Genomic DNA, 40934 nt, shown 5'->3' with positions numbered 1-40934 from the left:
GCACGTCTACTCCCTGGTCATGGCCTCGCAGCGGCGGACCTCCCTGGCCGGGGAGCCGAGCTGACCGGGTGACCGGGTCGCGTTGATGCGGCCCAGGGGCGGGAACCGATGACGTGGCGGTGGTGCCGGGCGTCGCGTTCCGGCGGCACCGGAGGGACCCGGGAGGGGTCCCTCCGGTGCCGGACCGTCAGGTCCTGGTCAGGGTCACCTGCACTGTCTCACCCGGGCTCTGGCCGGCCGCGTTGGCGAACCCGACAGTGAACGTCACGTCGAGTCGACCCGTCTTGACCAGCGTCTGCCGGTACGCGGGGGCGACGGTCACGGTCACCGTGACGGTGTTCGCCTTGGCCACCTGGCGGGTGACCGCGTTGACCTTCTCCCCGCTGAGGGTCAGGGTGCCGGCCGTGTTGACCGTCGCGGTGAGCGTCGCCGTACCCGAGGTGGGGTCGGCCTCCACCTTGTCGATCTGTACGGTCGGGGCCGGGGTCGCCAGGTCGACCGTGCCGATGACCGGCTTGGACAGCGTCGACTGCCCGGACGAGTCGACCACCATCGCCTGGAACCTGATCTGCTTCCCGGCGTCCTTCGCCGCCGGGGTCCAGTCGAACAGGTAGGGGGCGGTGGTGGCCGTGCCGACCAGGGTGCCGTTGACGAACAGGCTCGCCGAGGCGATGGCGTGGTCGTCGGTACCCCGGATCAGCGGGTGCACCGTCGACCCGACCCGGAGCACCGCGCCGCGTCCCGGGTCGGCCAGCTCGGCCGAGGGCGCGGCGTCGACGACCCGGCCCACAGTGGTCGGCACCGCCGGTGGTGGGGTCGGCCGGCGCTTGGTGACGCTGACCGTGGCGCTGCCCGAGCCGTCCACCCCGGAGATCGCCTCGACGCCGGTGGCCGGGACCGCCGGTCCGCCCGACACCGGTGGCGCGCTGCCGAGGTAGCTGCCGGTCAGCGCGAACGGGGCACCCTCGCGTACCGCCGTGTTGTCGGCGTTGGCGTTGTAGACGGCGAACCCGTTGCCGGTGAGGACGTTGCGGGTGCCGGTGAGCGCCCCGGCCGTCTCGGTGCCGGCGTCGGTCAGCAGGATGCCATACGACCGGTGGGGTGCGGGCGGGTAGTAGTTCCCGGTGATCCGGCTGGTGTTCACGAAGCCGTCCGTCCCGCTGGTGTACGCGATGCCGGTCTGCGGGAACCGGCTGTTCGGCTCGCCGGTGACCACGGTGTCGGTCACGTACCCGTGCTGGCGGATGCCGGAGCGGACGGTGGTGTCGGGGGTGCCGTCGCGGCCCCGCGCGCCGTCGAAGAGGATGCCCCCGGACTGGTAGCCGCTGACCACGCTGCCGGTGACGGTCAGCTCGCTCTCGACGGTGCCGGTGCCCGCCCCCCGGATGATGCCGGTCTTGACGATGCCCCAGCCGTGCGGGTGCGCGGCCAGTTCCGCCTCGGTGGTCGCCACCCGCAGCGGGCCGACGACGCTGTCGGCGACCCGGCCGGCCGCGCCGAAGAACGCGACGCCCGCCTCGGCCCAGACGTCACCCGAGGTGACGGTGACGCCGGAGAGGTCGAGGAACATCTCGTTGGTGTCGGTCGAGCCGAGCGACTGCCGGGACACGGTGATCACGTTGCCGCCGCCGTCGCGCAGGTACGGCTGGTCGCCTGCCAGGTTCCCCAGCGACGGGTCGGGCATGATGGTCACCCTGTCCGCGCCGGCCCCCTTGATCTTCAGCGGCTTGGTGATGGTCAGGCCGTTGCGCGCGCCGCTCTGCACCGGGTTGGACGCGTGGTTCACCGGCGTCGACGACTCCCGGTAGACGCCCGCGCACACCACGATGGTGTCCCACGGCGAGGCGAAGTCGACGGCGGTCTGGATCGACGTGAACGAGGCGTTCGGGCACTGCTTCCGGTCGTCGTCGACCGTCCACGTGGTGTTGCCCTGCGGGTTCGCCACCGGGTCGACGAGCGCGACGTTGCCCGGGGTGTTGTCGTAGCCGGCGAGGTAGGTCGCCGGGTCGGGGCCGCCGAGGGCGGACGGGCCGTGGCCCGCGCCGTCGGCCCGGTCGCCGTCCGACAGGAGCTGCGCCCCCGCGTCGGATTCCTGGAAGCGTACGTCGGCCAGCTCGATCGAGCCGGACTTCGGCATGTCGCCCACCCCGAACCGGAGTTCCAGCTTCGCCAGCGCGCCGACGTCGACGCCCTGCGCCGCGAACTCGGCGAGCGGGACGCGGATCTGGTCGAGGACGATGTGGGTGTTCGGGGTGTTCGTGCCGGTCGACATGTGCAGGGCGTTGCCCCAGCGGGGGTCACCGGCGTCGACGGTCCCCTCCCGGCCGGCGGCGTCGCGCAGCGCGATCACGAACCGCTGGGTGGTTGAGGCCGGGTCGTACGACGTGGGTTTCTCGTTGGGCCAGACCGGGTTGGTCGGCGTGCCGTTGACGGTGGTGTCCCGGGTGTTGTCGCCCCGGTTGTCGGCACCCGGGTTGCGGGTGTCGAAGAAGTTCACGGCGGCGCTCAGCGCCAGCGCCTTCAGGTGCCGTACGTCACCGGACGCGGCCGGGATCGCGGCGGTCAGCGACGCGGCCGAGCCCGGCTCCCAGGCGAGGGTGAGCTGGCGACCGTAGGAGTGGTTGATGGGGCTGTTCTCCCGGGTGCCGTTCTGCCCGCCGAGCGCGCCCGCCGCCGGTAGCGGGCAGGGCTTGGCGGCGGCCGGCAGCCCGGTCTTCCCGAGCTGCGCCGGGGCGAAGTCCTGCGGCTCCGGGTTGCACCAGTCGTACCCGCCGGGGGTGGTCGCCGGTTTCGGGGTGACCCCGGCGGCCTGCGCGTACGGGTCGGCGAAGCCGCTGCCGGTCAGGGTTCCACCGAGGGCGTTACGGGTCAACGGGTTGGCCACCTCGGGCCGGATCACGTCCACCCGCTCCTGCGGAGCGGCGAAGTAGCTGGTGTTGACCCGCTCGTTGCACGGGATAGCGGTGCCGGACGGGCTGGTCGGGCAGGCCGACGCGGGGACCTGGAGGCCATCGGGGGTGTTGGCCAGTTCACCTGTCAGATAGGGCTGGAACGCGCCCTCGCCGCCGACGTAGCGGCGGAAGAACGCCGCCATCGTCGCCAGCCCCAGCTTCTCCTGGTCGCCCATCCGCGCCGGGTCGCCGGAGAACTTGGTGTTCACGGCGGGGTTCAGCGGGTCGGAGTTGTCGATGGCGTAGTTCAGGGCCGGGTCGGTGTAGCTGGCCGCGCCGCTGAGCCGCAGGTTGTGCGGGTGGATGTTGTTGGTCGCGAACGGTGCGGAGTTGCCGCACGCGGCGTCGTTGTTGGCCTGGCCGTCCGCGCCGCCGTCGGCGTACCAGACGGTGTTGTACCAGTTGTGGATCGCGCCGAGGTGCTCCACCTGGATGCGGGGGAAGGGGGCGCCCGGGTTGACGTACTGGCTGCGTTCGAACAGCCGCGCGCCCTGGAGGTTGGAGACGTCGCCGTCGCACATCGGCAGGATCGTCAGGTACGGCATCCCGTACGGGGCCTTGCGCTCGTAGTCCACGGGCGCGAGCGAGATGACCCCGCGCAGCGGGTACCGCGGGCCGTCGGTGCGGATGCGGTTGTAGTCGATGAAGCTGGACACCGCGTCACCGCCGCGCGAGTGGCCCATCAGGCCGATGCGGGTCAGGTCGAGGCGACCGGCGAGCGTGGTGCCGACGGTGGTGTGCCCGTCGACCGGCAGCCCGCCGGAGCGGTTCGCCGCGCTGAGCGCGTCCAGGGTCGCGGCGATGAGCATCCGGCGGCTGTGCATGCCCTTGCCCTTGTTGCCGTCCTGCCGCATCATCAGCTGGTCCTGGGACACCGAGAAGGTGGTGTAGCCCCAGGTGGCGAGGTTCTCCGCCAGGTAGGCGTAGCCGTTCTCGTTGTGCTTGAACTGGGCGCAGGTGAGCTGGGCGGTGTCCTGACCGGAGTCGCACGAGCCGTGGTTGCCGTGCACCAGCACGAGCACCGGCGACGGCGTGGTGCGTCGGGTGAAGTCCGGTGTGTGGAGTTGGCCCCGGATCTCGATCCGCTCCGGGGCCTGTGTGGTCCCGGCCGTCGGGTCGGCGCCTGAGGAGTTCGGTTCCTGGATGCTGGCGAGGCCGAGTTTGGCCTCCTGGACGGCCTGGTGTCCGAAGGGGCCACGGGCCGTCGGGTCGGGCAGGTCGGTCGTGGACGCCGGAGGCGGCGCGACCGCGGTGGGTGACGCCGCGGTGGCCGGCCCCGCCAGGGCCACCGGGGCCGTCACCGCGACGATCACCGAGAGGAGCACGCGCGTGCTCCTCGATGTTCGTACCTTCAAAGGTTTCTCCTCGGAGCGAGATTGAGCGTTCAACGGTCGCGAACGCTAACCAGCCCTCGTTTCTCCGAGGTTTCCGTCGACAGCCGTTTTCCGGTTGATCGAATACTTCCCTACCAGGGGATATGCGCCCACGGCGGCACTCTCGCGGCAACTCTGACACGCAGGGCACGGCCTTCTCCGCGGTGCGTTTCCGGGCCCGCGAGGACGGGGGGCGTGGGCGTGATGCGGGTCGTGGGCACCGGTGGGAAACGGGTGGAACGGGCCCCGGAGAGGTGGTGCCGTCGCCGCCGGTGAGCGGAGGCGTCGGGCTACCCAGGGTGACGTGTCCATGGTTTGCGGATGGGTTGCTAACCGTCCAACGCGGTGATCACGGGCAATTAGTGCGCCGCCGTGTGGACGCGGCCAAGGGGCGCAGTACGGACAGGTGTCCGATCTGCCGGGGTGATCCGCACGAATCTTTCCTGCTGAGTGACCAGACAGTGATGTAATCGAAACATGGCTATTGGTGGCGCGGTCCGGACCCGGTAGCATCCACATTCGTGACGGTCGTTGGACGGCATTGTGCCGGCGGCGTCACGAGTGGCTGTCGACCATTTGGTCGAATGCTGCCCAGGATCTGCCGGCCCCGGTACCGGGCAACTGTGGCCGAGCGGTCCGTCCCGCTTTCGGCTCGCCGCTGAGCCGTGTGAACGGTGGTCGGTGCCCCAATTCGGCCGGGCCCCGTTCTGGAAACAAACATTCATGGCGGCTGCGCCAGAACGAGGGAGAAATGGTTGCCATCCGGCAGGTCTCGGCGGACCAGAACAGCGAGTTGGCCGCCTGCGTCAAAGCCTGGCGGCACCGGCTTCCGCCGGATGACCACCAGGTCGCCCGGAGACGTCGGGGACGTCGGTCCAACGTCACCCAGGAGGAGATCGCGGAACTCGTCGGGGTGAGCGTCGTCTGGTACAGCAACCTCGAACGCGGCGTACGCGCCAACTACTCGGACGCCTTCCTCGACGCCGTCGCCGGGACGCTGCGACTCGACCGGCACGAGCGGGAGCTGCTGTACCTCCTCGCGATCGGCCGGATGCCCTCACCCGCACCGGCCGGCACCACCCCGACCGTCCTCGGCACCGCCCTGCGCCAGTTCGTCGAGGGGCAACGCTGGGCGACCTACGTGCTCGACCGGTACGCGAGGGTGGTGCTGCACAACGAGATGTGCGAGTCCTACTATCCCTGGTTGCGCACCGATCCCAGCTATCCACGCTGGCTGTTCACCGATGCGGACGCCCGTCGGCGGCTGGTCAACTGGGACACCGACTGGGCGGCGCCGCTGCTCACCCAGATGCGCATCGCCCAGGCGCTGCACCCGCAGGACACCGGGATCGCCGCGCTCGTCGACGCCTGCCTGGAGACCAGCCCCGAGGCCCGTTGCCTGTGGGCCGCCCACCCCGCGTCCGGGCGAACCCTGCGGTCGCGGCGCGGCATCCGGCTGGCCAGCGACCACCGGACGACCCTGGTCGACGTGGTCACCCTCACCGACCCGAGCGCGAGCGACCTGCAGATCGTGTCGCTGATTCCGGTGGCCGAGGCCGCGTAGCCGCCGTTCCCGCATCCCTCCGCCGTCGGTGAATTGCACCCCGGCCGGTCCGGCCCGCCCCCGTGTCCGCGCTGACGGGCCCCAACTGTCAGTTTAGGAAAGTGGCAATTTCTGGCCGCCGCCCGCACCGCCGGGCAGGATTCTGCACGCCGCTTCCGGAGGCTTTGTGGACTCCTGCGGCCATCGATGCGGACCGGAGGCGGACATGAATCCATTCGACGATGCGGACGGCACGTTTCTGGTGCTGGTGAATGCGGAGTCGCAGCACTCGCTGTGGCCGGAATTCGCCGAGGTGCCGGCGGGCTGGACCGTGGCATGGGGACCGGGCGATCGGGACGGGGCGCTCCGGTACGTGGAGGAGAACTGGCAGGACATGCGGCCGAGAAGCCTCGCTCTCGCGATGGCTCGGGCCGATGAAGCCACCCTTCGTACCGAGTAACAGCACCCATTCGCCGTGGCGCAGCAGGTGCACCTTCTGTCAGGAGAGTTTCGTATGGCTGAGGACAATCGGCGCTGGCCGTTGAGCAGCGAGCAGCAGCGGCTGTGGTTCCTCGACCGGCTGACGCCGGCGAGTGCCGCGTACCACGTCCCGGTCTCGTGGCGGTTGCGGGTCGACGTGCCGCTGCCGGCGCTCGTCGCCACCGTCGGCCGCCTGCTGGCCCGGCACGACGCGTTGTTCCTGGCCTTCGACGAGGTCGACGGCGAGCCCGTGCAGCGGCTGGTGTCCACCCGCGAGGTTCCCCTGACGGTCCACGACCTCACCGACCACCCCGCCGCCGAGCGCGACGCGCGGAGCGCCGAGGTGGTCCGGGAGGTGTCCCGTGCCCCGTTCGACCTGCGCGTCGGGCCCCTGGTCCGGGCGGCCGTCTTCGCGGTCGACGGCCAGGTGCGGCTGCTCCACCTGACCTTCCACCACATCGCCGTCGACGGCCTCTCCCTGGAGATCATCGAACGCGAACTCGCCGCCGGCCTGAGCGACGCCGCCGGCCTCGCCGACGCCGCCGGGCCGAGGGATGCCGCCGGGCCGGGCGATGCCACCGGGCCGGGCCACGCCGCCGGGGCCGGTGCCACCGGCGGGCCGGGAGACGCCGTCGGGTCGGCGGTGCCGGCCTACGTCGAGCACTGCCTCCGGCAGCGGCGGTGGTCGGCCGGCCCGCAGGCGCAGCGGGAACTCGACAGCCGCGTGGCGCAGTTGCGGGGCGCGCCGGAACTGCTCGAACTCGGGCGGGACCGCAACCGCCCCCGGGACTTCAGCTACCGCGGCGAGACCCTGCGGTTCACCGTGCCGTCGCAGCTCCGCGACCGGGTGCGGGAACTGGCCGGACGGCACGGGGTCACGCCGTACGTGGTGCTGCTGGCGGCCTTCACCGTCTTCCTGCACCGGCAGACCGGCCAGACCGACGTGGTCGTCGGTTCGCCCGTCGCCGGCCGGGGGGACAGCCGGTTCCTGGACGTGGTCGGGTTGTTCGCCGGCACGATGGTGTCCCGCACCGACCTGAGCGGCGAACCGACGTTCGGAACCGTCGTGGCGCGTACCCAGGAGTCGGTGCTGGACGCCCTGGAACACCTGGACGTGCCGTTCGACCACCTGGTCAACCGGCTGGTGCCGACGCGGGTGCCGAGCCACGGCCCGCTCGTACAGGTGCTGTTCGCGTTCCACGAGAACGGGCCGGGCGCGGTCGGCGGGTCGTTCCTGAGCCGCGAGTTCGTGCCGACGGACACCGCGAAGCTGGACCTCACGTTCACCGTCTACGACGTCGCCGGCCGGTACGACGTCGAGATCGAGTACTGCACGGACCTGTTCCTGCGCGCCACGGTCGAGCACTTCTTCCGGCACTGGTCGAGTCTGCTGGGCAGCGCGCTCGACCGGCCCGACCTGGCGATCGGGCAGCTCACGGCGATGGACGACGCCGAACGCGCGCTGGTGCGCTCCTGGACCACACCGTCCCCGGTGGACCTTCCCGACGGTGAGTTGGTGCATGAGTTGGTGGGGCGGTGGGTGGTGGGTTCGCCGGGTGCGGTGGCGGTGGTGTGTGGGGAGGTGGTGTTGACGTATGGGGAGTTGGGGGTGTTGTCGGATCGGGTGGCGGGGTTGTTGCGGGGGTTGGGTGTGGGTGGTGGTGGGTTGGTGGGGGTGTGTGTGGGGCGGTCGGTGGATGCGGTGGTGTGGTGTTTGGGGGTGTTGAAGGTTGGTGCGGCGTATGTGCCGTTGGATGTTGATTATCCGGTGGAGCGGTTGTCGTTGATGTTGGTGGATTCGGGTGTGTCGGTGGTGTTGGGGGGTTCGGGTGTGGCGGGGCGGTTGCCGTCGGGTCCGTGGCGGGTGGTGGAGGTGGATGCCGAGGGGGCGGCGGTGGGGGAGCCGGCCCCGGTGGATGGGGCGTCGGCGTCGTCGGTGGTGACGGGGGACAGTGCGGCGTACGTGATCTACACGTCGGGCTCGACCGGCCGACCCAAGGGCGTCACCGTCCCGCACTCCGCGGTCACCCGGCTGCTGCACTGGGGGCGGGACTTCCTGCACGCCGGCCCCGACGACGTCTGGTCGATGTTCCACAGCATGTCGTTCGACTTCTCCGTCTGGGAGATCTGGGGCGCGTTGAGCACCGGCGGCCGGCTGGTCGTGGTGCCCTACTGGGTCTCCCGCAACCCGGAGGACTTCCACCGGCTGGTGACCGGGGCCGGGGTGACCGTGCTCAACCAGACCCCCTCGTCCTTCGCCCAGTTCGAGGAGGTCGACTCCCGGTCGGACCAGCCGCACGCGCTGCGCTGGGTGGTCTTCGGCGGCGAGGCGTTGGAACACGCGTCGGTGCGCCGCTGGGCCGCGCGGCACGGCTGGGACCGGCCCCGGCTGGTCAACATGTACGGGATCACCGAGACCACCGTGCACGTCACCGCCCGTACCCTCGGGCCGGACGACGTCGGGGACGGTCTGAGCCGGATCGGCCGCGAGGTGGCCGGGCTGACCGCCCACGTCCTCGACCCGATGCTGGTCCCCGTCCCGATCGGCGCGGTCGGCGAACTGTACGTCGGCGGCGCGCGGCTGGCCCGGGGGTACGCCGGCCGGCCGGCGCTGACCGCCGAGCGGTTCGTCGCCGACCCGTACGGCAGCCGGCCCGGTGGGCGGCTGTACCGCACCGGCGACCGGGTGCGGCTGCGCCCCGACGGCGACCTGGAGTACGCCGGCCGGGTCGACAACATGGTCAACATCCGGGGCTTCCGGGTCGAGCCCGGCGAGATCGAGGGCACCCTCGCCCGGCACCCGGCGGTCGGCGCGGCCGTGGTGACCGCCCGCACCGACGGGCCCGGTCGGGTCACCCTGGTCGGCTACGTCACGCCGGCCGGCACCGCCCCCCTCACCGCCGCCGAGGTACGCGAGTGGCTGCGCCACCAGCTTCCCGAGTACCTGCTGCCGGCCCGGCTCATGGTGCTCGACGCGCTGCCGCTGACACCCACCGGCAAGGTCGACCGGGCGGCGCTGCCCGAACCCGACCTCGACGGCGCGGTCACCGGCCCGGCCGCCCGGACCCCGGCCGAACGAATCCTCTGCGACCTGTTCGCCGAACTGCTCGGCGTGCCCGAGGTGGGCATCGACGGGAGTTTCTTCGGCCTCGGCGGCGACAGCATCATGTCCATCCAACTGGTCAGCCGGGCCCGCCGCGCCGGCCTGCACCTCAAACCGAAGGACGTCTACCAGCAGCGCACCGTCCGCGCCCTGGCCGCCGTGGCGACCACCGTGGACGACCGGACCGTCGAACGTCCGGACGACGCGACAGGTGCGGTGCCGGTGACGCCGATCCTGGCCTGGGCCCGGGAGGAGCTTGGCGGCCCACTTGACGCGTTCAGCCAGTCGATGCTGGTCCGGGTGCCCGCCACGACGACCGTCGACGAGGTGCGGCAGGCGTTGCAGGCGCTGCTCGACCACCATCCCGCGCTGCGGATGCGGGCCCGCACCGGGGACGGGCCGTGGGAGCTGGACATCCCGCCCGCCGGGGCGGTACGCGCCGAGGACTGCCTGCACACCGTCGACCTGACCGACGCCACCGCGGCCGGGCGCGCGACGGTCCTCGCCGACCAGGCACAGGCCGCCCGGGACCGGTTGCGCCCCGCCGACGGGGTGCTCGTGCAGGCCGTCTGGTTCCCGGCCGGCCCGCAGACCGGCAACCGGCTGCTGCTGGTCGTCCACCACTTCGCCGTCGACGGGGTGTCGTGGCGCATCCTGCTCGCCGACCTCCGGGCCGCCTGCGCCGCGCTCGGCGACGGGAGACCGCCGACGTTGGAGCCGGTGGGCACGTCCCTGCGCGGCTGGGCACGGCAGGTCGCGGCGCTGACCGACGGACCGGTCCGCGCGGACGAACTGGCCGGCTGGACGCGGCTGCTGGACCGGCCGGCGACGCCGCTCGGCGACCGCCCCCTCGACCCCCGGGTCGACGTCTTCGGCCGGCTGCGCAGCCTGTCCCGCAGCGCCTCGACGGAATGCACCACGGCCGTGCTCACCACCGCCCCGGCCGCGTACCGCACCGGGGTGGACGAGATCATGCTGACCGCGCTGGCCCTGGCGCTGCCGCCGTGGCTGGCCCGGCGGGGCCGGGGCGGCACCGACGGGGTGCTGGTCAACCTGGAGGGGCACGGCCGCGACGGTCTGGTGCCGGACGCCGACCTGTCCCGCACCGTCGGCTGGTTCACCCGCATCCACCCCGTCCGGCTCGATCCGGGCCCGGTGGACGGGGCGCAGGTCCGCTCCGGTGGTCAGGCGGTCAGCGCCGCGGTGAAACGGATCAAGGAGCAGCTCCGCGCCCTGCCACCCGTCGGCGGGTACGGCGTACTGCGCTATCTCGACCCGCGTACCGGCCCGGTGCTGGCCGGGATGCCGGCCCCCCAGATGGCCTTCAACTACCTGGGCCGGTTCCCCGCCGCCGCACCCGACGACTGGGGGCCGGCCGAGGAGGGCGCGGTGCTGCGGGGCGGGGCCGACCCCCGGCACCCCGTGCCGCACGTGCTGGAGGTCGCCGCCGTCACCGTCGACGGCCCGGCCGGCCCGCACCTGCGGACCACCTGGTCGTGGCCGGCGGAGCTGCTGGCCGAGGCCGACGTGGCCGACCTCGCGGACGACTGGCACGCCGCCCTGGAGGCCGTGGTGGCCGGCGCGACGGCACCGGCCGCCGGCGGCCCCACGCCGTCGGACCTGACGCTGGTCACGCTGAGCCAGGACGAGATCGACGACCTTGAGCAGGAACTGGCGGCGGAACAGGGAGCGGTGTCATGACCACGTCGAGCATCGAGGACATTCTGCCGCTGGCCCCCCTGCAGGCCGGGATGATGTTCCACTCCTGGCACCAGAGCAGCGGGCCGGAGGTGCAGACCGCGCAGCTGATCCTGGACCTGCACGGTCCGCTGGACGTCGCCGCGCTGCGGGCGGCGGCGGAGGCGTTGCTGCGCCGCTACCCCAACCTGCGGGCGAGTTTCCGGGAACGCCGCTCCGGCCCACCCGTGCAGGTGGTCGTCCGCCGGCCGGAACTGTCCTGGACGGAGGTCACCGTCGCGCCGCAGGAGGACCCGGACGCCGCCCTCGCCCGGCACACCGAGGCCGACCAGGGACGGCGGTTCGACCTGCGCCGGGCCCCGCTGATCGGATTCCGGCTGATCCGCGTCGACGGCCACCGGCACCGGCTGGTCGTCACCTACCACCACATCCTGCTCGACGGCTGGTCCACCGGCCTGCTGATCCGTGACCTGTGCACCCTCTACGCGCAGGGCGACGTGCTGCCACCCGCCCCGTCGTACCGGGACTTCCTGGGTTGGCTGGCCGGGCGGGACCGGCCGGGCGCGGAGGCGGCCTGGCGGGTGGCGCTGGCGGACCTGGCCGGGCCCACCCTCGTCGCCCCGGCCGACCCGACCCGCGTCCCGGTCTGGCCCGGTGACCTGCCGGCCGAACTCGACGCGGCGGCCACGGCGGACCTGGTGGCGTTCGCCAGGCGGCACGACCTCACCGTCAACACCCTCGTGCAGGGCGCGTGGGCGCTGCTGATCGGCCAGCTCACCGGACGCGACGACGTGACGTTCGGCGCGGCCGTCTCCGGCCGGCCACCCGAGCTGCCCGGGTCCGAGAACATGGTCGGGCTGCTGATGAACGTGGTGCCGGTACGGGTCCGGCTGCGCCGCGACGAGCCCCTGTCGGCGCTGCTGACCCGCCTCCAGCACGAGCAGGCGCAGCTCATCGAGCACCACCACCTGGGCCTGGCCGACATCCAGAAGGTGGCCGGGACCGGCGAGCTGTTCGACACCTGCGTCGCGTTCGAGAACTTCCCCGAGTCCGGTGAGCTGCGCTGCGGGCCGCTGCGGGTGGAGGCGGGCGCCGCCGACGCCGCCCACTACCCGCTGAGCCTGAACGCGGCGGCCGGCACCCGGCTGCGGATGCGGCTGTCCTACCGGCCCGACCTGTTCCCGGTGGGGTTCGCCCGGGGGCTGCTGCGCCGGTTCACCCGGCTGCTGACCGAACTGCCCACCCTGCTCGGGACGCGTACCGGCCGGCTCGACCTGCTCGACGTGCCCGAGCGGCTGCGACTGTCGACCCAGGGCCGCAACCCCGATCCGGTGCCGGTGGCGACCCTGCCGGCCCTGGTAGAGGCGTGGGCGGCCCGCACGCCCGACGCGGTAGCCGTCCGCTGCGGGGCGGACCTGCTGACGTACGGCGGGTTGAACGCGCGGGCCAACCGGCTCGCCCACGCGCTGATCGCCCGGGGGATCGGCCCGGAGCAGCTCGTCGCGCTGGTGCTGCCGCGCGGGGTGGAGCTGGTCACCGCGATCCTCGCGGTGACCAAGGCGGGTGCCGGGTACCTGCCGGTCGACCCGGACTACCCGGGTCCGCGCGTCGCGCAGATGCTCGCCGACGCCGCGCCGGCCGGCGTGGTGTTCGCCGGGGCGGACGCCGCGCCGACGGCCCGCGCCGCCGCCGAGGCCGCCGACCTGCCCCGGATCGACCTCGACGACCCGGCGCTGCTCGCCGAGCTGGCCGGCCACCCGGACCGCGACCCCACCGACCGGGACCGCCGCACCCCGCTGCTGCCGACCCACCCGGCGTACGTGATCTTCACCTCCGGGTCCACCGGGCGGCCGAAGGGTGTCGTCGTCACCCACCAGGGCGTCAGCAGCCTCGCCGCCACCCAGGCCGACCGGCTCGGCGTGGACGGTCGGGCCCGCGTCCTCCAGTTCGCCTCGCCCAGCTTCGACGCCTCGTTCTGGGAACTGTGCATGGCGTTGACCTCGGGCGCGGCCCTCGTCGTGCCGACCGAACGGCTGCTCGTCGGCGACCTGCTCGCCGACTTCGTCCGGGCCCACGGGATCACCCACGCGACGCTGCCCCCGGCGGTGCTCACCCCGCTGGCCGCACAGCCCCTGCCCACCCTGCGCTCCCTGGTGCTGGCCGGCGAGGCGTGCCCCGCCGAACTGGTCACCCGCTGGGCGGAGGGCCGTCGCATGGTCAACGCGTACGGCCCGACGGAGACGACGGTCTGCGCCACCATGAGCGCCGACCTGCGCGCCGACCGGGTCGGGTCCGGGACCGCCGTGCCCATCGGCCGCCCGGTCCGCAACTGCCAGGTGTACGTCCTCGACGACGCCCTGCGGCTGGTCCCCGCCGGGGTGGCCGGTGAACTGTACGTCTCCGGCCGGGCCCTGGCCCGGGGCTACCTGCGCCGACCCGGGCTGACCGCGACCCGGTTCCTGGCCGACCCGTACGCGGGGCCGGGGGAGCGGATGTACCGCACCGGTGACCTGGTGCGCTGGCGTCCCGACGGCGAGCTGGAGTTCGTCGGCCGGGTGGACGACCAGGTGAAGGTGCGCGGCCACCGGATCGAACCGGGCGAGGTGGAGGCGGTGCTGACCCGGCACGACACGGTCGCCCAGGCGGCGGTGGTCGTCCGGGAGGTGGGCGCGGGCGGGCGGCAGCTCGTCGGCTACCTGGTGGGCCCGCCGGACGGCCCCGCCCCCGACCCGGCCACGGTCCGCGCCTTCGTCGCCGGCCACCTGCCCGAGTACATGGTGCCGAACGTCCTGGTGCCCCTGGCCGCCCTGCCGCTCAACCGCAACGGCAAGGTCGACCGGGCGGCCCTGCCCGCACCCGACCAGGAGCCGACGACCGTCGCCGACCAGCCGGGCACCGCCACCGAGAAACTGCTGTGCGACCTGTTCGCCGAGGTGCTGGGGGTGCCCACGGTCGGCGTCACGGACAGCTTCTTCGGCCTCGGCGGCGACAGCATCTCGTCGATCCAACTGGTCAGCCGGGCGCAGAGCGAGGGGCTGGCCATCCGGCCCCGGGACGTCGTCGCGCACCCGACCGTCGCCGGGCTCGCCGCCGTCGCCGACCTGGCCGCCGACCACAGCCGGGACGCCGCCGAAAGCCGTGCCGACGACGGGGTGGGCGAGTTCGAGCCGACGCCGATCATGGAGTGGCTGCGGGCGGCCGGCGGACCGGTCGACGGCTACTACCAGTCCATGGTGGTCCGGGTCCCCGCCGACCTCACCGAACCGGATCTCCGTGCCGCCCTCCAGGCGGTGCTCGACCGGCACGACACGCTGCGGATGCGGCTGGACCGGCCGTCCTGCCCCGACGGCCCGTGGCGGCTGGACGTGGCTGCCCCGGGCAGCGTACCGGCCGCGTCGGTGCTGACCCGGGTGCCCGTCGACCCGGACACGCCGGAGCCGGACCGCCGCCGGATCGTCGCCGAGCACGCGGCGGCTGCCCAGGCCCGGCTCGCGCCGGGCGCGCGGATGATGCTCCAGGCCGTCTGGTTCGACGCCGGGCCACGGCACCGCGGGCGGCTGCTGCTGGCCGCCCACCACCTCGCCGTCGACGCGACGTCCTGGCGGATCCTGCTGCCCGACCTGGCCGCCGCGTGGGCGGCCGTGTCCGCCGGTGGACGGCCCGAGCTGGCCCCGGTCACCACCTCGTACCGGCGGTGGTCGACGCTGCTGGGCGAGGAGGCGACCCGACCGGCCCGCAGCGCCGAACTGGACCTGTGGCGCGGGATGCTGGCCGCGCCCCCGCCGCCGGTCGGCACCCGCGCCCTGGACCCGGCCCGGGACACCGCCCGGACCGCCCGCTCGTTGGCGCAGACCGTCCCGGTGGAGCTGTCGGCGGCGCTGCTGCGCCGGGTGCCGGACGCGCTGCACGCCGGGGTGGACGAGGTGCTGCTGGCCGCGCTGACCGTCGCGGTCGCGTCGGGCCGGCCGGGCGGGCTGCTGGTCGACGTCGAGAGCCACGGCCGCGAACCGCTGGCCGAGCACGTCGACGTCGCCCGTACCGTCGGCTGGTTCACCAGCCTGTACCCGGTGCGGCTGGACCCGGGGGCGGTGGACTGGGCGCAGGTGTGGGCCGCCGGGCCCGCCGTGGGCACCGTCGTGCGGCGGGTCAAGGAACAGCTCCGCGCCGTACCCGACCACGGCATCGGGTACGGGCTGCTGCGCTACCTGAACCTGGCCACCGGCCCCGAACTGGCCGGACTGGGCCGCCCGCAGCTCGGCTTCAACTACCTGGGCCGGCTCGGCGGCGGCACGTCCGAGGCGGACTGGACCCCCGTACCGCAGGACGCCCTCGGCGGTGACGTCGACGCGGACATGCCGCTGCCGCACGCGGTGTCGCTGAACGCCGTCACCGTGGACCTCGCCGACGGCCCGCAACTGCGGGCCACCTGGACCTGGGCCGGTGACGCCGTGCCCGAGGCCCGGGTCCGCGAGCTGGCCGACGGGTGGCTGCGTGCGCTGCGGGTGCTGGCGGACAGCACCGCGACCCCGGCGGTGGGCCGGATCCCCTCCGACTTTCCGCTGGTCACGATCGGGCAGGGGGAGCTGGACACGATCGGGGCCGAACACCCCCGGCTGACCGACCTGCTGCCGCTGGCCCCGTTGCAGGAGGGCATCCTCTACCACGCCACGTACGCCGGGACCGGCGCGGACGTCTACACCGCCCAGCTGACCCTGGAGCTGACCGGCCGGCTGGACCCGGTGGCCCTGCGCCGGGCCGCCCGGGACCTGCTGACCCGGCACCCGAACCTGGGTGCGGCGTTCCGGCAGCAGCTCACCGGCCCCCCGGTGCAGGTGATCGGCGACGACGTCGAGCCGCCCTGGCAGGAGGTCGACCTGTCGGCGCTGCCCGCTCCGCAGGCGCAGGCCGAGGCCGCCCGCATCGCCGACACCGAACGGCGTCGACGCTTCGACCCGGCCCGGCCGCCGCTGCTGCGGTTCAGTCTGGTCCGGCTGGGTGCCGAGCGGTACCGCCTCGACTTCACCCACCACCACATCCTGCTCGACGGCTGGTCGCTGTCGCTCGTCGTCCGCGACCTGATCGCGCTCTACGAGCACCGTCGGGGGGCCGCGGCCCCGCCGCCGCCGGTGCCGTTCCGTACCTATCTGGACTGGGTGGCCCGGCAGGACCGGCCGGCCGCCGAGGCGGCGTGGCGGACGGCGCTGGCCGGGCTGGCCGAACCGACCCTGCTCGCCGGGCCGGGCGCGGCCCACCCGACGGCGCTGCCCCGCGACCTCGACGTCGAGCTGGACGAGGGGCTGACGGCGGCGCTGACCGCCCTGGCCCGGGAGCGGGGCGTCACGGTGAACACCGTGCTCCAGGCCGCCTGGGGGGTGCTGCTCGGCTACCTGACCGGGCGCGCCGACGTGGTGTTCGGGATGCCGGTGGCGGGTCGCCCGCCGGAGCTGCCCGGCGTCGCGACGATGGTGGGGCTGTTCCTCAACACGCTGCCGGTGCGGGTGCGGACCACCCCCGGGGAGGCGTTCGGCGACCTGCTGACCCGGCTGCACGGCGAGCAGTCCGCGCTGGTGCCGCACCAGTACCTGGGGCTGGGCGCGGTGCAGCGGCTCGCCGGCACCCCCGGCACCCTCTTCGACACCCTGTACGTCTTCGAGAACTACCCGGTCGCGCTGGACGGCACCCCGGCCCTGGGCGAGGCCCGGATCACCGACGTGCAGGGCCGCGACGCCACCCACTACCCGCTCGCCGTGGTGGTGCTCCCCGGGGCCCGGATGCGGATCCGCGTCAGCCACCAGCCGGACCTGGTCTCCCCGGCGACCGCCGACGCGGTGCTGGAACGGTTGCGGGCGCTGCTGGGGGCGGTCGTCGCCGACCCGGGCGTCCCGGTAGCCCGGCTGTCCCCGCTCACCGGGGCGGACCGGCGGCTGCTCGCCGAGGCCAACGACACGACCGTCCCGCCGGCCCGGACCGACCCGGACACCCTGGTCGGCCGGTTCGAGGCGCAGGTACGACGTACCCCGGACGCGGTCGCCGTCCACGACGGCGACGGGGAGCTGAGCTACGCCGACCTGGACGCCGCCGCCAACCGGCTGGCCCACCTGCTGATCGGGCGCGGCGTCGGCCCGGAACGGGTGGTGGCCGTCGCGCTGCCCCGCTCCACGGCCAGCCTGGTGGCGATCCTCGCCACGGTCAAGGCGGGTGCCGCGTACCTGCCGGTGGACCCGGAGTACCCGGCGGCGCGGCGGGCCCTGATGGTCAGCGACAGCGGGGCCGACTGCGTGCTGACCACCGGGGAGACCGCCGGGCGGCTGGTCGCCGCGGGCTGCCCCGCCGACCGCTGCCTCGACGTCGACGCCCCGGCCGTGGGGGAACTGCTCGCCCGGCAACCGGCGACCGCCCCCACCGACCGGGACCGGTCCACGCCGCTGCGCGCCGCCCATCCCGCCTACGTCATCTACACCTCCGGCTCGACCGGCCGGCCCAAGGGCGTCGTCGTGCCGCACGCCGGCATCGTCAACCGGCTGGCCTGGATGCAGGACCGGTACCGGCTGACCGCCGCCGACCGGGTCCTGCACAAGACGAGCCTCAGCTTCGACGTGTCGGTGTGGGAGATGTTCTGGCCGCTGTCCACCGGCGCGGCGGTCGTCGTCGCCGACGCGGACGACCAGCGGGACCCGACCCGGCTGGCCCGGCTGATCGACAGGCAGCGGGTCACCACCGCCCACTTCGTACCGTCCGTGCTCGCCGCCTTCCTGGCCGAGCCGGTCGCCGCGCACTGCGCCGGCCTGCGCCTGGTGATCTGCAGCGGGGAGGCACTGGACCCGGAACTCGCCCACCGGTTCCACGCCACCTGCGGCGCGGACCTGCACAACCTGTACGGGCCCACGGAGGCGTCCGTGGACGTCACCCACTGGCCGGTGCCGGCGGGCGGGCGGGCGGCGTACGTGCCGATCGGGCGGCCCATCTGGAACACCCGGGTGCACGTGCTGGACGGCTTCCTGCGCCCGGTGCCCCCGGGGGTGGTGGGCGACCTGTACCTGACCGGCGTCGGTCTGGCCCGGGGTTACCTGGACCGCCCCGGGCTGACCGCCGAACGGTTCTTGGCCGACCCGTTCGGCGGCCCGGGGGAGCGGATGTACCGCACCGGGGACCGGGCGGCCTGGGACCCCGCCGGCCAGGTGGTCTTCCACGGGCGTGACGACCAGCAGGTCAAGGTGCGGGGCTTCCGCGTCGAACTGGGCGAGATCGACGCGGCGCTGGCCCGCTGCGCCGGGGTGCTGGCGGCGGCGACGGCGGTCCGCGAGGACGTGCCGGGCATCCGCCGGATCGTCGGGTACGTGGTGCCGACGCCGGCCGTCCCGTTCGATCCGGGCCGGTTGCGCGACGAGCTGGCCGCGAGCCTGCCGGCGCACCAGGTGCCGGCGGCGTTCGTCGCGCTCGACGCGCTGCCGCTCGGCCCGACCGGCAAGCTCGACCGGGCGGCCCTGCCCGCGCCGCCGACGCCCACCGCCGACCCGGTGGCCGCCGCGCCGGTCGACGGGCTACCGGCCCGGCTGTGCGAGCTGTTCAGCGAGGTGCTGGGGGTGCCGGCCGGGGTCGACGACGACTTCTTCGACCTGGGCGGGGACTCGTTGACCGCGATGCGGCTGGTGCACGGCGTCGAGGCGGCGCTCGGCGTCGACCTGGAGGTCGTGGAGCTGATGGCGCACCCCACCCCCGCCCGGCTGGCCGCGCGCCTGCCCGAACCGGTGCCGGCCGCCGACTGACCCGGCCGCCCTCCTACCGACCAGCGGCCGTCAGTCGGCCGACCACCCCTGCGAACGAAGGTTGACGACAATGCTGACGCTGGGATTCAGCGGCCTCGACCGCGGCACGGCGCTCAAGCGCGCGATACTCGGCGACGGGTGGCGGCGGGAACAACGGATCGTCCAGGGCCTCGACTCGGCGGCGGCGCTGGTCGACGAGACCGGGGTGATCGCCGCCGCCGCCCAGGAACGCTACGACGGCGACAAGGGCACCGGCCGCTTCCCCCGGGACGCGATCGACGCCTGCCTGCGGGCGGCCGGGGCGACGATGCGTGACGTCGCGGTCGTCGCGCACGGCTTCCGCTACGAACCGTCCCCGGTCTGGCAGCTCGACCACCTCTCCACCCGCTGGTACGAGGAGGTGTACGCGCAGCGCGTCCAGCGGGAGGTCTTCGCCGCCCACTACCCGCCGGCCGTCGCCGAACCCCGGTTCGTGCACGTCGGGCACCACGTCGCCCACGCCGCCAGCAGCTACTACCTCAGCGGTTTCGACGAGGCGCTGGTGGTGGTGGCCGACGGCATGGGCGAGCAGGAGTCGCTGACGGTGTTCGCGGGGCGGGGCGCGGTGCTCGACCCGCTCGGCAGCTACCCGATCATGAGTTCGCTGGGCATCCTCTACAGCGTCTTCACCCACTATCTCGGCTTCCAGCCCGGGATGGACGAGTACAAGGTGATGGGCCTGGCCCCGTACGGCGACCGGCAGCGCTACCGGGCCACCCTCGACGAGTTCGTCCGGCTCGACCCCGACGGCGGGTACGCCGTACCGCTGCTGTCGGCCAACAAGTCCCCGCTGGAACGCGAGACGCACCAGGGGGTGCTGCGCCGGCTGGAGGAGAAGCTCGGCCCGGCCCGCGAGCCCGACGCGGAGCTGGGGCAGCACCACATGGACGTGGCCGCCGCCCTGCAGGACGCGCTGGAACGCACCCTGCTGCACGTGCTGACCGAGTACCGCCGCCGCACCGGGCTGCGCCGGCTCTGCCTGGCCGGCGGGGTCGCGCTGAACTGCTCGGCGAACGGGGTGATCCTGCGCAGCGGCCTCTTCGACGAGGTGTTCGTCCAGCCGGCCTCCGGGGACGACGGCACCGCGCTGGGGGCGGCCCTGGCCGCGCTGCGCGAGGCGCGGCCGGCGACGCCGACCGGGATGCGGATGCCGTACTGGGGGGACGGGTGCACCGCCGACGACGTGGCGGCGGCGCTGCGGGACCTCGGTCCGGGTTTCGAGGTCCGCCGGCACGCCGAGGCTGACCTGGTCCGCGAGACCGTCGCGTTGATCGAGGGCGGGGCCACCGTGGCGGTGTGCCAGGGCCGGATGGAGTTCGGCCCGCGTGCCCTGGGCAACCGCAGCATCCTCGCCGACCCGCGCTCGCCCACCATGCGCGAACACCTCAACACCGTGGTCAAGCAGCGTGAGGAGTTCCGCCCGTTCGCCCCAGCGGTGCCGGTGGAGGACGCCGCCCGGTACTTCGACATCCCGCCGGGCACGGAGGCGGCGTTCCGGCACATGCTGATGGTCACCGGCGTCCGGGAGCCCTACCGGGACCGGTTGCCCGCCGTCACGCACGTCGACGGGTCGGCCCGGGTGCAGGTGGTACGACGCGAGGACGCGCCGCTGTTCTGGGGGCTGCTGCGCGAGATGGGCCGGCGGACCGGGCTGCCGGTGCTGGTCAACACGTCGTTCAACCTGCGGGGTCAGCCCATCGTCCGGACCCCGGCCGAGGCGGTCGCCACCTTCGCCCGGTCCACCCTGGACGCCCTCGTCCTCGACGGCCACCTGGTCCGCCGCACCGCCGGGGGGCCCGCGTGAGCGTCGACCACGAGCCGGCGGCGGTCGACACCCCGCCGTACGAGGAGATCGTCCGGGCCGCCTTCGGTCAGGTGCTCCGGCGGGCGGAGATCGCCCCCGACGCCGACTTCTTCGACCTCGGCGGGCAGTCCCTACAGGCCGTGGAGGTGGCGCTCGAACTGCGCCGGCGGATCGGCGTACCGGTCGAGATGGACCTGCTGTTCCGCTACCGACGGCCGGTCGACCTGGTGGCGCACCTGGCCCGGCTCGCGCCGCCGGCCCGCCGGGTGCCGATCTCGCCGACCGAGGAGCGGCTGCTGTTCCTCGACCGGCTGCACCCGGACTCGCCGCTGTACTGCGTCCCGGTGCGGTACGAGTTCGCCGGTGCGGTCGACGCCGAGGCGCTGCGTGCCGCGCTCCAGGAGCTGGTGGACCGGCACGATGCGCTGCGGACCTGCTTCCCGGCGGACGGGCGGAAACTGGTCCGGACGGCCGCCACCCTGCCGTGGACTGTCGTCGACCTGTCCGGCGAGGAACCGGACCGGGCCGCCGCCGAGTCCCGGCGGCACCTCGACGCACAGGCCCGCCGCCCGGTCCCCACCGACGTGCCGCCGCTGGCCCGTGCCTGCCTGGTCACCGAGCCCGGCGACCGCGCGGTGCTGCTGCTCACCCTGCACCACCTGATCGCCGACCAGCACTCGCTGGACCTGCTCGACAGTCAGCTCCAGCAGGCGTACGGCGCCCGGGTCGGCCTCGCCCGGGAGCTGCCACCGGTACGCCGTCGGGGCCTGGCCAACCGGCCCGACGCGGCGGAGTCACTGGCCCACTGGCGGGATCAGCTCGCCGGGCTGGGCGGCCGGCTGGCGCTGCCGGCGGACCGGCCCCGACCCGAGGTGGTGGGCCCGGCGGGTGCGGTGGTGACCGCGCCGCTCGACCCGGCGCTCGGCACCCGGCTGACCGACCTGGCGCGGGACTGCGCGGCGTCGGAGTTCATGGTGCTGCTCGCCGCCTACACGGCCTTCCTCAGCCGGGTCGCCGCGCCCGAGGGCACGACCCACGCGTCCGACGTGGTGGTCGGCGCACCCTTCGGCGGGCGGACGGTGGACGACGAGGACACCGTCGGCATGTTCGTCAACGTCCTGCCGGTCCGGGCCCGGATCGACGCCGACACCACCTTCCGGGACCTCGTCGCCCAGGTCCGTGCGCAGGTCAGTGCGGCGCTTGCGTACCAGTGGACGCCGTTGCAGGAGCTGGTGGCGGAGCTGGCCGACGCCGCCGGGCCGGACGGGCACCCGCTGACCCAGGTCGGCATCTCGCACGTCGACGACCGCGGGTGGCGCTGGGCGCCGGCCGGCGCACCGGCCGTGCGGGAGGTGCTGTCCACCGGCACCGCCAAGTTCGAGCTGCTGTGGACCGTCACCACCGGGACGACGTCGGCGACGTCCGCCCTGGAGGTCGCCGCCGACCTGTTCACTCCGGACCGGGCCCGGGAACTGCACGCCACCCTGCTGGCGGACCTTGCCCGGCTCAGCGCGACCCCGGACGCCCCGGTGGTGGACGCGGTGGCGTCGGACCCGTCGACGGCCCGGGAGGTCGTCCACGGGTACGTCCGTCAGCCCGCCGAGCTGCCGGTGCACGAGGTGGTGGCGCTGCGGGCGCGGGCCCACCCGGAGGCGGTCGCGGTCCGGCACGGCGACCGGGAGCTCAGCTACGGCGCGCTGGACACCGCCGCCGCCGTACTCGCGGGGCGGCTCGTCGCGGCGGGCGTACGACCGGGGGACCGGGTGGCGGTCGCCGCCGCTCGGGGCGCGGACGCGGTGACCGCGTTCCTGGCCGTGCTGCGTGCCGGGGCGGCGTACGTGCCCGTCGACGTGGCCCAGCCGCCGGCCCGCAGCCGGGCGATCGGGCGGGACAGCGGGGTACGGCTGGCGCTGTGCGAGCGGGGCCGCGAGGACCACGTGCCGCCCGGGGTGCCGACGATCGAGCTGCCCGGGGTGCCGGCCGGTGCTGCGGCGGGGGCGGCCGGTGCCGCCGGACCGGTCGGGTCGGCGCACGTCCCGGTGACGGTGCGGCACCCCGCGTACGTCATGTACACCTCCGGGTCCACCGGTGCGCCGAAGGGGGTGGTGGTGCCGCACGAGGCGATCCTGCGCCTGGTGCCGCACTCCAACTTCCTGCGGCTGGGGCCGGACGACGTCGTCGCGCACCTGTCGAACACCGCCTTCGACGCGGCCACCCTGGAGATCTGGGGCGCGCTGTGCGCGGGCGCGACGCTGGTGGTGGTGCCCCGCGAGGTCGCCCTGTCGCCGTACCGGCTGGGGCGGTTCCTCGCCGAGACCGGGGTGAGCGTCATGTTCACCACGAACGCGCTGCTCAACGCGATCGTCACGCACGTGCCCGACGCCTTCGCCCGGCTCCGGGTGCTGCTCGTCGGCGGCGACCAGTACGCGCTGGCGCAGATCCGCCGGATGCTGGCCGCCGGTGCGCCGGAGCACCTGGTCAACGCGTACGGGCCGACGGAGAACACCACCTTCTCCGCCGCGCACGAGGTCGTCCCCGCCGACCTGGACCGGGGCGTCATCCCGATCGGCGGCCCGATCGACGGCGGCTACCTGCGGGTGCTCGACGACCGGCTGGCCCCGGTCGCCCCCGGCGGTACCGGTGAGCTGTACGTCGGTGGGCAGGGGCTGGCCGACGGTTACGTGGGCGATCCGGGGCGTACCTGTGCGGCGTTCGTCGCGGACCCGTTCGCCGACGCGCCCGGCCAGCGGCTCTACCGCACCGGCGACCTGGTGCGGCTGCGGCCCGACGGGGACGTGGTGTTCCTGGGCCGCCGCGACGACCAGGTCAAGATCAGTGGGTTCCGGGTGGAGCCGGGCGAGGTGGAACGGGTCCTCGGCGACTGCCCGCAGGTGGGTGACCACGCGGTGGTGGCGGTCACCGACGCCGAACCCGTGGAACTGGTCGCCGTGTCCACGGGCCCGGCCGAGCCGTCCGAGGTGCGGGAGTTCCTGCGGGCCAACCTGCCCGCCTACATGGTGCCGGCGCGGTGCCACCGGCTGCCCGCCCTGCCGGTGACCCCCAACGGCAAGGTGGACCGGGCGGCGCTGCTGGCGGCGCTCGGCCGCGACCCGGACCCGGAACCGCCCGTCCCCGACGCCGCCTCCCCGTCGGGCGACCAGGTCGCCGCCGGGCTCGCCGACATCTGGCGGGACCTGCTGGGGGTGACCGAGTTCGGCGCGGACAGCCAGTTCTTCGCGCTCGGCGGCACCTCGATCAAGGCCCTGCACCTGGTCGGCGCGGTGCACCGGCGGTTCGGTGTCGACCTGCGGATCGTCACCGTGTTCCGCCGGCCGTCCTTCGCCGACCTGGCCCGGGAGATCGCCGACCTGGTGCGGACCGAGCAGAGGGGGAACGGCGATGGACCTGGGTGACCCTGACCTGTACCTCGACCCCGGCCGGTTCGCCCGGTGGCGTCGGTACGCCGCCGACGACGCCGTGCTGTGGAGCGACGCCGGCACCTCACCTGGCGGCTTCTGGTCGGTCTTCTCGCTGGCCGGGTGCCGCGCGGTGCTGGCGCCGAAGGCCGCGTTCACCTCCGAGTACGGCATGATGATCGGCTTCGACCGCGACCACCCCGACAAGGCGGGCGGCGGGATGCTGGTGGTCGCGGACGGCCCCCGGCACACCCGGTTGCGCAGCGTCATCATGCCGTTCCTGTCCAGGGCGATGGCCGAGTCGCTGGAGGACACCGTCCGGCAGGAGGTCCGCCAGCTCGTCGCGGACGCCGTGGCGGCCGGCGGCCTCGACGTCGCCGCCTCCCTCGGTCCGGTGATCCCGGCGAGCGTGGTCTGCCGCCTGCTCGGCGTGCCGGCGACCGACCGGGACATGCTGATCGAGCTGACCAGCCACGCCTTCGGCGGCGCGGACAGTTCCTTCGACCGGATGCCCCCGGACGCGGCGCACTCGGAGATGATCCTCTACCTCGCCGACCTGGTGGCCGAGCGGCGGCGCAGCCCGGGTGACGACCTGATCAGCGCGCTGGCCGGTGACCCCCGGTTCGACCTGCGCGAGGTCCTGCTCAACTGCGACAACGTCCTGGTCGGCGGCAACGAGACGACCCGGCACGCGATCGCCGGCTGCTTCCACGCGCTGGCCACCGCCGCCGGCACCCTGGACCGGCTGCGCACCGACCCGGACCTCGTCGGGCCGCTCGTCGAGGAGGTCATCCGGTGGACCTCACCCGCGATGCACGTGCTGCGGGTCGCCACCGAGGACGTCGAGCTGCCCGGTCAGCGGGTGGCCAGCGGCGAGGCGGTGGTGGCCTGGCTGCCGGCGGCCAACCGCGACCCCCGGCACTTCGCGGCGGCCGACGAGTTCCGTCCCGGCCGCCCGGCCAACCACCTCGGGTTCGGCTACGGCCCGCACCACTGCCTCGGGGCGGCGCTGGCCCGGCTGGAACTGCGGGCGCTGCTGCTCGCGCTGGCCGAGTTCGTCGACTCGGTGTCCGTGGTCGGAGAACCGGTGCCGCTGCGCTCCAACCTGGTCCACGGCTACCGCCACCTGCAGGTCCGGCTGGAACCCGTCGGCCGTGCCACCAACCACCGAGAGGCGCTGAGTTGAGTGACCGCGTTCAGGGACGCCCGGTTCCGCCGGCTGTACGTCGGCGACGCCCTGTCGGGCTTCGGGGACACCGCGCTGCTGCTGGCCCTCGGCATCTGGGTCAAGGACCTCACCGGGAGCAACTCGGCCGCCGGTGCCGTGTTCCTGGCGATGGGCCTGCCGGTGCTGTTCGCCCCGCTGGCCGGACGGCAGATCGACCGGGTACGCCGCAAGCCGCTGCTGATGGCGACCAACGCGATCGCCGGACTAGCGGTGCTGGCGCTGCTGCTGGTACGGACCGCCGAACACACCTGGATCATCTACGGCGTCGCCATCGTGCACGGCTGTGTCGCCACGGTGCTCATGGCGGGACGCAACGCCCTGCTCAAGGACCTGCTGCCCGACAGTGACCTGGGGTCGGCCAACGCGGCGTTCGGCACCCTGTTCGGGTTCACCCGGATTCTCGCGCCGCTCGTCGGTTCCGGCATCTACGCCGCGTTCGGCGGTCACCTGCTGGCGCTGATCGACGCGCTGACCTTCCTCGTCGCCATCACCGCGCTGGCCACGGTGCGGGTCGTCGAGTCGCCACCGGAACGCAGCGGGGAACGGTTCGGCACCGAACTGCTCGCCGGCCTGCGTCACATCCGGTCGGTTCCGCTGTTGTCCCAGGTCACCGTGGTCAGCGCCGTCGCGTTCGGGGCGGTGGGTTTCCTGGAGCCGATCATCTTCGTGGTGGTCGAGGACGGGTTGCACCGGCCGGCGGCGTTCTTCGGGGTGATCGTCAGCGTCCAGGGGGTCGGTTCCATCGTGGCCGGCTTCACCGGCGCGTGGCTGCTGCGCCGCGTCGGCGAGGCGAGGGCCATCGGCGGCGCCCTGATCGGCCTGGGGGTGGGCTGCGCCGCCCTGGCCGTCGGCGCGACAGCGGTGGTGCTGGGCGGGGCGGTGGGCATCGGGCTCGCGGTCACCTGGTTCTCGATCGGCTGGAACACCCTGTTGCAGCGGCACACCCCGTCGCGGCTGCTGGGGCGGGCCTTCACCACGGCGGGAATGCTGGTGACGATCCCGCAGACGGCGGCCATCGGGGTCGCCGCCGCCCTCATCGTCGTCGTCGACCACCGGCTCCTGCTCGCCGTCCTGTCGCTGGTGATCCTGCTGGCCGGGCTGCGCCTGCTGACCCACCCGAAACCGGCCCCGGACCCCGTCGCCACCGACGCCGACCCGACACCCGACCGGGACGCTGCTTCCGACCGGGACGCGGCACCCGCCGGTGGACCGGCAGCCGACCGGGACGCGGTGCCCGGCGGTGTGGCACCCGGTCGCCGGGAGTGACCGGTCCCGTGTCCGCCCGACCCGTCCCGACCCGGGGGTAGCCAGATGACCACAGCCGAGACGTCGACCGCCGTACGGACGGTGCGGGTGCCCTTCGCCGGGCTCCGCTCGGGCCGGTGGCCGATGCCCCACGGTCAGAGCAACGTCTTCGACTGGTTGCCGCACGAGGGCAGCGGCGCGGTGTTCGTCGGGTACGCGGACCTGCCCGCCGGGCGTACCGTCGACGACGTCCGCGCGGCGGTCGGCGTCCTGGTCTCCCGCCACGAGGGACTGCGCACGGTGTACGAGGTGGGCCCCGGCGTGGAACGGGCCCAGGTGGTGACCCGGGACGGGCACGTCGACCTGCTGCTGCTCGAACTCGGGTCGGGGGCGTACGACCGGACCTGGATCAGCGATCCGCCCCGCCCGTTCGACCACGGTGCCGAGTTCCCCGTCCGGATGGCGGTCACCACGGACGCGGGGGTTCCCGTCCGGGCCGTCTTCGAGTTCTCCCACGCCGTCGCGGACCTGGTGACCGCCAACCTCGTGCTTGACGAACTCGTCGGGCTCGTCGCGTCCCCCGCCGACCGCACGGTGGGCCCCCCGGTCTGGCAGCCCGCCGACCAGGCCGAGTACGAGCGGACCCCGCAGGCGCGGCGTCGGATGGCGAGGACCCTCGCCTACTGGCGGCAGCAACTGCACACCATCCCGCCCTGCCTGCTCTCAGTGCCGGCCCGTCGGGAGGGGCCGCCGGAGTTCCGCCTCGCGACCCTGCGGTCCGGTCCGGTCGCCGAGGCGATCGACGCGGTCGCCAGGCGGACCAGGGTCACCCCGGCCAGCGTCCTCGTCACCACCACGGCGACCCTGCTGTCCTGGTGGACGGGCACCGAACTGGCCGCGCTGGAGGCTCTCTACAGCAACCGCGCGCTACCCCGGATGCAGAACTTCGTCGGCAGCATCGCGCAGAGTGCGCTGGTCCCGTTCAGCCCCGCCCCGTCGTTCCACGAGACCCTGCGCCGGACCCACCTGGCCATCTTCAACGCCTACCAGTACGCCTACTTCGACGCGACCGCCGTGGAGGAGTCGGTCCAGTCGATCGGCTCCCAGCGGGGCTGCCAGCGGCACCGGGACCTGGTGATCAACGACATGAGCAGCACCCGGGGCGGCGTCTTCGACGGACGGGCGGGGGTGCCGGTGCACGGGACGGAGGTGGAGAGCGGCCTGGACGCGACGACCACCGACCCGGTCCGGCTCACCATCCTGCACACCCGGCCCACCGTCGTGGTCGGTCTCACCCACGACGTGCGGCACGTGACCACCGACGAGGCCGCGGCGCTGCTGTGGTCGATGGAACGCATCCTGCTGACCGCCGCCGACCGGGACATCGACCTGGCCCGGCTGGGCGATCTCGTCGAACTCGACCGGGTGGTACGCGGCCCGGAGTGGGTGGAGATCGACGCCGCCTGGATCGACATCACCGCCAGCGAACAGGTGCTCCGGGCCGCGGCCGGCGACCCGACCGCCCGGATCGTCCTGCGGGGCGGGCCCGGCGGCAGCCGGTCGCTCGTCGGCTACGCCGCCCCGGCGGACCCGCGCGTCGGCCCCCGGGAACTGCACGCGGCGGTGATGGCCACGCTCGGTGGCCGGCACGGCGCGATGGCCCCCGACTCGTACGTCCTGTGTGCCCGCCCGCCGCACCCGCCCCGGGACGAGGCCGGGTGGCGGGCCCAGCCGATCCGCGCGGCGGGCACCGGCCGCTGACCGTACCGCCGGTCGACCCGTCGTCGCCGCGCCCGGGTCCGTCCGCCGCCCGCGCGGCCCGGCCCCGGTCGGACGACCGGAGCCGGGCCGTACGGGAAGGTCAGCGCGGGGTGCGTCGGGTCTTCGGCAGGTCGAACTGGTCGGCGGCCTTGCAGTCCTTCTGCCCGCCGACCGCGCGGGGGCCCAGCCGCTTCAGCTCCGCGCGGGCCCGGGTGCGGCCCAGGTTCCAGGCGTACCACGGGTCGGGCTCGGCGAGGTCGTCGTCGATCCAGCTCAGCGTGCAGCGGCGGACCCGGTCCGGCAGGTTGGCCAGGGCGGGGGTGGCGTCGGCAGAGAGCGCCCGCAGGTACCAGGCGTCGATCTTGCCGGACTGCTCGTACCTGGCGATGTTGCGACGGGCCGCGTAGTCCTCCGGGTTGAGCACGGCCAGGCTGAGCAGCATCACCACGGCCAGCCCGACGGTGGCACCGGGAATCCAGCGGCCCCGCCACCGTACGCCCGCCGCCAGGATCATCAGGAAGACTGCGCCGAGCAGCAGCTCGAACGCCATCACGAAGATCCGTTCCCCGGTGAAGCTGTAGACCTTCTGGTAGGTGTACATCCGGGACAGCGCCGACACCACGATCACCACGCTGAGCGCGCTGAGCAGCCCGAGCAGGGCCCGCAGCAGGACCCGTTCGGCCCGGGTCTCGCGGCGTGCCCAGCGGCTCACCCCGCCCAGCACGGCCACGGTCAGCAGGGTCACCACGGTGAGCTGCCAGAACCCGCTGCGCGCGTACTCGGCGTAGCTCAGCCCGGCGGTACGCAGGACGTGCCGCTGACCGCCGAAGAGCACGGTGAACTGCACCGCGACGAACCCGACGAAGAGCAGCGTCAGGGCGGCGCTGGCGGGGGCCCACTCCAGGATGCCCAACCGCCGCCGGCCCTCCCGGTCGACGGTCGACAGGTCCGGTGGCGCGGCCAGCGTGTACGTGGCGGCGACCGCGATCGACCCGCCGACGGCGGCCAGGAACAGCCAGCGGACCACGGTGTCGACGTTGACCTCGGGCACCACCGCACTGAGCACCTGGTCGAACGCGGCGTCGGCGGAGGACAGCAGCAGCCCGAAGACGAGCAGCACCACGGCGGTGGCGGCGACCGAGCCGACGACCCGGGGCACCAACCGGCCGCCGCCGGTGGCCGTCACGTGCCGGCGTACCCAGGACAGTCCGCGCAGCGCCGCGAACGGGGCCGCGACCAGGCTGAACAGGATGGAACGGACCTGTCTTCCACCCACGATGGCCAGGGCCGCGCAGCCCAGCGCGCCGAGGACGCAGAAGGTCACCAGCCACCAGGCGTTACGGAACGCCAGCACGGCCAGCAGCGCCAGCGCCGCCGCCGCCCAGCCGCCCCGGATCAGCCTGTCGGTGCGGGTCAGCGCGTCGGCGTTGCGCCGGACGGCGGCGACCACCCCGACGGTGAGGACCAGCCAGCCGAGGAACCAGCCGATGCCGGTGCGGGTCAGCGGGACGAAGAACGCCACGCCCAGCGCCCCGGCCAGCACCGCCGCCGGCACCGCCCAGCCGGTGGCGGGTCGGGGGCCGGGCCACCGGGTGCTCAGGAACGACGGCGGAGGCGGGGTCGGTGTCCAGGTCCCGGGCACCCCACCCCACTGTGCCGGTCGGCCGCCGGTACCGAACCCGGCGGGAACCGGCCGGCCGGGGACGGGCGCGCCGGACCCGGGGGGCGGTTGCTGGCCGGGGGGTACGGGCCGACCCGGGCCGGGCTGTGGGCCGGGCGTCGCCGGGGCGGGTTGGCCGGCCAGGGTCGGGGCGTCGTCCGCCGAGCCCGCCGCGGTGCGCGGCGCCGGCACGCTCACCGGCCGGCCGGGCCGACCGGCCGTCACCGCGTCGACGGCCGCCTGGCCGGCCGGTGCCACCTCGGCCGCCGCCTGGCCGGTCGGTGCCGGTTCGGTCGGTGCCGGTTCGGTCGTCGTCGGGGCGGCCTTCGTCGAGCCGGGCTTCACGACGCCGGCCGGTGCGGCGCCGCCCTCCGTGGCCCCGGCCGTCGCGGGGGCCGCTGCCACCGCACCGGTCGAGGTCACCGGTGGCGGGGCGCCGGCCGGGCCGTCGCCGGCCGGGAGGACCGCCGCGGCCGGTCCGGCGACGCCGGGCAGGGTGTCGGCGGTCGCGGGCACCAGGGGCAGGAAGAGCGCGTACCCGAGGGTGCCGTCGGGGACCTGGACCGGGATGGCCCAGCCGGGCTCGCCCGCCCGGCCGGGCCATCTGATCGCCGGTGGCAGCCCGTCCTGGGCGGGCACCGTCAACAGGTACGGCATCCCGCCGACGGGCGGGGGTCCGGGCGGCGGCGGGCTGCCCCCGGGGGAGTCTGACGTCGGTTCCGGCTCGGACACGCACGCTCCTAGATGCGGGAAGTGCGGTCACTGTAGAGGCAACCGCCCCTCCGCCGCCGGCCCGCACGCCGTACCGTCGAACCTTTGCCCGCCCGCGTCCGTACCAAGGGCGGGAGGTCGACCAGATGACCGTACGCGCAACGCTCGCCGCCCTCGCGGTCGTGGCGGTGACCGTGCTGCTCGATGCGGCCCCTGCCGCCGCGCACGGCGCACCGACCAGCCCGTTGAGCCGCTCGGCGGCCTGTGGCCCGGAGGGGCCGCACGTCTCGACGCCCGCCTGCCTGGCGGCGGTGTCGGCCGGCGCGGCGGTGCGCGAATGGGACAACATCCGGGTGTACGGCGTCAACGGCCGCGACCGGCAGCGCATCCCGGACGGCGAGTTGTGCAGCGGCGGGCTGTCGGCCTACCGGGGGCTGGACCTGGCGCGGGCGGACTGGCCGGCGACCGAGCTGACCGCCGGGGCGAGGTACACGTTCCGCTACCGGGGCACCATCCCGCACAAGGGCACCTTCCGGCTCTACACCACCCGCTCCGGGTACGACCCGCGGACCCCGCTGCGCTGGGCGGATCTCGACACGATCCCGTTCCTGTCGGTGACCGACCCGCCGCTGCGGGACGGGTCGTACCAGATCCCGGGGCGGCTGCCCGCCGGGTTGACCGGGCGGCACCTGATCTACACGGTGTGGCAGAACTCCGACACCCCGGACACCTACTACTCCTGCTCCGACGTGCTGTTCCGCCCCGCCGGCGGCGTGTTGGCGGCCACCCCGGTCGACTCCGCCCCGGCCGCCGCCCCGACCGACGGCACGACGACCGACGCCGGCCCGGACCAGGTCGCCTCCGCCGGGGCGACTCCGGCCGGCGACGACGGCTCCGCCGGGGAGGCGGGCGTACCGGTGGCGTCGGTGACCCAGGTCGGCGGCGGCAACCTCCGACTGGTGGTGGGTGCGGCGGTGGTGGTGACCGTGCTGCTGGTGGCGCTGGTGGCGACCCGGCTGCGCCGCCCGGCACCCGTCCCGCCCGGTCGCCCCTGCGGCGTCCGTAACCACCGGGCCGGCCGCCGCCGCGTCTGGTGACCCCCGCCGGGCCGCCCCGCCCCTGCAAGATCAACCCGCCCGCATGATCGGCACAACGTCGGCCCGGCAGCGGTATCACCCGGCCCGGATACCGCAACTCCGACCCAACAGCCCTGACCCGCCGGCCCGGCCCGGACCCGGCCGGCCCGGCGTGGGGCGGGCCCGGGTCAGGGGAGGAGGCGGTCGATCTCGGTGAGGTCGTCGGGGGTGAGGTCGAGGTGGCCCAGGGCGGCGACGTTGCCCTCCAACTGGGCCACGCTGCTCGCCCCGATGATCAGGCTGGTCATCCGGAGGTCGCGCAGCGCCCAGGCCAGGGCGAGCTGGGCCAGCGTCTGTCCCCGCCGCTCGGCGATCCCGGCGAGGCCCCGGACGGTGGTCAGCTTCTCGTCGGTCACGTCGCTCTCGTCGAGGAAGACGCTGGTGCGGACCCGGGAGTCGGCCGGGATGCCGTCGAGGTAACGGTCGGTGAGCAGCCCCTGGGCCAGCGGGCTGTACGCGATGCAGCCCGCGCCGACCTCGGCCAGCGTGTCGAGTAGCCCGTCGTCCTCGGTCCACCGGTTCACCATCGAGTACGACGGCTGGTTGATCAGCAGAGGGGTGCCCAGGTCACGCAGGATCGCGGCGGCCCGCCGGGTCTGCTCCGAGTCGTAGTTGGAGACGCCGACGTAGAGCGCCCGGCCGGACCGGACGATGGCGTCCAGCGCCCCCATGGTCTCCTCCAGCGGGGTGTCCGGGTCGAAGCGGTGGGAGTAGAAGATGTCGACGTGGTCCAGCCCCATCCGGCGCAGTGACTGGTCCAGCGAGGAGATCAGGTACTTGCGGGAACCCCACTCGCCGTACGGGCCGGGCCACATCAGGTAGCCGGCCTTGCTGGACACGACCAACTCGTCCCGGTACGGCTTCAGGTCGGTGGCGAGCAGCCGGCCGAACGCCTCCTCCGCCGCGCCGGGCGGCGGGCCGTAGTTGTTGGCCAGGTCGAAGTGGGTGATGCCGAGGTCGAACGCCCGGCGGACGGTGTCCCGCTGCCGGTCGAACGGCCGGTCCGGCCCGAAGTTGTGCCACAGCCCGAGCGAGAGGGCGGGCAGTCGCAGGCCGCTGCGCCCGCTGCGGCGGTAGGTCATCTGGTCGTAGCGGTCGTCCGCGGCGAGGTAGGTCATGATCTCGACCCTAGTGCGGCCGGGGACGCCGCCGGCCGGGTGCCGGGCAGCCCGGGGCGGGTCGGCTCCGAGGTCGGCCCGGCAAGACGGGCATGCCGGCCGGTCGGCCGGGGTACCTTCGGGCAGCGCCACCTGCCGCCCGACATGGGGGAAGTGAACCGATCATGGACGACATCACCGCGCTGATCCTGGACGACCACGCCGCCTTCCGGCGCGGGTTCGCCCGCCTGGACGACGCCCGCGACGACGCGGAACTGCTCGCGGTCTGGGATGCGCTCGCCCTGCACCTGGACGTCCACGCCGAGGCGGAGGAGGCGATCCTCTACCCGCACCTGGTCCGGCACGGCGACGACGGCGAGGACGAGACCGCGGACGCGATCGGTGACCACAACAAGATCCGCGACGCGATCGCCGAGTCGAAGCGGCATCCGGTCGGCTCCGACGAGTGGTGGGCGGCGGTGCGGCAGGCCCGCCGGGAGAACAGCGAACACCTCGCCGAGGAGGAGGACGAGGCGCTGCCGGACTTCCGCCGCCACGCCTCCGTCGAGCTGCGGGCCGAGCTGGGCGCCCGCTGGCTGACCTTCTACGGCGAGCACAGGTCCGGCCGCAACCTGCGCTTCGCCGACAAGGACCCGCAGCGGTACGTCGCCGACCACCGCTGACGGCCAACCCGACGAAGGCAACCGCCGGCCACCCGAGCGCGCTAGCGTGGGTCGGGTGACTGCGCCCAACCAGGCTCTCCCGGTCCCGCCCGCCGACCTGCCGGGCACCCTCGGCGCACTGCGCGCCGCCGGACACCGGTACCAGACCGTCAAGCAGGAACTCCGCCATAACCTCCTGGCCCGGATGCGCTCCGGCGAGGACCGTTTCCCCGGCATCGTCGGCTACGACGACAGCGTGCTGCCCGAGGTCGAGCGCGCGTTGCTCGCCGGCCACGACATGGTGCTGCTCGGCGAACGCGGCCAGGGCAAGACCCGACTCATCCGTTCGCTGGTGGCGCTGCTCGACGAGTGGACCCCGGTGCTGCCCGGCTCGGTGCTCAACGAGCACCCGCTGCACCCGCTCACCCCGGCCTCCCGCGCGCTGGTCGCCGAGGCCGGCGACGACCTGCCGGTCGGCTGGCTGCACCGCTCGATGCGCTACGGCGAGAAGCTGGCCACCCCGGACACCAGCGTCGGTGACCTGATCGGTGACGTCGACCCGATCCGGCTGGCCCAGGGGCGTACCCTTGGCGACCCGGAGACCATCCACTTCGGGCTGGTGCCCCGCACCAACCGGGGGATCTTCGCCGTCAACGAGCTGCCCGACCTGGCCGAACGCATCCAGGTGGCGCTGCTCAACGTGCTGGAGGAGCGGGACATCCAGGTCCGCGGCTACCAGCTCCGCCTGCCGTTGGACCTGTTCCTGGTGGCCAGCGCCAACCCGGAGGACTACACCAACCGGGGCCGGATCATCACCCCGCTCAAGGACCGGTTCGGCGCGGAGGTCCGCACCCACTACCCGGTCGACCTGGAGCTGGAGCTGGCGCTGATCAGGCAGGAGGCCGACCTGGTCGCCGAGGTGCCGGAGCACGTGCTGGAGGTGCTGGCCCGGTTCGCCCGCGCGGTGCGCGAGTCGTCGTCGGTGGACCCGCGCTCCGGGGTCTCCGCCCGGTTCGCCATCGCCGCCGCCGAGACCGTCGCCGCCGCCGCGTTGCGCCGCGCCGGCCTGCTCGCCGGTGCCGCGCCGGCCGACGGCGACGCCACGGTACGGCCCGAGGCACCGGTCGCCCGGGTCGGCGACGCCGTGTCGGTGACCTCGACGTTGCGCGGCAAGGTGGAGTTCGAGAGCGGCGAGGAGGGGCGGGAGACCGAGATCCTGGCCCACCTGCTGCGCACCGCGACCGCCGAGACGTTCCGGGCCCGGCTGGCCGGACTGGACCTGTCCGGGTTCACCGCGCTGGTCGCCGAGGGGGCGGTGATCGAGACCGGGGAGCTGGTCGCCTCGGCGGAACTGCTGCGCCAGGTCGGCACCGTGCCGGGGCTGGCCAAGGCGCTTGACCGGTTGGGGCTGGGTGACGCGCCCACCCCGGAGCAGGCCGCCGCCGGGGTCGAGTTCGTGCTGGAGGGGCTGCACCTGACCCGCCGGCTCGGCAAGGACGTCACCGAGTCGGGTCGGACCGTCTACGGCGGTCGGAGCTGAGCATGGCCGGCAACCGGTTCCGGTACGGCCAGTGGCAGGGCGGCCCCGACCCGCTCGCCCCGCCGTACGACGTGCGTGCCGCCGTGGACTCCGTCGGCGCGGAGGTGCTGGCCGGCGGCAGCCTCCGGGAGGCGCTGCGTGACCTGCTGCGCCGGGGGCCGAACAACCGGGGCGGCCTGGACGACCTGGCCGCCCGCGCCCGCCGGCTGCGGCGGGAGGCGCTGCGCCGGGGTGACCTGGACGGGGCGGTGACCCGGTCCCGGGCACTGCTCGACCAGGCCCTCGCGGCGGAACGGGACGCGCTGCGCGGGCGCACCGACGACGACGCCCGGTTCGCCGAGACGGTGCTGGACAACCTGCCCCGCTCCACCGCCCGCGCGGTGCAGGAGCTGGCCGGGTACCGGTGGACCAGCGACGAGGCCCGGCAGGCGTACCAGCGGATTCTCGACGGGCTGCGCGGCGAGGTGCTGGAGCAGCGGTTCGCCGGGCTGCGGGACGCGGCGCGGGCCGCCGGTGACCCGGCGGTGCAGGCGCAGCTCGCCGAGATGATGCGGGACCTCAACGACCTGCTGGCCCGGCACACCCGCGCGGAGGACACCACCGACGCGTTCGCCGAGTTCATGCGCCGGCACGGCGAGTTCTTCCCGGAGCAGCCGGGCACCGTCGACGAGTTGGTCGACGTGCTGGCCCGTCGGGCGGCGGCGGGGGAGCGGCTGATGCGGTCGCTGTCCGACCGGCAGCGCGAGGAGCTGGCCGGGCTGATGCGGCAGTCGCTCGGTGACCGGCTCGCCGGTGAGCTGTCCGCCCTCGACGGCCACCTGCGTGCGCTGCGTCCCGACCTGAACTGGCAGCGCGGCGAGCGGGTCCGGGGCGACCAGCCGCTCGGTTACGGCGAGGCCACCGGGGCGCTGGACGAGATCGCCGAGCTGGACGAGCTGCTCGACTCCCTCGACCAGGAGCACCCGGGGGCCACCCTGGACGACGTGGACGTCGACGCGGTCGCCCGCACGCTGGGCCGCGACGCCGCCGACGACGTACGCCGGTTGCGGGAGCTGGAGCGGGAGCTGCGCCGGCAGGGCTGGGTGAGCCGGGACGCCGACGGGTTGACGCTCAGCCCGAAGGCGCTGCGCCGACTCGCCGGCACCGCGCTGCGCCGGGTCTTCGCCGACCTCACCGCCGGCCCGCGCGGCCAGCACGACCTGCGTACGGCCGGGGCGGCCGGCGAGGTCAGCGGGGCGTCCCGGCAGTGGGAGTACGGCGACGAGCAGCCCCTGGACGTGGTGCGCACGCTCACCCGGGCGGTGCGCAGGGCCGGCCCCACCGTGCCGCTGCAACTCGCCGTCGAGGACTTCGAGGTGGTGGAGACGGAACGGCGGGCGTCGGCGGCGGTGGCGCTCTGCGTGGACCTGTCGTACTCGATGGTGTCGCAGGGGCGGTGGGGGCCGATGAAGCAGACGGCGCTGGCGCTGTCGCACCTGATGGCGACCCGGTTCCCGCAGGACGCGTTGCAGATCGTCGGGTTCGGTCTGGAGGCGGTGCCGTTGACCCAGCAGGAGTTGGCGGCGGTCGAACCGGACCTGCGGCAGGGCACCAACCTCCAGCACGCGCTGCGGCTGGCCGGTCGGCACCTGCGCCGGCATCCGGGGGCCGAGCCGGTGGTGCTGGTGGTCACCGACGGCGAGCCGACCGCCCACCTCGACCCGGACGACGGTGAGGCGTACTTCCACTGGCCGTCGCTGCCGGAGACGGTCGAGGCGACCATCCACGAGGTGGACCGGCTGGCCCGCGCCGGGGTCACGCTCAACCTGTTCCTGCTCGGTGAGGACCCGGGCCTGCGCCGGTTCATGGACGCGGTGGCCCGCCGGTCCCGGGGCCGCCTGTTCACCCCCGACCTGGGTGACCTGGGCGAGTACGTGGTCTCCGACTACCTCCGTTCCCGGCGCAGCTCCGGGCGCTGACCCCGCCCGGCCGGTGGGGACCGGGCCGCCCGTCCGGGTGATCCCGGCGGCACAACCGTCCACCCGCCCCGGTGGTACGGGGTTGACTGGGGGTGTGGAGCTGCGTGCGGTCTACCGGAGCCTGCTCGCCGAGGTCGAGGCGGGCGGGTTCCGGCCGGCCCCGCCGGGCGGGTGGGACGCGGAGCGGATCGTGGCGCACCTGGTCGCCAACGACGAGCTGATGAGCGAGGCGACCGAGGCGGTGCTGGCCGGGGCGCCGTTCGCCTACTACGACCTGACCGGGGTGCACCGTCCCGAGTTGGACGCCCTGGTCGAGCGGTGCGGCGGGCTGCCCGGCCTGGCCACCCTGCTGCGCGCCACCAGCGGCCGGCTGTGCGGCCTGGTGGACCGGCTCGGCCCGGCCGCCGACACCCCGGTCGAGACGCACCTGCGGGAGGGTTTCGACCTGGTCGTCGACGAGCCGTTGCCCTGGTCGCGCACCCTCGACCTGCACGCCCGGGTGCACCTGCCCCGGCACCTGGCGCAGCTACGGATGCTCCGCGACCAGCCGCAGCCCGCCTGACTCCACCCCGGGCGGCCCGGCGGCGGGGGTGCGGCGGAAGGTGCGCCGGTAGGCCGAGGGGGAGACGCCGATCCGGGTGTTCAGGTGTTGGCGCAGGGCGGCGGTGGTGCCGAAGCCGGCCCGCCGCGCCACCTGGTCGATGGCCAGGTCGGTGGTCTCCAGCAGCAGCCGGGCGTGGTCGGTGCGCTGCTGGAGCAGCCACTGCGCCGGGCTCAGGCCGGTCTCCGAGCGGAAGTGCCTGGTGAAGGTGCGCACGCTCATCCGGGCGTGGGCGGCCAACTCCCGCAGGGCGACCGGTTCGTGCAGCCGCTGCCGGGCCCACTCCCGGGTGGCCGCGGTGCCGCTGGCCGGGGTGCGCGGCACGGGCCGTTCGATGTACTGGGCCTGGCCGCCGTCGCGCCAGGGCGGCACCACGCACCGGCGGGCCGCCCGGTTGGCCACCTCGCTGCCGTGGTCGCCACGCACGACGTGCAGGCACAGGTCGATCCCGGCGGCCACCCCGGCCGAGGTGAGCACCCGGCCGGAGTCGATGAACAGCACGTCCGGGTCGAGGTCGACCTGCGGGTACAGCCGGCGGAACCGGTCGGCGTGCGCCCAGTGGGTGGTGGCCCGGTGTCCGTCGAGCAGCCCGGCGGCGGCCAGCGCGAACGCGCCCGTGCAGATCGACATGATGCGTGCGCCCCGGTGGTGGGCGTCGCGCAGCGCGCCGGTGACCGCCGGGTCGATCGTGCCGTCGGTCATCGGCGGGCCGGCGTGCAGGCCGGGCACCACCACCGTGTCGACGGTGGCCAGCAGGTCGAGCCCGTGGTCGGGGAGGACCCGGAAACCGGCGGAGCTGCGGACCGGACGGCCGCCCGGGGTGCAGGTGTCGACGGAGTAGAGCGGGCGTCGGTCGGCGGTACGGGCGGCCCCGAAGACCTGGGCCGGGGTGCCCAGGTCGAGGCCGACCACGCCGTCGAGGGCGAGCACACCGATCCGGTGCGGCCTGATGGTCATGGCCCGATTATTGCGCACCATGGCTTTCCGGCCACTCGTCGGTCGCCGGGGCGTACCCGAGACTCGGAGCGTGACCCGAGCCCGTCGTCTCCACCCGGCCTGGACCGTAGCCGCCGTCGCCTTCGTCGCGCTGGTCGGCGCGGCCGGCTTCCGCGCCACCCCGTCGGTGCTGCTGCACCCGCTGCACGCCGAGTTCCGCTGGCCGCTGGCCACCATCTCCGCCGCCGTCTCGGTCAACCTGCTGCTCTACGGCCTGACCGCGCCGTTCGCCGCCGCCCTGATGGACCGGTTCGGCATCCGTCGGGTGGTGGCCGGCGCGCTGGCGCTGGTGGCGCTCGGCAGCGGCCTGACCGTCTTCATGACGGCGAGCTGGCAACTCGTCCTCTGCTGGGGCGTCCTGGTCGGGCTGGGCACCGGCTCGATGGCGCTGGCGTTCGTCGCCACCGTCACCGGGCGCTGGTTCGTCCACCGCCGGGGGCTGGTCACCGGGGTGCTCACCGCCGGTGGGGCCGCCGGCCAGCTGGTCTTCCTGCCGCTGCTCGCGGTGCTGGTCCGCGACCACGGCTGGCGTGCGGCCGCGCTGGTGGTGGCCGGGGCGGCGCTCGCGGTCGTCCCGTTGGTGGCCCGGTGGCTGCGGGAACACCCGGCGGATCTCGGCCTGCCCGCCTACGGCGCGACCGCGGTGACGCCCCGGCCGCCGTCGGCCGGCGGGGCCGCCGCGCGGGCGGTGGCCGCGTTCACCGCCGCCGCCCGGACCCGCCCGTTCTGGCTGCTCGCGGGCGGCTTCGCGATCTGCGGGGCGACCACGAACGGCCTGGTCGGCACCCACTTCGTGCCGGCCGCGCACGACCACGGCATGCCGCAGACCACGGCGGCGGGCCTGCTCGCCCTGGTCGGCCTGTTCGACATCGTCGGGGTCGTCGCCTCGGGCTGGCTCACCGACCGGATGGACAGCCGGCTGCTGCTGGCCGGCTACTACGGCCTGCGCGGGCTGTCGTTGTTGCTGCTGCCCGCCCTGTTCACCGGCGGCACCGGGCCGAGCATGCTGGTCTTCGTCGTCTTCTACGGCCTGGACTGGGTGGCGACCGTGCCGCCGACGGTGGCGCTGTGCCGGGAGTACTTCGGCGACTCGGCGGCGGTGGTCTTCGGTTGGGTCTTCGCCGCGCACCAGTTCGGGGCGGCGTTCGCGGCGACCGCCGCCGGCCTGGTCCGCGACCGGCTCGGTGACTACGCGCCGGCCTGGTACGCGGCCGGGGCGCTCTCGGTCGGCGCCGCCCTGCTGTCGCTGCTGCTGCGTCGCCGCCGTGCGGTGCCGGTGCCGGTCCTGACACCGGCCCGGCCCGCCGGGGCCTGGAGCTACCGGGGCTGACCGGCGCGGGCCGGCAGCTTGCCGGCCGTGCTCAGCCGAGGGTCCACTGCTGGCCGGCGGAGGCGGTGCAGGTGGCCTGCACCAGGTCGTCGCCGGCGGCCGTGCCGTCGTCGCGGACCTGCGCGCACTTGCCCGACCCGACGCCGACCAGCAGGACCGGACCGGTGCCGACCGGGGTCACCCGCCACTGCTGGTTGGCCTGCCCGTGGCAGCCGAACTGCTGGAGCCGTGCGCCGTCGTCGCCGCTGCCGCCGTCGACGTCGAGGCACTGGCCGTGCCCCGCGTTGGTGAGCGTCACCACGTCGGGCGCGACCGGGTTGGCGACCCACTGCTGCTCCGCGCCGCCGGTGCAGACGGCGAGTTCGGCGGTGGCCGTCTCGCCCGCGCCGTCGGTGCCGACGCAGAGGCCGGAGGTGACCGCCCGCAACGCGACCGGCCCGGTGACCGTGGCCGGGGTGGTGGGCGGCGGGGTCGGGCTGGGCGGCGGCGTGGTCGTGGCAGGCGGGCCGGTCGTCGGGGCCGCCGGGGTCGGGGCGGCCGGGGTCGGCGCGGCGGCGGCCGGCACCACCGGCGGCCGGGAGTCGCCGCCGCCGAGCACACCCGTGGCGAAGAAGACCCCCAGCAGTACGCCCGCCAGGCCGGCGGCCAGCGCGAACCGCATCAGCGGATCGGCGGGCAGCCCGGGGCGGGCGGCCCGACGGGCCCCGTACACGGTGCCGGACGGGTCGTGGCGGGGATCGGGGACGGCCATGCCAGCATGGTGACCCACCGGGCGGGCCGACGGCCAGTCGGCCCGCGAGCCGGCGGGATCAGTCGACGACCCGGACGTCCTTCCA

General features: G+C 74.6%; 21 protein-coding genes (1 of these 21 only partly in view). 15 read left to right on the top strand and 6 right to left on the bottom strand.

What is annotated here, in order from left to right; translation table 11 throughout:
* Positions 1–187: 187 nt before the first annotated feature.
* Positions 188–4276 carry an Ig-like domain-containing protein gene (locus tag B5D80_RS01300; RefSeq protein ID WP_245854143.1) on the bottom strand — a complete coding sequence of 1363 codons (4089 nt, stop codon included), beginning with the start codon at positions 4274–4276 and terminating at the stop codon, positions 188–190.
* Between the two features lie 799 nt (positions 4277–5075).
* On the opposite strand from B5D80_RS01300, the gene B5D80_RS01295 reads away from it, so the two are divergent.
* The 9 genes from B5D80_RS01295 to B5D80_RS01255 all read left to right on the top strand — a co-directional run bounded on the left by B5D80_RS01295 (position 5076) and on the right by B5D80_RS01255 (position 28407).
* Positions 5076–5888, top strand: coding sequence for an MmyB family transcriptional regulator (locus B5D80_RS01295; protein ID WP_088641861.1), 813 nt, complete (start codon positions 5076–5078; stop codon positions 5886–5888).
* 205 nt (positions 5889–6093) lie between these two features.
* On the top strand, positions 6094–6327 hold the full coding sequence (locus tag B5D80_RS01290; protein ID WP_088641860.1) for an MbtH family protein: 234 nt from the start codon (positions 6094–6096) through the stop codon (positions 6325–6327).
* A 54-nt stretch (positions 6328–6381) separates the two neighbouring features.
* The gene (locus tag B5D80_RS01285; RefSeq protein WP_088641859.1) at positions 6382–11151 is read left to right on the top strand and encodes a non-ribosomal peptide synthetase; all 4770 of its coding nucleotides are present in this window, start codon (positions 6382–6384) and stop codon (positions 11149–11151) included.
* On the top strand, positions 11148–18914 hold the full coding sequence (locus B5D80_RS01280; protein WP_088641858.1) for a non-ribosomal peptide synthetase: 7767 nt from the start codon (positions 11148–11150) through the stop codon (positions 18912–18914). Before B5D80_RS01285 ends, B5D80_RS01280 begins: the two co-directional genes overlap by 4 nt.
* A gap of 70 nt (positions 18915–18984) precedes the next feature.
* Positions 18985–20757: a carbamoyltransferase family protein gene (locus tag B5D80_RS01275; protein WP_088641857.1), complete on the top strand. Its 1773-nt coding sequence runs from the start codon at positions 18985–18987 to the stop codon at positions 20755–20757.
* Positions 20754–24170, top strand: coding sequence for a non-ribosomal peptide synthetase (locus tag B5D80_RS01270; RefSeq protein WP_088641856.1), 3417 nt, complete (start codon positions 20754–20756; stop codon positions 24168–24170). Before B5D80_RS01275 ends, B5D80_RS01270 begins: the two co-directional genes overlap by 4 nt.
* Positions 24157–25359, top strand: a complete 1203-nt coding sequence (locus B5D80_RS01265) for a cytochrome P450 (RefSeq protein ID WP_088641855.1) — start codon at positions 24157–24159, stop codon at positions 25357–25359. Before B5D80_RS01270 ends, B5D80_RS01265 begins: the two co-directional genes overlap by 14 nt.
* Positions 25360–26667 (top strand): MFS transporter, encoded by a 1308-nt coding sequence (locus B5D80_RS01260; RefSeq protein WP_088641854.1) that lies wholly within the window; start codon positions 25360–25362, stop codon positions 26665–26667.
* 45 nt (positions 26668–26712) lie between these two features.
* Positions 26713–28407: a condensation domain-containing protein gene (locus tag B5D80_RS01255; protein WP_088641853.1), complete on the top strand. Its 1695-nt coding sequence runs from the start codon at positions 26713–26715 to the stop codon at positions 28405–28407.
* Positions 28408–28507: 100 nt separating this feature from the next.
* Here B5D80_RS01255 and B5D80_RS01250 read toward each other — a convergent pair whose 3' ends face one another.
* Positions 28508–30799, bottom strand: a complete 2292-nt coding sequence (locus B5D80_RS01250; RefSeq protein ID WP_245854142.1) for a DUF4153 domain-containing protein — start codon at positions 30797–30799, stop codon at positions 28508–28510.
* Between the two features lie 125 nt (positions 30800–30924).
* Here B5D80_RS01250 and B5D80_RS01245 point away from each other — a divergent pair, with 125 nt between their 5' ends.
* On the top strand, positions 30925–31875 hold the full coding sequence (locus B5D80_RS01245) for a lytic polysaccharide monooxygenase auxiliary activity family 9 protein (protein WP_088641851.1): 951 nt from the start codon (positions 30925–30927) through the stop codon (positions 31873–31875).
* Between the two features lie 167 nt (positions 31876–32042).
* On the opposite strand, the gene mgrA is transcribed toward B5D80_RS01245, so the two are convergent.
* Positions 32043–33032 (bottom strand): L-glyceraldehyde 3-phosphate reductase, encoded by a 990-nt coding sequence (gene mgrA, locus B5D80_RS01240; protein WP_088641850.1) that lies wholly within the window; start codon positions 33030–33032, stop codon positions 32043–32045.
* 164 nt (positions 33033–33196) lie between these two features.
* Here mgrA and B5D80_RS01235 point away from each other — a divergent pair, with 164 nt between their 5' ends.
* From B5D80_RS01235 to B5D80_RS01220, 4 genes are all read left to right on the top strand, one after another.
* Positions 33197–33694: a hemerythrin domain-containing protein gene (locus B5D80_RS01235; protein WP_088641849.1), complete on the top strand. Its 498-nt coding sequence runs from the start codon at positions 33197–33199 to the stop codon at positions 33692–33694.
* A 46-nt stretch (positions 33695–33740) separates the two neighbouring features.
* The gene (locus B5D80_RS01230) at positions 33741–35213 is read left to right on the top strand and encodes a magnesium chelatase ATPase subunit I (RefSeq protein ID WP_088641848.1); all 1473 of its coding nucleotides are present in this window, start codon (positions 33741–33743) and stop codon (positions 35211–35213) included.
* Between the two features lie 2 nt (positions 35214–35215).
* The gene (locus B5D80_RS01225; protein ID WP_088641847.1) at positions 35216–37171 is read left to right on the top strand and encodes a VWA domain-containing protein; all 1956 of its coding nucleotides are present in this window, start codon (positions 35216–35218) and stop codon (positions 37169–37171) included.
* Between the two features lie 94 nt (positions 37172–37265).
* Entirely contained in the window at positions 37266–37733 is a 468-nt protein-coding gene (locus B5D80_RS01220; protein ID WP_088641846.1) for a hypothetical protein, read from the top strand.
* Here the strand turns inward: B5D80_RS01220 and B5D80_RS01215 are convergent.
* Positions 37698–38729, bottom strand: coding sequence for a GlxA family transcriptional regulator (locus B5D80_RS01215; RefSeq protein ID WP_245854141.1), 1032 nt, complete (start codon positions 38727–38729; stop codon positions 37698–37700). The two genes, B5D80_RS01220 and B5D80_RS01215, sit on opposite strands and share 36 nt — an antisense overlap.
* 70 nt (positions 38730–38799) lie before the next feature.
* Between B5D80_RS01215 and B5D80_RS01210 the strand changes: the two genes are divergently transcribed.
* Positions 38800–40098, top strand: coding sequence for an MFS transporter (locus B5D80_RS01210; RefSeq protein ID WP_088641845.1), 1299 nt, complete (start codon positions 38800–38802; stop codon positions 40096–40098).
* Between the two features lie 31 nt (positions 40099–40129).
* On the opposite strand, the gene B5D80_RS01205 is transcribed toward B5D80_RS01210, so the two are convergent.
* Positions 40130–40849 (bottom strand): RICIN domain-containing protein, encoded by a 720-nt coding sequence (locus B5D80_RS01205; RefSeq protein ID WP_088641844.1) that lies wholly within the window; start codon positions 40847–40849, stop codon positions 40130–40132.
* A gap of 58 nt (positions 40850–40907) precedes the next feature.
* On the bottom strand, positions 40908–40934 hold the end of the coding sequence (locus tag B5D80_RS01200; RefSeq protein ID WP_088641843.1) for a DUF427 domain-containing protein. The gene runs 258 nt beyond the window's last position; only the last 27 of its 285 coding nucleotides appear in the window; the start codon falls outside the window, past its right edge; the stop codon is at positions 40908–40910.

The sequence above is a fragment of the Micromonospora wenchangensis genome (assembly GCF_002210435.1).
Lineage (GTDB): Bacteria > Actinomycetota > Actinomycetes > Mycobacteriales > Micromonosporaceae > Micromonospora > Micromonospora wenchangensis.
The sequence above is the reverse complement of the archived record's forward strand: the minus strand, read 5'-3'. Positions and strand labels throughout refer to the sequence as shown.

Bases quoted from the DNA above. Each gene is read 5' to 3' on its own strand.
- B5D80_RS01295 (WP_088641861.1), top strand. From the start codon at position 5,076: ATGGTTGCCATCCGGCAGGTCTCGGCGGACCAGAACAGCGAGTTGGCC.
- B5D80_RS01290 (WP_088641860.1), top strand. From the start codon at position 6,094: ATGAATCCATTCGACGATGCGGACGGCACGTTTCTGGTGCTGGTGAAT.
- B5D80_RS01285 (WP_088641859.1), top strand. From the start codon at position 6,382: ATGGCTGAGGACAATCGGCGCTGGCCGTTGAGCAGCGAGCAGCAGCGG.
- B5D80_RS01280 (WP_088641858.1), top strand. From the start codon at position 11,148: ATGACCACGTCGAGCATCGAGGACATTCTGCCGCTGGCCCCCCTGCAG.
- B5D80_RS01275 (WP_088641857.1), top strand. From the start codon at position 18,985: ATGCTGACGCTGGGATTCAGCGGCCTCGACCGCGGCACGGCGCTCAAG.
- B5D80_RS01265 (WP_088641855.1), top strand. From the start codon at position 24,157: ATGGACCTGGGTGACCCTGACCTGTACCTCGACCCCGGCCGGTTCGCC.
- B5D80_RS01255 (WP_088641853.1), top strand. From the start codon at position 26,713: ATGACCACAGCCGAGACGTCGACCGCCGTACGGACGGTGCGGGTGCCC.
- B5D80_RS01245 (WP_088641851.1), top strand. From the start codon at position 30,925: ATGACCGTACGCGCAACGCTCGCCGCCCTCGCGGTCGTGGCGGTGACC.
- mgrA (WP_088641850.1), bottom strand. From the start codon at position 33,032: ATGACCTACCTCGCCGCGGACGACCGCTACGACCAGATGACCTACCGC.
- B5D80_RS01235 (WP_088641849.1), top strand. From the start codon at position 33,197: ATGGACGACATCACCGCGCTGATCCTGGACGACCACGCCGCCTTCCGG.
- B5D80_RS01225 (WP_088641847.1), top strand. From the start codon at position 35,216: ATGGCCGGCAACCGGTTCCGGTACGGCCAGTGGCAGGGCGGCCCCGAC.
- B5D80_RS01215 (WP_245854141.1), bottom strand. From the start codon at position 38,729: ATGACCATCAGGCCGCACCGGATCGGTGTGCTCGCCCTCGACGGCGTG.
- B5D80_RS01205 (WP_088641844.1), bottom strand. From the start codon at position 40,849: ATGGCCGTCCCCGATCCCCGCCACGACCCGTCCGGCACCGTGTACGGG.